Annotated in this window: 55 protein-coding genes, 1 tRNA gene and 1 pseudogene (1 of these 57 running past the window's edge); 34 read left to right on the plus strand and 23 right to left on the minus strand. The window is 61.3% G+C overall.

Translation table 11 applies throughout. From position 1 onward, the window contains the following. The 5 genes from Q7T64_RS02895 to Q7T64_RS02915 all read left to right on the plus strand — a co-directional run. The coding region (locus Q7T64_RS02895; protein ID WP_304790874.1) for a cytochrome c oxidase subunit 1 at window positions 1-1,412 on the plus strand (1,412 nt) is incomplete at its 5' end. A 126-nt stretch (window positions 1,413-1,538) separates the two neighbouring features. Beyond that, window positions 1,539-1,607, plus strand: coding sequence for a cytochrome oxidase small assembly protein (locus Q7T64_RS18105; protein WP_370653246.1), 69 nt, complete (start codon window positions 1,539-1,541; stop codon window positions 1,605-1,607). A 1-nt stretch (window position 1,608) separates the two neighbouring features. Beyond that, window positions 1,609-2,190 carry a cytochrome c oxidase assembly protein gene (locus tag Q7T64_RS02905; RefSeq protein WP_304790881.1) on the plus strand — a complete coding sequence of 194 codons (582 nt, stop codon included), beginning with the start codon at window positions 1,609-1,611 and terminating at the stop codon, window positions 2,188-2,190. Between the two features lie 7 nt (window positions 2,191-2,197). After that, complete coding sequence (locus Q7T64_RS02910) at window positions 2,198-2,416, plus strand: DUF2970 domain-containing protein (protein ID WP_304790884.1); 219 nt, start codon at window positions 2,198-2,200, stop codon at window positions 2,414-2,416. A gap of 76 nt (window positions 2,417-2,492) precedes the next feature. After that, window positions 2,493-3,353 carry a cytochrome c oxidase subunit 3 gene (locus Q7T64_RS02915; protein ID WP_304790887.1) on the plus strand — a complete coding sequence of 287 codons (861 nt, stop codon included), beginning with the start codon at window positions 2,493-2,495 and terminating at the stop codon, window positions 3,351-3,353. 90 nt (window positions 3,354-3,443) lie between these two features. Here the strand turns inward: Q7T64_RS02915 and Q7T64_RS02920 are convergent, their stop codons facing one another. After that, window positions 3,444-3,647, minus strand: a complete 204-nt coding sequence (locus tag Q7T64_RS02920) for a twin transmembrane helix small protein (protein WP_304790890.1) — start codon at window positions 3,645-3,647, stop codon at window positions 3,444-3,446. Window positions 3,648-3,731: 84 nt separating this feature from the next. Between Q7T64_RS02920 and Q7T64_RS02925 the strand changes: the two genes are divergently transcribed. From Q7T64_RS02925 to Q7T64_RS02945, 5 genes are read left to right on the plus strand one after another with little or no spacing between them, the layout of a single operon-like run. Continuing rightward, the gene (locus Q7T64_RS02925) at window positions 3,732-4,481 is read left to right on the plus strand and encodes an SURF1 family protein (protein WP_304790893.1); all 750 of its coding nucleotides are present in this window, start codon (window positions 3,732-3,734) and stop codon (window positions 4,479-4,481) included. Next, on the plus strand, window positions 4,468-5,058 hold the full coding sequence (locus Q7T64_RS02930; RefSeq protein ID WP_304790896.1) for a cytochrome C oxidase subunit I: 591 nt from the start codon (window positions 4,468-4,470) through the stop codon (window positions 5,056-5,058). The genes Q7T64_RS02925 and Q7T64_RS02930 overlap by 14 nt, the downstream gene beginning before the upstream one ends. Window positions 5,059-5,064: 6 nt before the next feature. Further along, window positions 5,065-6,177, plus strand: a complete 1,113-nt coding sequence (locus tag Q7T64_RS02935; protein WP_304790900.1) for a heme A synthase — start codon at window positions 5,065-5,067, stop codon at window positions 6,175-6,177. A gap of 10 nt (window positions 6,178-6,187) precedes the next feature. After that, window positions 6,188-7,072: a heme o synthase gene (gene cyoE / locus Q7T64_RS02940; RefSeq protein WP_304790903.1), complete on the plus strand. Its 885-nt coding sequence runs from the start codon at window positions 6,188-6,190 to the stop codon at window positions 7,070-7,072. Further along, entirely contained in the window at window positions 7,072-7,719 is a 648-nt protein-coding gene (locus Q7T64_RS02945) for an SCO family protein (RefSeq protein WP_304790906.1), read from the plus strand. The genes cyoE and Q7T64_RS02945 overlap by 1 nt, the downstream gene beginning before the upstream one ends. Window positions 7,720-7,914: 195 nt before the next feature. Here the strand turns inward: Q7T64_RS02945 and rpoH are convergent, their stop codons facing one another. From rpoH to ftsY, 4 genes are all read right to left on the minus strand, one after another. Beyond that, window positions 7,915-8,814 carry an RNA polymerase sigma factor RpoH gene (gene rpoH, locus Q7T64_RS02950; protein ID WP_304790909.1) on the minus strand — a complete coding sequence of 300 codons (900 nt, stop codon included), beginning with the start codon at window positions 8,812-8,814 and terminating at the stop codon, window positions 7,915-7,917. Window positions 8,815-9,055: 241 nt separating this feature from the next. After that, a complete protein-coding gene (locus Q7T64_RS02955) occupies window positions 9,056-9,985 on the minus strand; it encodes an ABC transporter permease (protein WP_304790912.1) in 930 nt (309 codons plus the stop codon). After that, window positions 9,982-10,650: a cell division ATP-binding protein FtsE gene (locus tag Q7T64_RS02960; RefSeq protein WP_304790915.1), complete on the minus strand. Its 669-nt coding sequence runs from the start codon at window positions 10,648-10,650 to the stop codon at window positions 9,982-9,984. Before Q7T64_RS02960 ends, Q7T64_RS02955 begins: the two co-directional genes overlap by 4 nt. A 14-nt stretch (window positions 10,651-10,664) precedes the next feature. Further along, complete coding sequence (gene ftsY / locus Q7T64_RS02965) at window positions 10,665-11,792, minus strand: signal recognition particle-docking protein FtsY (RefSeq protein ID WP_304790918.1); 1,128 nt, start codon at window positions 11,790-11,792, stop codon at window positions 10,665-10,667. Between the two features lie 288 nt (window positions 11,793-12,080). Here ftsY and Q7T64_RS02970 point away from each other — a divergent pair, with 288 nt between their 5' ends. The 5 genes from Q7T64_RS02970 (at window position 12,081) to Q7T64_RS02990 (ending at window position 16,257) form a co-directional block, all read left to right on the plus strand. Then, on the plus strand, window positions 12,081-13,439 hold the full coding sequence (locus Q7T64_RS02970; RefSeq protein ID WP_304791139.1) for a pitrilysin family protein: 1,359 nt from the start codon (window positions 12,081-12,083) through the stop codon (window positions 13,437-13,439). Window positions 13,440-13,521: 82 nt separating this feature from the next. Next, window positions 13,522-14,847, plus strand: a complete 1,326-nt coding sequence (locus Q7T64_RS02975) for a pitrilysin family protein (RefSeq protein ID WP_304790921.1) — start codon at window positions 13,522-13,524, stop codon at window positions 14,845-14,847. 10 nt (window positions 14,848-14,857) lie between these two features. Next, window positions 14,858-15,463, plus strand: coding sequence for a 16S rRNA (guanine(966)-N(2))-methyltransferase RsmD (rsmD, locus tag Q7T64_RS02980; RefSeq protein WP_304790923.1), 606 nt, complete (start codon window positions 14,858-14,860; stop codon window positions 15,461-15,463). Window positions 15,464-15,487: 24 nt separating this feature from the next. Beyond that, window positions 15,488-15,976, plus strand: a complete 489-nt coding sequence (coaD, locus tag Q7T64_RS02985) for a pantetheine-phosphate adenylyltransferase (RefSeq protein WP_304790926.1) — start codon at window positions 15,488-15,490, stop codon at window positions 15,974-15,976. A gap of 11 nt (window positions 15,977-15,987) precedes the next feature. After that, entirely contained in the window at window positions 15,988-16,257 is a 270-nt protein-coding gene (locus tag Q7T64_RS02990; RefSeq protein WP_304790929.1) for a YfhL family 4Fe-4S dicluster ferredoxin, read from the plus strand. Here the strand turns inward: Q7T64_RS02990 and Q7T64_RS02995 are convergent. Next, a complete protein-coding gene (locus Q7T64_RS02995; RefSeq protein ID WP_304790931.1) occupies window positions 16,254-17,129 on the minus strand; it encodes an MOSC domain-containing protein in 876 nt (291 codons plus the stop codon). The two genes, Q7T64_RS02990 and Q7T64_RS02995, sit on opposite strands and share 4 nt — an antisense overlap. Before the next feature lie 377 nt (window positions 17,130-17,506). After that, a complete protein-coding gene (locus Q7T64_RS03000; RefSeq protein WP_304790933.1) occupies window positions 17,507-18,454 on the minus strand; it encodes a LysR family transcriptional regulator in 948 nt (315 codons plus the stop codon). A gap of 102 nt (window positions 18,455-18,556) precedes the next feature. On the opposite strand from Q7T64_RS03000, the gene Q7T64_RS03005 reads away from it, so the two are divergent. From Q7T64_RS03005 to Q7T64_RS03025, 5 genes are all read left to right on the plus strand, one after another. Then, window positions 18,557-19,528, plus strand: coding sequence for a tripartite tricarboxylate transporter substrate binding protein (locus Q7T64_RS03005; protein WP_304790935.1), 972 nt, complete (start codon window positions 18,557-18,559; stop codon window positions 19,526-19,528). A 50-nt stretch (window positions 19,529-19,578) separates the two neighbouring features. Next, a complete protein-coding gene (locus Q7T64_RS03010; protein ID WP_304790937.1) occupies window positions 19,579-20,622 on the plus strand; it encodes a TauD/TfdA family dioxygenase in 1,044 nt (347 codons plus the stop codon). 110 nt (window positions 20,623-20,732) lie between these two features. After that, a complete protein-coding gene (locus tag Q7T64_RS03015; protein ID WP_304790939.1) occupies window positions 20,733-21,428 on the plus strand; it encodes a DUF599 domain-containing protein in 696 nt (231 codons plus the stop codon). A gap of 9 nt (window positions 21,429-21,437) precedes the next feature. Beyond that, entirely contained in the window at window positions 21,438-21,863 is a 426-nt protein-coding gene (locus Q7T64_RS03020) for a DUF2946 domain-containing protein (protein ID WP_304790941.1), read from the plus strand. 93 nt (window positions 21,864-21,956) lie between these two features. Beyond that, window positions 21,957-22,913 (plus strand): transporter, encoded by a 957-nt coding sequence (locus Q7T64_RS03025; protein ID WP_304790943.1) that lies wholly within the window; start codon window positions 21,957-21,959, stop codon window positions 22,911-22,913. 35 nt (window positions 22,914-22,948) lie between these two features. On the opposite strand, the gene fic is transcribed toward Q7T64_RS03025, so the two are convergent. The 3 genes from fic to Q7T64_RS03040 all read right to left on the minus strand — a co-directional run bounded on the left by fic (window position 22,949) and on the right by Q7T64_RS03040 (window position 26,466). After that, the gene (fic, locus tag Q7T64_RS03030; RefSeq protein ID WP_304790945.1) at window positions 22,949-24,067 is read right to left on the minus strand and encodes a protein adenylyltransferase Fic; all 1,119 of its coding nucleotides are present in this window, start codon (window positions 24,065-24,067) and stop codon (window positions 22,949-22,951) included. Between the two features lie 261 nt (window positions 24,068-24,328). Continuing rightward, the gene (gene ychF, locus Q7T64_RS03035) at window positions 24,329-25,420 is read right to left on the minus strand and encodes a redox-regulated ATPase YchF (protein ID WP_304790947.1); all 1,092 of its coding nucleotides are present in this window, start codon (window positions 25,418-25,420) and stop codon (window positions 24,329-24,331) included. Between the two features lie 236 nt (window positions 25,421-25,656). Continuing rightward, complete coding sequence (locus tag Q7T64_RS03040) at window positions 25,657-26,466, minus strand: IclR family transcriptional regulator (protein WP_304790949.1); 810 nt, start codon at window positions 26,464-26,466, stop codon at window positions 25,657-25,659. Window positions 26,467-26,638: 172 nt separating this feature from the next. On the opposite strand from Q7T64_RS03040, the gene Q7T64_RS03045 reads away from it, so the two are divergent. Further along, window positions 26,639-27,301 (plus strand): flavin reductase family protein, encoded by a 663-nt coding sequence (locus Q7T64_RS03045; protein ID WP_304790951.1) that lies wholly within the window; start codon window positions 26,639-26,641, stop codon window positions 27,299-27,301. A 96-nt stretch (window positions 27,302-27,397) separates the two neighbouring features. Further along, window positions 27,398-28,369, plus strand: coding sequence for a tripartite tricarboxylate transporter substrate binding protein (locus Q7T64_RS03050; protein WP_304790953.1), 972 nt, complete (start codon window positions 27,398-27,400; stop codon window positions 28,367-28,369). A 75-nt stretch (window positions 28,370-28,444) separates the two neighbouring features. On the opposite strand, the gene pth is transcribed toward Q7T64_RS03050, so the two are convergent. From pth to Q7T64_RS03085, 7 genes are all read right to left on the minus strand, one after another. Continuing rightward, a complete protein-coding gene (pth, locus tag Q7T64_RS03055; protein ID WP_304790955.1) occupies window positions 28,445-29,029 on the minus strand; it encodes an aminoacyl-tRNA hydrolase in 585 nt (194 codons plus the stop codon). Between the two features lie 159 nt (window positions 29,030-29,188). Beyond that, window positions 29,189-29,803 (minus strand): 50S ribosomal protein L25/general stress protein Ctc, encoded by a 615-nt coding sequence (locus tag Q7T64_RS03060; protein ID WP_304790958.1) that lies wholly within the window; start codon window positions 29,801-29,803, stop codon window positions 29,189-29,191. Between the two features lie 187 nt (window positions 29,804-29,990). Continuing rightward, window positions 29,991-30,941: a ribose-phosphate pyrophosphokinase gene (locus Q7T64_RS03065; RefSeq protein ID WP_304790962.1), complete on the minus strand. Its 951-nt coding sequence runs from the start codon at window positions 30,939-30,941 to the stop codon at window positions 29,991-29,993. A gap of 123 nt (window positions 30,942-31,064) precedes the next feature. Then, window positions 31,065-31,141, minus strand: a tRNA-Gln gene (locus Q7T64_RS03070). Between the two features lie 70 nt (window positions 31,142-31,211). Continuing rightward, complete coding sequence (ispE, locus tag Q7T64_RS03075) at window positions 31,212-32,066, minus strand: 4-(cytidine 5'-diphospho)-2-C-methyl-D-erythritol kinase (RefSeq protein WP_304790965.1); 855 nt, start codon at window positions 32,064-32,066, stop codon at window positions 31,212-31,214. Next, a complete protein-coding gene (gene lolB / locus Q7T64_RS03080) occupies window positions 32,063-32,698 on the minus strand; it encodes a lipoprotein insertase outer membrane protein LolB (RefSeq protein WP_304790968.1) in 636 nt (211 codons plus the stop codon). Before lolB ends, ispE begins: the two co-directional genes overlap by 4 nt. A gap of 44 nt (window positions 32,699-32,742) precedes the next feature. Further along, the gene (locus Q7T64_RS03085; protein ID WP_370653245.1) at window positions 32,743-34,629 is read right to left on the minus strand and encodes a tetratricopeptide repeat protein; all 1,887 of its coding nucleotides are present in this window, start codon (window positions 34,627-34,629) and stop codon (window positions 32,743-32,745) included. A 123-nt stretch (window positions 34,630-34,752) separates the two neighbouring features. On the opposite strand from Q7T64_RS03085, the gene mutM reads away from it, so the two are divergent. From mutM to mutY, 3 genes are all read left to right on the plus strand, one after another. Then, on the plus strand, window positions 34,753-35,574 hold the full coding sequence (gene mutM, locus Q7T64_RS03090) for a bifunctional DNA-formamidopyrimidine glycosylase/DNA-(apurinic or apyrimidinic site) lyase (protein WP_304790974.1): 822 nt from the start codon (window positions 34,753-34,755) through the stop codon (window positions 35,572-35,574). Between the two features lie 100 nt (window positions 35,575-35,674). After that, entirely contained in the window at window positions 35,675-37,612 is a 1,938-nt protein-coding gene (locus tag Q7T64_RS03095) for a dynamin family protein (protein ID WP_304790978.1), read from the plus strand. A gap of 2 nt (window positions 37,613-37,614) precedes the next feature. Continuing rightward, entirely contained in the window at window positions 37,615-38,757 is a 1,143-nt protein-coding gene (gene mutY / locus Q7T64_RS03100) for an A/G-specific adenine glycosylase (protein WP_304790982.1), read from the plus strand. Window positions 38,758-38,869: 112 nt separating this feature from the next. On the opposite strand, the gene Q7T64_RS03105 is transcribed toward mutY, so the two are convergent. The 6 genes and pseudogenes from Q7T64_RS03105 to ilvA all read right to left on the minus strand — a co-directional run. Continuing rightward, window positions 38,870-39,496 carry an LON peptidase substrate-binding domain-containing protein gene (locus Q7T64_RS03105; RefSeq protein WP_304790985.1) on the minus strand — a complete coding sequence of 209 codons (627 nt, stop codon included), beginning with the start codon at window positions 39,494-39,496 and terminating at the stop codon, window positions 38,870-38,872. A gap of 35 nt (window positions 39,497-39,531) precedes the next feature. Then, window positions 39,532-40,389: an RNase adapter RapZ gene (rapZ, locus tag Q7T64_RS03110; RefSeq protein ID WP_304790988.1), complete on the minus strand. Its 858-nt coding sequence runs from the start codon at window positions 40,387-40,389 to the stop codon at window positions 39,532-39,534. A 117-nt stretch (window positions 40,390-40,506) separates the two neighbouring features. After that, window positions 40,507-41,448 carry an HPr(Ser) kinase/phosphatase gene (gene hprK, locus Q7T64_RS03115; RefSeq protein ID WP_304790991.1) on the minus strand — a complete coding sequence of 314 codons (942 nt, stop codon included), beginning with the start codon at window positions 41,446-41,448 and terminating at the stop codon, window positions 40,507-40,509. Window positions 41,449-41,476: 28 nt separating this feature from the next. Beyond that, window positions 41,477-41,950 (minus strand): PTS sugar transporter subunit IIA, encoded by a 474-nt coding sequence (locus tag Q7T64_RS03120; RefSeq protein ID WP_304790994.1) that lies wholly within the window; start codon window positions 41,948-41,950, stop codon window positions 41,477-41,479. A 192-nt stretch (window positions 41,951-42,142) separates the two neighbouring features. After that, window positions 42,143-42,976 (minus strand): NADPH-dependent 7-cyano-7-deazaguanine reductase QueF, encoded by an 834-nt coding sequence (gene queF, locus Q7T64_RS03125; protein WP_304790997.1) that lies wholly within the window; start codon window positions 42,974-42,976, stop codon window positions 42,143-42,145. A gap of 101 nt (window positions 42,977-43,077) precedes the next feature. After that, window positions 43,078-44,622, minus strand: a pseudogene (gene ilvA, locus Q7T64_RS03130) (threonine ammonia-lyase, biosynthetic); the annotation flags it as partial. A 91-nt stretch (window positions 44,623-44,713) separates the two neighbouring features. Between ilvA and Q7T64_RS03135 the strand changes: the two are divergent. From Q7T64_RS03135 to Q7T64_RS03175, 9 genes are all read left to right on the plus strand, one after another. Then, entirely contained in the window at window positions 44,714-45,202 is a 489-nt protein-coding gene (locus Q7T64_RS03135) for a YqaA family protein (protein ID WP_304791001.1), read from the plus strand. A gap of 114 nt (window positions 45,203-45,316) precedes the next feature. Continuing rightward, the gene (locus Q7T64_RS03140; protein WP_304791004.1) at window positions 45,317-49,345 is read left to right on the plus strand and encodes an FAD/FMN-binding oxidoreductase; all 4,029 of its coding nucleotides are present in this window, start codon (window positions 45,317-45,319) and stop codon (window positions 49,343-49,345) included. Window positions 49,346-49,349: 4 nt separating this feature from the next. Continuing rightward, on the plus strand, window positions 49,350-49,811 hold the full coding sequence (locus Q7T64_RS03145; protein ID WP_304791007.1) for an HIT family protein: 462 nt from the start codon (window positions 49,350-49,352) through the stop codon (window positions 49,809-49,811). Window positions 49,812-49,817: 6 nt separating this feature from the next. Beyond that, window positions 49,818-50,249 carry a DUF971 domain-containing protein gene (locus tag Q7T64_RS03150; protein WP_304791010.1) on the plus strand — a complete coding sequence of 144 codons (432 nt, stop codon included), beginning with the start codon at window positions 49,818-49,820 and terminating at the stop codon, window positions 50,247-50,249. Window positions 50,250-50,347: 98 nt separating this feature from the next. Then, the gene (ubiE, locus tag Q7T64_RS03155) at window positions 50,348-51,082 is read left to right on the plus strand and encodes a bifunctional demethylmenaquinone methyltransferase/2-methoxy-6-polyprenyl-1,4-benzoquinol methylase UbiE (protein ID WP_304791014.1); all 735 of its coding nucleotides are present in this window, start codon (window positions 50,348-50,350) and stop codon (window positions 51,080-51,082) included. A gap of 9 nt (window positions 51,083-51,091) precedes the next feature. After that, window positions 51,092-52,039: a Tim44 domain-containing protein gene (locus Q7T64_RS03160; protein WP_304791020.1), complete on the plus strand. Its 948-nt coding sequence runs from the start codon at window positions 51,092-51,094 to the stop codon at window positions 52,037-52,039. A gap of 87 nt (window positions 52,040-52,126) precedes the next feature. Next, window positions 52,127-52,702 (plus strand): SCP2 domain-containing protein, encoded by a 576-nt coding sequence (locus Q7T64_RS03165; protein ID WP_304791023.1) that lies wholly within the window; start codon window positions 52,127-52,129, stop codon window positions 52,700-52,702. After that, complete coding sequence (gene ubiB / locus Q7T64_RS03170; RefSeq protein ID WP_304791026.1) at window positions 52,699-54,270, plus strand: ubiquinone biosynthesis regulatory protein kinase UbiB; 1,572 nt, start codon at window positions 52,699-52,701, stop codon at window positions 54,268-54,270. The genes Q7T64_RS03165 and ubiB overlap by 4 nt, the downstream gene beginning before the upstream one ends. 106 nt (window positions 54,271-54,376) lie before the next feature. Continuing rightward, a protein-coding gene (locus Q7T64_RS03175; RefSeq protein ID WP_304791028.1) for a sodium:solute symporter family protein crosses the window boundary here: on the plus strand, window positions 54,377-55,424 show its 5' portion. Its footprint extends 422 nt past the window's final position; only the first 1,048 of its 1,470 coding nucleotides appear in the window; it begins with the start codon at window positions 54,377-54,379; the stop codon falls past the right edge of the window.

The following is a 55,424-nucleotide window of genomic DNA, read 5'->3' on the forward strand; positions in this document are numbered from 1 at the left end:
TGTTCCAGCCCGGCCTGCAATTGTTCCGTCCGGAATTCTTCAACCAGCACACCACCAAGCATGGCCTGATCATGGTGTTCGGCGCGATCATGCCGGCCTTCGTCGGCTTCGACAACTGGATGATCCCGCTGCAGATCGGCGCAGCCGACATGGCGTTTGCACGGATGAACAACTTTTCGTTCTGGCTGCTGCCACCCGCTGCAATCCTGCTGGCCACGTCGTTCCTGGTGCCGGGCGGCGCGACCGCAGCCGGCTGGACGCTGTATGCGCCGCTGAGCACCCAGATGGGTATCGGCATGGACATGGGTATCTTCGCGATGCACATCATGGGCGCATCGTCGATCATGGGTTCGATCAACATCATCACGACCATCCTGAACATGCGCGCACCTGGCATGACCCTGATGAAAATGCCGATGTTCTGCTGGACCTGGCTGATCACGGCTTACCTGCTGATCGCCGTGATGCCGGTGTTGGCGGGCGCCATCACGATGACGCTGACCGACCGCCACTTCGGTACCTCGTTCTTTAACGCAGCCGGCGGCGGTGACCCGGTGATGTACCAGCATATTTTCTGGTTCTTCGGGCATCCCGAGGTGTACATCATGATCTTGCCGGCCTTCGGCATCGTCTCGCAGATCATTCCTGCATTTGCCCGCAAGCCGCTGTTCGGTTATGCGTCGATGGTGTATGCAACGTCGTCGATCGCGATCCTGTCGTTCATCGTCTGGGCACATCACATGTTCACCACCGGCATGCCGGTGACGGGCCAGCTGTTCTTCATGTACGCGACGATGCTGATCGCGGTGCCGACCGGCGTGAAGGTGTTCAACTGGATCGCAACGATGTGGCGCGGCTCGATGACATTCGAGACGCCGATGCTGTTTGCGATCGGATTCATTTTCGTGTTCACGATGGGCGGCTTTACCGGCCTGATCCTGGCCGTGACGCCAATCGACATCCAGATGCAGGACACCTATTACGTGGTGGCGCATTTCCATTACGTGCTGGTTGCCGGCTCCTTGTTTGCACTGTTCGCCGGCTTCTACTACTGGGGTCCGAAGTGGACTGGCTACATGTACAACGAATGGCGCGGCAAGTTCCACTTCTGGAACTCGCTGATCTGGTTCAACGTCACGTTCTTCCCGATGCACTTCCTCGGCCTGGCTGGCATGCCGCGCCGGTATGCAGACTATCCGGCGCAGTTCACCGACTTCAACGTGGTGGCCTCGATCGGCGCATTGCTGTTCGGCCTGAGCCAGGTGTACTTCCTGTTCTTCGTGGTGTTGCCATCGATCCGTGGCGGCCAGAAAGCCGCAGACAAGCCATGGGAAGGTGCAGAAGGCCTGGAGTGGACAGTGCCGAGCCCGGCGCCATTCCATACGTTTGAAGTGCCGCCGACCGTCAAGTAACCCGGTTCGGGTTCAGGCGATCTGGTTTGGGTGACGGTTGTTTGCAATACTGAGCAGGAGGGCGGGGTTTCCCCGTCCGCAAATGAAATGTCCGATGACAAGCAGCCGAACAATTTGAAGACCGCAATGATTTTGCTGTCTGTCGTCGTGGTGTTTTTTGTTGCCGTGTTTGTCAAGCGCACCTGGTTCAGCTGAGATGGGCGAGAAAGACAATAATCTCGGCAAGGAGCAAGACCTCGGCAACAAGCGGCTGAATGCGCAGATGCTGGGCAAGCTGGTGGTAATTGCCGTGATGATGTTCGGTTTCGGCTATGCGCTGGTGCCGGTGTATCAGATGATTTGCGAGATTACCGGCGTGAACCTGCTGACGCCCAAGGATGTGACGGTCGAAGCGCCGGTCAACAGCCAGGTCGACAAAAGCCGCACGGTGACCGTGGAGTTCGACGCCAATTCGCAGGGGCCATGGCGGTTCCGGCCGACGGTGTCGAGCGTGACGGTGCATCCCGGCGAGATGGCGCAAGTAGTGTATGAAGTCGTGAACACGCAGCCGCGCAGCATCGACGGCCAGGCGATTCCAAGTTATGCGCCGCAACAGTCTGGCCAGCATTTCAAGAAGGTGGAATGCTTCTGCTTCCGGCAGCAGACCTTGACGGCGAACGAAGCCAGGCAGATGCCGGTCGTGTTTTACATCGACCCCGCACTGCCCCGTGACGTAAAGACAATTACCTTGTCGTATACTTTTTTTGAAGTCGGCGGTGCCGGCAAGAAGGCGAGCTAAGAGCACAATGGGCGATCTGAGAAAGGCAACACAGCGCAAGTCCTCTTTCCTGGCGACGATGAAGGCCGTGTGCTGGTCCTTTTTCGGTGTACGCAAGAAGAGCGATTATGAGTCCGACACCCAGCAGCTCAATCCGGTGCATGTGATCATCGCCGGTTTGATTGGCGCCGGTGTGTTTGTCACCGTGCTGGTGTTGCTGGTAAAAACAGTGGTCGCTCAAGCCTGAGGCCGTGATCCTGCAAGTGGCAAGCGTCGTAAAAAATTACAGAATTTAAAGAATCAAAGACTTACTTGGAGCGGAAATGAGTTCTCAACACGGAAGTGCACCTTACTATTTCGTACCCAGCCCATCGCGCTGGCCGGTGCTTGCAGGCGCTTCACTGCTGCTCACCATGATCGGCGCCTCGGCCTGGGTCAACGGTTATGGATGGGGCGCGTATGCCAACATGCTGGGCATCGTCTGCACGCTGGCGGTTCTCTATAACTGGTTTGGCGAGGCGATCAAGGAATCCGAAGGCGGGCTATACAGTGCGCGCATCGATACCTCGTTCCGCTGGAGCATGAGCTGGTTCATCTTTTCCGAGGTGATGTTCTTCGCCGGCTTCTTCGGCGCGCTGTTTTATGCCCGCACGATCACGATGCCCTGGTTGGCGGACCTGGACCACAAGTTCATCTGGCCCGACTATGCCGGTCAGTGGGGCACAGGCGGCCCGGCCGGCACGGTCGATAGCTTCGCGACGATGGGCCCGTTCTGGATCCCGACCATCAACACCGCATTGCTGCTGGCTTCCGGTGTCACGCTGACGATCTCGCACCATGCACTGCGCGCCGGTCATCGCGGCAAGACCGCATTCTGGCTGCTGGCAACCGTCATACTGGGCGCGGTCTTCATGGGCTTCCAGGCCTATGAGTACATGCATGCCTACAGCGAACTGAACCTGAAACTGACTTCGGGCATCTACGGTTCCACGTTCTTCATGCTGACCGGCTTCCATGGCTTCCACGTGACGCTGGGCGCCATCATGCTCAGTGTGGTGCTGTACCGTGTGGTTCGCGGTGATTTCACGGCGGAGCAGCATTTCGGTTTTGAAGGCGCAGCCTGGTACTGGCACTTCGTCGACGTGGTCTGGCTCGGTCTGTATGTGGTTGTGTACTGGCTGTAAATCCGGTTCGCCATGACAAAAGCCGCACTTCGGTGCGGCTTTTTGTTTTGGCGGCTACTTGTACAGGATTGGCAGGATATTGTTTGTTGCTTAACGTATGCCAGTCGGTGCTATCCAGCCCATCTTGTACGAGGCAAGGATCAGTACAAATAGCAGGATCGAAAATCCGACGCGCATCGCCAGGGCATTGACGGTCCGATTGGTCTTGCCCTTGTCGCGCATCAAAAATACCAGCGCAGAGCCGAGGCTGCCCAGGATCAGGATGAAGCCGATGACTACTGCGAAGATTTTCATGATGGTCGTGCAAGCAATGGTGCTGGACCGCACAGGTGCGACAGCAGGTGCTGGCCTGAACCAGGCCAATGGAGACACATTGTAATGCGATTCGCTTTCCGATTCCGCTGGATTCCCTTCCTTGCCATGTTGTTGGTCGCCGGCATCGGACTTGCGCTTGGAGAATGGCAACGTGGCCGCGCCAACCAGAAGGACGATCTCGCCGCAACACTGAGCCAGCGCGCCGCACTCGAGCCGCTGGTGCTGCGCGGTGGCGACAAGTTGCCTGTGCTAGCGCAGGTGGAATTTCGCCGGGTGCTTGCATACGGGGAATTTATTGCCGGCTGGCCAGTCTATCTGGACAACCGGCCGCATGGCGGCGCGCCTGGCTTTTATCTGCTGATGCCGTTTCGTCTGGGCGAGTCCGGCCCTACCGTGCTGGTGTTGCGCGGCTGGTTGCCGCGCGACCCGCGTGATCGGTCACGATTGCCGCCGCTGGTCACGCCGCGCGGCCCGGTCACGATAGAAGGAACCCTGCGCCGACATCCGGGCCACGTCCTGCAACTGGGTGAGCCGGCAGCGATCAAGCCTGGCGCCATCGTGCAGAACCTGTCGCCTGCCGACTTTACGGCTGCCAGCGCGATGCCGGTGCTAAACCTTATAATCGAGCAGTCGCCAGGTGCCAACGGCGGCAACGCTGTCAATGATCCGTCCAGGGACGGACTGGTTCGCGACTGGCCCCAGCCGTCGTCCGGTGCTGACAAGCATCGTGGCTATGCATTCCAGTGGTACGCACTCGCTGCGACCGCTTTTCTGTTTTTTCTTGTCACAGGATTTCGACGTGGATCAAAGTAAGCCTCGCACACGCGGCACATGGACCTTGTGGGCCGTGATCGCAGTGTGCGCCGCACCACTGGTGCTTTCGTACATTACCTATTACCTGATCAAGCCCGAGAGCCGTAATAACTATGGCGCCCTGATCGATCCACGCCAGTACCCGATTCCGCCGTTGCAGGGGCGTTCGCTGGATGGCAAGCCCCTGGAACTCGATGCTTACAAGGGCAAATGGGTCATGCTGCAAGTCGACAGCGCAGACTGCCAGCAGGCTTGCAAGAAGAAACTTTATGACATGCGCCAGTTGCGCCTGACGCAGGGCAGGGAAATGGAACGCGTCGAACGGGTCTGGCTGATCACCGACGGCGCGCCGCTGGAAACCATGCTGATGCGTGAATACGATGGCACCCACATGCTGCGCGCGGATCCAGCACGCATTGCCAGCTGGCTGCCAGTCGAGCAAGGCACCAGCGCGAAAGATCACATCTACATGATCGACCCCCTGGGCAACCTGATGATGCGTTTTCCAAAAGATGCCGACCCGAACCGGATCAAGCGCGACCTCGGCCGCTTGCTAAAAGCTTCCAAGATCGGCTGACGCACCATGCTGCTGCAACTTGCACTCAAGGGTTTCCTGCTGGCGCTGTTGCCGCTGTCGGTCGTGTGGGCGTCGAAGGGCGCCGACAAGTATCGCAAGCTGGCCTGGGTGACGGTGTTCCTGACCTTTGACCTGATCATGTTCGGCGCTTTCACGCGGCTGACCGATTCGGGGCTGGGCTGCCCTGACTGGCCGGGTTGCTATGGCCAGTCCAATCCTTTCCTGGCGCATGAACAGATCAGCGCCGCACAGGCCGCCATGCCGACCGGTCCGGTCACCGTGGCCAAGGCGTGGATCGAAATGATCCATCGCTACCTGGCGATGGCGGTGGGCGTGCTGATCATTGCGCTATTGGTCGTGGCCTGGCGCAAGTGGCGGCAATCGGGACGCTCGGACGCCCGCTTCTCGCCGGCATTTCCCTTGCTGTTGCTGGCGTTTGTCTGCATCCAGGGCGCGTTTGGCGCCTGGACCGTGACCCTGAAGCTGCAACCGGCGATTGTCACCATGCATCTGCTGCTGGGAATGGGGCTGCTGGCCATGCTGGCCTGGCACGCATCGCGGCAGGATCCCGCGCCGATGCCGGTACCGGCCTACCAGGCACTGCGCCTGCCCGCCGCGATTGCGTTGTTGGTGGTCTTCATGCAGATCGGCCTGGGCGGCTGGGTCAGCACCAATTACGCCGCGCTGGCTTGTCCCGACTTTCCGCTGTGCCATGGCCAACTGGTGCCTGAGATGGACATGCGCAACGGATTCCATCTCTGGCGCGAACTTGGCAAGACGGCCGGCGGGGACTACCTGGCGGTCAGCGCCTTGACGGCGGTTCATTGGACCCACCGGGTTTTTGCATTGCTGGTGCTGGCGGTGGTTGGCGCCATGGCCTGGCGTGCCGCCCGGGTTCCCGGCTTGCGCCGCATGGCACTGGCAATCGCGGCGGTGCTGGCCACGCAAGTGCTGACCGGTATGCTGACCGTATTTTTCAACTGGCCGCTGGCACTGGCCGTGCTGCATAACGGTGGCGCCGCACTGATGGTCTTGCTGCTCGTCGTGCTAAACTTTCGGGTTACGGTCGGTTCTGCGCTTGGCGCTGGCCGACTGTCCGCGCGCCCCGCGCCCGTTTGACTCCCTGGTAATGTCTACACTGAGCATCCAACAAAATCGCATCGCCCAGTATTGGGCCCTGACCAAGCCGCGTGTAACGCAGCTTGCGGTGTTTTGCGCTGTGATCGGCATGTTCCTCGCCACGCCCGGTCTTCCCGACTGGAAGATTGTCCTTGCTGCAACGATCGGCATCTGGCTCTTGGCAGGCGCTGCTTTCGCCGTCAATTGCCTGGTCGAGCGCGAGATCGATGCGCGCATGGCGCGTACTGCCCGCCGTCCGATGGCGCGCGGCGAAATCACACCGGCACAGACCATCGTGTTTTCCGGCGCGATCGGCGGACTTGGCATGTGGGTGCTGTACAACTTCGTCAATCCGCTCACCATGTGGCTGACCTTTGCCACCTTTGTCGGCTATGCGGTCATTTACACCATCATCCTGAAGCCGGCCACGCCGCAAAATATCGTCATTGGCGGCCTGTCCGGCGCGATGCCGCCGGCCCTGGGCTGGGCGGCGATTGCCAACGATGTGCCGATGCAGGCATGGCTGCTGGTGCTGATCATCTTCATCTGGACGCCGCCGCACTTCTGGGCGCTGGCCCTGTATCGTCGTGACGACTATGCGCGCTCCGGTTTGCCAATGTTGCCGATTACGCATGGCATGCCATTCACCCAGTTTCATGTCTGGCTGTACACCATCGTGCTGGTGGCGACCTCGATGCTGCCTTTCGTGGTGCGCATGAGCGGCCTGATCTACCTGGTGTCGGCAGCGGTGCTGGGCGTGGTGTTCCTCTGGTATTCATGGCAGGTCTATCGGCATTACACCGACCTGATTGCACGCAAGACATTTACGTACTCGATCATTTACCTGTCGCTGCTGTTCGCCGCCTTGCTGGTCGATCATTACATACCACTCTGATGCCCAAGACTACATCCCGCTTGTTCACGCTGTGGTTTGCCCCATTGTTGGCGGCGATCCTGCTGCTTGCCGGTTGCGGCGAAAAAGGCGGCGACGCCAACCAGATGCTGCTGTCGCCGGTAAAGTCTTCTTTCAAGAATACCGACGTCACCGGCCTGGGTTATGCCCGCGACTTCAGCCTGACTGACCATAACGGCAAGTTGCGGCGGCTGGAAGATTTTCGTGGCAAGGCCGTGCTGATGTTCTTTGGCTATACGCAGTGCCCGGACGTCTGCCCCACCACCATGAGCGAGATGGCCGAAGTCATGAAGCAGCTCGGCCCGGACGCCGAGCGCTTGCAGGTGCTGTTCGTCACCGTCGATCCCGAGCGCGATACGGCGGCTGTGCTGCGCAATTATGTGCCCGGATTCGATCCGCGCTTCCTGGGCATGACCGGTGACATTGCTGCGCTGGACAAGGTTGCCAAGGAATTCCGCGTGTTCTACCAGAAAGTACCGGGCAAGCAGCCCGGCAGCTATACGATGGACCATACGGCCGGCAGCTATGTATTCGACGCCAAAGGGCGCATCCGCCTGTTCGTGCGGCACGGCCAGGGCGCCGAGCCGATCGCCCACGACATCAAGCAACTGCTGGCAAGCGGCGGCTGATCCGCTCCTCGCAGCCCCGGCCTGGGCGCTGCGTATCACAATCGACTTCCTGACCTGTTTTGACAGCAGTAGCGCCGCGCCGCATGCCTGGTCGCGGCGGCGTTGTCCTTGTGTTCGCCGGAATTGAAAAAGCCCACCCGGCTGGTCGCCGGGTGGGCTTCATTGCTTGATCCGCCTGGACGGAAGAGGGCTGGCTCAGAGGTAGGCTGCGAGCGAGCCTTTCATTTTTTTCAATGCCGACGATTCGATCTGCCGGATCCGCTCCGCCGATACGCCAAACTCGTCGGCGAGCTGGTGCAGCGTCGCGCCGGAGCCGTCGTCGTTGGCAAGCCAGCGCGCCTCGACGATGCGCCGCGAACGGGGATCGAGCTTCTCCAGCGCGGTTTCCAGCCCTTCCGATTGCAGCCGGTCGAACTGCCGTGCTTCCAGCACATGGGTCGGCTCGCTATTTTCGGAGGACAAGTAGGCAATCGGCGAAAACTTGTCATCCTCGTCATCGGTCGGCGATTCAAGCGCGATATCGCGTCCTGAAAGCCGGGTTTCCATTTCGATGACTTCTTCCCGCTTCACATTCAGCACACGGGCCAGCTCATCGACCTGGGCCGGTGTCATCGAGTCCAGCCCGACCTTGTGACTGCGCAGGTTGAAGAACAGCTTGCGCTGCGCCTTGGTGGTCGCCACCTTGACCAGACGCCAGTTTTTCAGGATGTACTCATGCATCTCGGCCTTGATCCAGTGCATCGCATAGGACACCAGCCGCACGCCCTGGTCCGGGTCGAAGCGCTTGACGGCCTTCATCAGGCCGATATTGCCTTCCTGGATCAGGTCGGCATGTGGCAAACCATAGCCGAGATAGCCACGGGCGATGGAGACCACCAGCCTCAGGTGGGACAGGATCAGCTTTTGGGCTGCATCGAGTTCATTGTTTTCGCGCAGTCGCCTGGCCAGGGAAATTTCTTCCTCGTGGGTCAGCATCGGCAATCTGTTTACCGCGGAAATGTACGCATCAATATTGCCAAGGTTGCCTGAGAAACCGAGTGCAAGCGGATTCCCGGCTACCGGCACCAGAGCATCAGTTGCAGACGATGAAGCCATAACGTTCTTCTCCTTGTTTGCGGATTCCTATGTTCGCGGACATTCGCATTGCATAGCAGCATACACAAACAATATTAGCACTCAAGGCGAGGGACTGCTAATTTGTTGTTCTATGCAAGTGATAGGGAGCATCTATGGGACGAATGGCTCGAATTGCATCCAGCCACTTTAGAGCATCCTGTCGCCCGGAAGTTGCGTTCGCTCAAAGCTGGAAGTGGCGAGTTCTGCCAGTTTTTTCGCTTCAGGTGGAGGATTGTTTCAAATGGCGGCGCACCGACATGCCGGCGCCGACATAGCCAAGCAGCATGCAGAGAACCAGCAGGCCCGCCGACTGCGCAGGTCCGAGAGGTAAAAGCTGGAATTCCGACCCGTACAGGCGCGCCAGCTCGGCCACGTTGCGGTTCAGGTAGGGAAGCAGGGCGGCGATTGCACCCAGCCCAAGCGCGCCGCTGAGCAGGCCCAGCAGCGCACCGGCGTAAAGGAAGGGACGGCTGACGAAAGTATCCGTTGCCCCGAACAGCCGGCAAATGTCGATCTCCTCGCGCTGGGTCAGTACTTGCAGCCGGACCGTATTGAATACCACCGCCACCACGACCACGCCGAGTGCAACAGCCGCCATCACCAAGGCCATGCGCAATAGCCGGACCAAGGCTGCCAGGCGGCTGATCCAGGCGGAATCGACTTGCACATGCTCCACCCCGTCCAGCTTGGCCAGGGCTGCCGCCAAACCTTCGGCGCGTTGCGCCGGCCGCCCCTCGTCGGACTGCGAGAGGCGAACCACGTAGGCGTCCGGCAGTGGGTTCTCCCCCAATACGGCAATGGTGTCCCCAATAGCAGTGCGGCTTTTCAGGCTGGTAAGCGCCTGCTCACGTGAAATGAATTCAATCCCCGCCTGCGGATCCACCTCCAGTGCCAGGCGTCGTATGCCTGCGCTTGCTGCCTGGCCCTTGGCTTGTTTGGCGCCAGGAGCGAGGAACACCGTGATTTCCGGGTCGGCGGCCAGTTGCCGGGTGACGGGCACCAAATTGTCGAGCAGCGTCAGTCCGGCGAAGGGCAGTGCCAGCACAGCCGCAATCACGACGGCGTTGAACAGGAAACTGCCCGCCGTATACCTGGCGCGGCGGCAAGCGTCCCCAAACGCTGTGGCGTGCTGGCGCAACCAGGCACTCATGCGGCGCCCGGCGCGTGGTGCACGATCCGGCCCTGGTCGAGTTCCACCATGCGGTCGCCTGCGTTGAGGAAATGCCGGTCATGGGTGGCAACCAGGCAAGTCACGCCGGCGCGGTTGAAATCACGCAGCAAGTCCAGTACGCCCAGCGCCGCCACCCGATCCAGGTTGGCGGTTGGTTCATCGGCGAGGATGATTTGCGGCTGGTGCACGATCGCCCGGGCAATCGTGGCGCGCTGTTGCTCTCCGCCCGACAGTGTTGCCGGTGCGTGCCCGGCCTTGTGCGTGAGGCCGACTTTTTCCAGCGCAGCCAGTGCGCGCTTGCTGGCTTCGGCGCGACTGGTGCCGGTGACCAGCAGTGGCAACATGACATTGGCAGCGACGGAGCGATCCGGCAGCAAGCGCTGTTGCTGGAAAATAAGTCCGAGCTTGCGGCGCAGGTAGGGCAGCGCCGCTGGTCGCAGTTGGCCGATGTCCTGGGCGCCGACCAGGACCGCGCCGCTGCTGGGTTTTTCGATTGCCGCAATCAGCTTGAGCAGGGTCGACTTGCCGGCGCCGGACGGGCCGGTCAGGAACAGCAGTTCGCCACTGGCGACTTGCAGGTTCACACCCGCCAGCGCAGCGGCGCTGCCGGGATAGTCCTTGGATACGTTGTCGAAATTGATCATGCCCATGCCTTTGGTCAGCCGAGCAATGCGTCGGCGAATTCCCTGGCATTGAACGGCTGCAGGTCCTCGATCTGCTCTCCGACACCGATGAAATAGACCGGCACCGGCCGCGCTTTCACGATGGCGGCCAGCACGCCGCCCTTGGCGGTGCCGTCGAGCTTGGTGACCACCAGACCGGTCAGCGACAGCACATCGTCGAAAGCCTTGACCTGGGCTACCGCGTTCTGGCCGGTATTGCCATCGATGACCAGCAGTATTTCATGCGGCGCCGACTCCATGCCCTTGCCAATTACGCGGCGCACCTTGCGCAGCTCTTCCATCAGGTGCAACTGCGTCGGCAGCCGCCCGGCAGTATCGACCATCACGACGTCGATCGAGCGGGCAATGGCGGCCTGCACGGCGTCGAAGGCAACGGCAGCCGGGTCGCCGGACTGCTGGGAAATGACGTGCACATTATTGCGCTCGCCCCAGATCGTCAATTGCTCGCGGGCGGCGGCTCGGAAAGTATCGCCGGCTGCCAGCAGCACGCTTTGCCCATGCGACTGCAAATGCTTGGCCAGCTTGCCGATCGTGGTGGTCTTGCCCGCGCCATTGACGCCGGCAATCATCATGACCATCGGCTTGTGCCGTCCGAGCACCAGCGGCTTTTCCAGGGGCGTGAGCAGTTCCACGATCAGGTCGCGCAAGGCGGTTTTCACTTGCGCGGCGTCGGTCAGTTTTTGCTCCTTGACGCGCTTTTTCAGGCTGTCGAGCAAGGATTGCGTGGCCTCGACGCCGGCGTCGGCCATCAACAGCGCGGTTTCGAGTTCGTCGTACAGATCGTCGTCGATGCGGGCGCCGATAAAAAGCGTGGTCAGGCTGGACGATGTCTTGGACAGCCCGGTTTTCAGGCGCGTGAACCAGGATTTTTTCTGTTGCTCGCTGGTCGCAACGGGAACGATCTCTTCCTGCGGCGTGCTGTCGATGGCTTCGGCGGCGAGCGGCAAGGGCGAGCCCGCTGCGGGTATCGTCGTTTCCGGCGCGCGCGCAGGGGATGGCGCTGGCAATGGAGCCGGCATCGGGGCTTCTGCGGCTGGCGCGGAAGCCGGCGCCTGTTCCTGCGGCGGCGGCTCTTTGGGTTTTTTCTTGAAGAAACTAAACATCAGTCGCGTAGTGGGATTGAAGTGCGTCGGGCGACGTTGGGAACAAGCGGCTAGAATCGACGCTTTGTCGCGGTTGCCAGCTTGCTGTCATCGCATGCCGCCGGCACTAGCGGGTCGTTGGCACGCGATTGTCGGCAAGCAAGCTGCCGCGCAGGAACTGTCGCGCCATTTTACCAGAGTGAGGTCATGAGAAATTCTGCTGCTCCGTTGCTCCCCGCGATCCTGTCCAGGCATCACCCCCGGCAGTCGGCCCAGGCGCTTGCGCCATCGCCGCATCCCGGCATGCTGATGTTGACCAATGCGCTGCTGTTTTTGTTGTTGCTGGCTTGCAGCCTGGCTGCAAGCGCTGCACCGGCGGCTGAATTCACCTTGAAAAATGGCATGAAAGTGATCGTCAAGGAAGACCATCGGGCGCCGACTGTGGCGCACATGGTGTGGTACCGGATTGGCGGGATGGATGAGGTCAATGGCACCACCGGCGTGGCCCATGCGCTGGAGCACATGATGTTCAAGGGAACCAAGAAGCTCAAGCCGGGCGAATTCAGCGAACGCGTGGCAGCACTCGGCGGCCGCGAGAACGCCTTCACCAGCAGGGACTACACCGCGTACTTCCAGCAGATCGAGAAATCGCGACTGCCCGACATGATGGCGCTGGAAGCGGACCGGATGGCCAACCTGCGCTTCACCAAGGCCGAATTCGAGCAAGAGATCAAGGTGGTGATGGAGGAGCGCCGCTGGCGCACCGAGGACAAGCCGATCCAGAAAGTCTACGAAGCCCTGCATGCGGTTGCCTGGAGCGCCCATCCTTATCGGCACCCGGTGGTTGGCTGGATGAATGATTTGCAGAACATGACCGTCGAAGATGCGCGGGCCTGGCATGACAGGTTCTACGCGCCGAACAATGCGGTCATGGTCGTGACTGGCGACGTCGTCCCCGAGGAGGTGCGCCGGCTGGCGGAAAAATACTTCGGCGGCATCAAGCGCAAGCCGGTTCCGGTCACCAAGCCGCAACTGGAGCCTGCGCAACAGGGCTTGCGGCGCGTGACCATCAAGGCGCCGGCCGAAAATCCTTATGTGGCACTGGCGTTCAAGGTTCCCAAGCTGGCCGATGTGGAAAAGGATGACGAAGCGCTGGCGCTGGACGTGCTGGCGACCATCCTTGACGGCTATGACAATGCCCGCCTGAGCGCGCAACTGGTGCGCACGCAACGGGTCGCCAATTCCGCCGGTGCATCGTATGACGCCATCGCCCGCGGCCCGGTGCTGTTCATCCTGGACGGTGTGCCGGCTCAGGGCACGACGACCGAGCAGCTGGAAAAACTGCTGCGCGCAGAAGTCGAGCGCGTGGCGCGCGAAGGCGTTTCCGAGTCTGAACTAAAGCGCGTCAAGACGCAGCTCATTGCCAGCCAGATCTACAAGCGCGACTCGATTTTTGGTCAGGCGATGGAGATCGGCACCATGGAAATGAGCGGTGTTTCCCACCGCCTGCTCGACCGCCTGATCGAGCGGCTGGGCCAGGTCAGCGCGTCCCAGGTGCAGGCGGTTGCCAGCAAATATTTTGGCGATGATGCATTGACGATCGCCACCCTGGTTCCCCTGCCGCTGTCGCAAAAGCCCGCCGCGCCGCCTGCCGGCCTGCGGCACTGATGCGATCGCTTTGCGCCCCATGCCTGCCACTACGCACTTGCTGGCATTCGCTGGCACATGCTGAATTTTTAAGGTCTGCCCCATGTTGAAATATCTTGTACTTGTTCTGGCGTTCACGGCTTCTGGCGCGGCCAACGCCGCCCTGAAGATCCAGAGCTGGACGCTGCCGACCGGCGTGCGCGTTTATTTCGTCGAAAACCATTCGATCCCGGTGCTCGATGTCAGCGTCGAGTTCGACGCCGGCGCGCGTCGCGACCCGGCTGGCAAATCGGGCGTCGCCAGCATGACCAATGCCATGCTGGCGCGCGGACTGCGCGAAGAAAAACTGGCCGACGGCAGCATCGAGCCGGCCGTGGCCGAGGCGCAGATTTCGGATGGCTTTGCCGATATAGCCGCCCAGCGCGGCGGCGGGGCCAGCATGGACCGTGCGGGCGCGACATTGCGAACCTTGTCCAGCAACGAAGAACGCGATCGCGCGGTGGCCCTGCTGGCGCGCGTGCTCGCCCAGCCGGCCTTTCCGCAGAGCCTGTTCGACCGCGACAAGGCGCGCAACCTGTCCGCAATCCGGGAAGAGCTGACCAAACCCGAGGCGATTGCCGGCAAGGCGTTCTGGAAGCTGCTTTACCAGGATCACCCTTACGCCCAGCAAGAGACCGTGGAATCGGTCGGCGCCATACAGCGCGATGACCTGCTTGAATTCCATCGCCGGCATTACGTCGCCAATCGCGCCGTGGTGGCGCTGATCGGGGACATCACGCGGGAGCAGGCAGATGCCATCGCCCGCGAACTGACCCGCCGCCTGCCGCAGGGAACGCCGCTGCCGGCGTTTCCCGCCGTGCAAAAAGCCGTGGGCGCCGAGCAGCGCATTCCGCATCCGGCATCACAGTCGCATATCTTGCTCGGCACGCCTGCGCTGGCCCGCAGCGACCCGGATTTTTTCCCGCTGACGGTGGGCAATTACGTACTGGGTGGCGGCGGTTTCGTTTCGCGCCTGACGCGCGAAGTGCGGGAGAAGCGCGGACTGGCCTATAGCGTGTACAGCTATTTCAATCCGCTGGCGCAGGCCGGCCCTTTCCAGGCCGGGCTGCAGACGCAAAAGGCGCGCACCGACGATGCGCTCAAGCTGGTGCGCGAAACCATCGCCGCCTACCTGCGCGATGGTCCGACCGAGCAAGAGCTCAAGGCAGCAAAATCGAACCTGATCGGCGGCTTTCCGCTGCGCATCGACAATAACCGCAAGATCCTCGACAACGTGGCGATGATCGGTTTCTACCAAATGCCACTGGACTATCTGGATACCTGGACCGCTATGGTCGCCAAAGTGACGGTGGCCGACATCCGCGCCGCATTCAACCGCAAGCTGGGGGCCAATGCGCTGTCCACAGTGATCGTCGGCGCACCGCAGTGACGGCGGGTACATGAAGGCGCGCCGCAGCACCCTCAGCAGCGCGCCGCGCCAGGTGCGCATCATCGGCGGCCAATGGAAAAGGACGCCATTGCCGGTGGTGTCGGTAGAAGGTTTGCGGCCGACGCCGGATCGCGTGCGGGAAACGGTATTCAACTGGCTGAACCATCTGATCGACGGCCGATGGCAAGACAAGCTTGTGCTCGATCTTTTTGCCGGCACCGGCGCGCTCGGTTTTGAAGCCGCCAGCCGCGGCGCGCAGAAGGTCGTGATGGTCGAGACCGCCGGCCCGGCGCTGCGTGTGCTGGAGCAGGTCAAGGACAAGCTCGACGCCGGCCAGGTCAGCATCCTGAAGACTGATGCACTGCGGTATGTGCGCTCGGCTGCGGCGGCCAGCTATGACGTGATCTTCCTTGACCCGCCCTATTCGCTGGAACTGCTGCCGGCATTGTTGCCGGCATGCGCGCGCCTACTTAAGCCGGGCGGCTTGGTATATGCTGAATCGGACAAGGCTTTCCCGCAACATGCCGGAAGCTGGATGGACGGCTGGGAAGTGGTCAGGAGTGACGGGGCGGGTGCAGTCTGCTTCTACTTGCTGCACTGCATTAAAGTGGCATAATGCGCGTTCGATCAAGGAGCAGACATGGTTACAGCCGTTTATCCCGGAACGTTCGACCCACTCACGCGAGGGCATGAGGATCTGGTGCGCCGCGCCTCCGGACTGTTTGACAAACTCGTGGTTGGCGTCGCCGACAGCAAGAACAAGAAACCCTTCTTCACACTCGAAGAACGGCTGACGATCGCCAATGAAGTCCTTGGCCATTATCCGAACGTGCAGGTCGAGAGCTTTTCCGGACTGCTGAAGGATTTCGTGCGCAAGCATGAAGCGCGCGTGATCGTACGTGGCCTGCGGGCAGTTTCCGACTTCGAATACGAATTCCAGATGGCCGGCATGAACCGTTACCTGTTGCCCGACGTGGAAACCTTGTTCCTGACGCCATCGGACCAATATCAGTTCATATCGGGCACCATCGTCCGCGAAATTGCGATCTTCGGTGGCGACGTGTCGAAGTTCGTTTTCCCGTCGGTGGATCGCTGGCTGCAGGCAAAAGTCAAGGCGCTGGAAAAATAAGGCGGCTCAGCATGGCCCTGATGATCACGGACGAATGTATCAATTGCGACGTATGCGAGCCCGAGTGCCCGAACGACGCAATTTTTTTGGGTCCGCAGATTTACCAGATCGACGCCACACGCTGTACCGAATGCGTCGGGCACTTCAGCGAGCCGCAATGCCAGCAGGTGTGCCCGGTTGCCTGCATCCCGTTCAATCCGGAATGGCGGGAATCGCAGGACCAACTGCAAGCCAAATACGAGCGCTTGCAGCAAGCGCTTGAGGGCGCCGGGCCGGACTAAGCTGGTTTTGCTTGGCTGTCCGTGAACGCCAGTTCAAGCGCCGCTTCCTGCCCCACACGGATGACCGTGTTTTCACCGCCCACCACGATGGCGTTCATCCCGAACGCAATCCCGCCGTCCAGGCGCGCATCGGCGCGGTAAGTACGCAGGATGTCCAGCGGATCCGGGCCGACTTCCCCGGTTTTCTGGTCCACCGAAGGCATATTGCAGCGCGGGCAGGGTTTTACGGGGCGCATGACAAGCTCGCCGGCCGAGATCGCCGTGGCGAAATCTTCTTCGAAGGCCCCCACTCCCTTGATCACGACGTTTGGCCGGAAGCGCTCCATCGGCAGCGGCTGCCGCTGCCCGGCCGTCAGTTTTTCATTCAGGTCGGCCAGCGATTCTTCAGAAATCACCAACAATGGATAGCCGTCGGCAAACAGGGTGGGCGCATCGACGCCGCCAGTCCATTTGGCATCGGCCAGCCGATCTGCCGACGGGTGGAAGCGGGCCAGCCGGCATGGCGTACCCAGCACATTGCTGAACCAGGCTGCGCTGGTTTCGTCGCAATCGTAGGCAAGCACGCGGTCGTTCCAGACCCGGACTTCAATGGTCTTCTCATCTTCCGGCGCTGGCAGGTCGAGCGGAATATATAAAGGCAGCATGCCCGGCGCCCGTACTTCCAGCGCATCCAGCCTCACCCTGGGACGGATGGTCGCCATTTGCGGGAATTCGCGCTGCGTCAGGAAGTTGCCATCCAGATCGACAATCATCCATTCCCGGTCGTAGATCTGCTCATGGACCAATCCTGCGGCAGTGACGGTTGCCTCGCGCAGGCTGATGCCGGCGCAGGATTTTATCGGGTACAGGACAAGCTCAGTGATGATCGGCATACCGGGAAAGTTTAGCAATGGGTCGCTACATTTTAGCAGTGGATGCCGTACGGCAATAAAAAAAGCCCGCTGGCTTTTCAGTCAGCGGGCTAATCCACCCGTGGAGGGAGGAGGAGACAAATCCACTATAGCCGGCTTTCTGCTGCACTGCAACAGAGAATATGGGGTAGGGGGCGAATCCGTGGCAAATTTGCGAGGGATGCCGGCCGGCCCGACCAGGCCTGTGGGAAATCGCATTCGTATTTGTTGGCCGGTTGATCTGGAGCAACGAGCTCGGAAAGCGCGCCGCTTAAGCTGAAAGTGCAACTCCGAGAGAAGGAAGCGATTGCGCCGGGCCCGTAAAGCCCGGTGCTTTTTTTTATGCGCTCACCGTGCCGTCAAAGCGGCCGGCGCAGATCCGGCGCCAGGCTAAGGATCGTCCCTTCCTTGATTTCCTGTAACTGCCGGAACATGAAATCGCGCAGGCTCTCGCCGGCCGGCGACAGGCTGCGGCTTTGGCGCCGCAGGAAAAACAGTCCGCGATGCAGCGTCGGCTTGCGGATTGGCCGGAAACAGAAATCCTTCACTTTGCTCGAGTAGGCAGCGATGCCGGGCAGGATCGCAATGCCGGCGCCGCTTTCAACCAGCGCAAACAGCGACGACACGCTCGACACCTCGTACATCGGCTTTGGAATGATGGACGCAAAGTGCGAGTCGTCCAGCATGGCGACAATGCCCGCCCCGAACGGCAGCGAGGCCATCGGATAGCGATGCAACTCAGGCCAGGCCGGGTCCCGCTTCATCAGGGCCACAGGATGGTCGCGCCGGCACAAGACCCCCATCCGGTCCTTCAACAGCAGGCGCGCATCGATGTCATTGACCGCGCCTAACATCGTGGCAATGCCGAAATCGACTTCGCCCGTCAGCACGCGCTTGACCAGGCTGTCGGCCGTGTCTTCGATGACCCGTACCGAAATCCCTGGATACTGCTTCGACAGTGCCGCAATCGCCGGCGCCAGCACCACATCGATGAACGAGGCGTTCGACCCGACCACCACCGAGCCGCGCTGACTGCTGGCAAATGCATGCAGGTCGTCGATTCCGCGCGTGAGCTCATCGAGCAGGCGCAGCGCCACTGGCAGGAAACGCCGTCCCTGCGCGGTCAGCTCCACCGATCGCGTGGTGCGATCGAACAGTTGCGCATTGACCGCCGCCTCCAGCGACTGGATCGCGATGGTCAGTGCAGATTGCGATACGCGCAGCTTGCTGGCAGCCCGGGTAAAGCTTTTCTCGTCTGCCACTGCAACGAATCCGCGGATCTGCTTGGTGGTGACATCCTTGTGCATTGCGAAAAACGAAATAATCGTTCCGAATATTGAATTGGACAGGATTGTGACGTATTTGTACGCTGTAATCCCGGCAGGTCAGAAAAATCACAGGAGACGAGGATGAAGCGGTTGTCTTTTTTCGGAGCGGCGCTGGCGTCGTTGCTGGCACTCGCTCCGGCGGCAGGAAATGCACAAGCTTACCCAAACAAGCCGATCAAGCTGATCGTCGGTTATCCGCCCGGTGGCAACCTCGACATCATCGCCCGCGTGGTTGGCCAACGCTTGTCGGAGCAGATCGGGCAAGCGGTCCTGATCGAGAACAAGCCGGGTGCGGATGCGCGCATTGCCTCGCAGTACGTCGCCGCTTCGCCGGCGGACGGCTACACCTTGCTGGTCGGCGCCACCGGCCAGATGGTCTATAACCCGGCCCTGCATTCGACCCTGGGCTACGACCCGGTGAAGGACTTCGTGCCGATCACCCTGCTGGGCAGCACGCCATTGCTGTTCGCCGTGAATGCCAAATCGCCGATCAACTCGGTCAAGGACCTGATCGCCGCGGCCCAGGCAAAACCGGGCGAGCTGTTCTATTCATGGGGCGCCACACCCTTTTACGCGGCCGGTGAATTGTTCAAGACGATGGCCAAGGTCCAGCTCAGCAATGTGCCCTACAAGGGCAATGTCGGCGCCGTGAATGCAGCGCTTGCCGGCGACGTGGCCGTTGTGGTTGCCGACGTGCCTACCACGCTGTCGCAAATCCAGGGCGGCAAACTGCGGCCGATCGCCATTACCGGCGCCGAGCGGACCAAGTACCTTCCCGATACGCCGACCATGATCGAATCGGGCATCAACTTCCACAGCGTGAGCTGGACCGGTCTGTTTGCGCCTGCCGGCACGCCGCCGGCCGTCATCGACAAGCTGTATGCGACGCTGGCAGCCATCCTGAAGTCCGATGGCATGAAAGAGCAGCTGGCGCGCGTCAGTTTTGATTCCACCGGTTCCGGCATGCCGTCGGCAGAGTTTGGCGCCATGCACCAAAGGGAATTGACCCGGTGGACCAGGACGCTGAAGGAATTGAATATCCGCGCAAACTGATGCGAACGCCAATTTCAAGCAGCCCGACAACCTGAATCATTGGAGAGAGCATGAACTCCCAGGCAAGACAAGAAGCCGTCATTGGCAAGAAAGTGATCGACCCCGCCGACTGGATCGGCGACGACCTGAAGGCCGACCAGCGCTGGATAATCAATCTTACCGAGGATGATCTGGACGCCATGCTCGCCGTGGCGAAGACCATCAGGAGCAAGATTGGCGACGACCCGAACGCGCTGATGGCGCTCCCCGCCGAGGCTTTCGATTTCGGCGCGTTCTCCGAAAAGATAAAGGCCATCAAGGCCGAGCTGAAAGACGGGCTGGGCGCAGTCCTGGTTCGCGGCCTGTCGCTGGACAAGATCGACCCGATCGATGCGGCGTCGATCTACTGGGGGCTGGGACGACATTTGGGAACCGCCTGTTCCAACAATGCCGAAGGCGACGTCTTCGGCCATGTGACCGATACCGGCAAGACCCAGCGTGACGCCAAGAGCCGCGGTTACCAGACCCGCGAGGAAATGGCGTTTCACTGCGACCAGAGCTCAATCGTCGGACTGCTCTGCGTGCGTACGCCGCAGTCCGGTGGCGTCTCCAAGATCACCAGTTCAATCGCCCTGCACAACACCATGCTGGCGCGTTCGCCCGAGAGCGTGAAGATCATGAGCGAACCCTTCTACTGGACCAAGCACGGCGAGATGAATGAAGGCGAAGACGGGTTTTACCAAAGCCCGGTGTTCAACTTTTTGGATGGCAAGCTCTGTACCTCGCTGGGGCCCACGCACATCCGCAAAGGGCATGATTTCCCGGAAGTGCCGGACCTGACGCCAGCGCAACTGCACGCCCTGGCACTGGCCAAGGAAATCGCCGAAGAGCAGCACTACGGCATGCTGCTGCAACGGGGCGACATGCAGTTCCTGAACAATTCGGTCGTATTGCATACGCGCACCGAGTACCAGGACTGGCCCGAGCCCGGGCGCAAGCGCCTGCTGTGGCGCTTGTGGCTGGTCGATCCGGCCATCCGGCCCCTGACGCCGTATATCAAACAATGGGGTGCAGGAGTCAAGGTGACGGCGACCAAGGAGCGCATCGTACTTTGACCAGCAGCGCAGGGAGGGCGGTTGCGCGCTCCTTGCGCTGGATATAGCTGGATATAATGCCTGCCTTGAATGATCGCAAACCCAGACTCATCATAAGGCGCGGAAACGGCATGGATATCCAGTTATGGTTGAAGGAATTCAGCAGCGATGCCGTGGCCATCGCCTTGAGTGTGGCGCTGATCGCTGGCTATTACTTCCGGCTATGGCGACAGGTCGGCCGTGATCCAACCTACACCATTCATGGCGTCAACCAGCTTGCCCGGACGCTGTGGGTGGCCAATGTCATGCGCAATCCGGCCAAGGATGTGATGGCGGTGCAGACCCTGCGCAATTTCATCATGGGCGCCAGCCTGATGGCTTCGACGGCGACCTTGCTGATCATCGGCACGCTGACGCTATCCGGGCAAGCGGAAAGCATCTCCAATAGCTGGCACGTGCTCAACGCCGGCGGCACGCATGCGGCCGAGCTGTGGATTACGAAGGTGCTTTGCCTGCTGATCGACTTTATCGTCGCGTTCTTCGCTTTCGTGATGTCCGTGCGCCTGACAAATCACGTCGTTTTCATGATCAACACACCGGAGTCCGGTGCGCACCATCTGCTCTCGCCGGAAGCAGTGGCAAGGCGCCTGAACCGGGCGGGCAATATGTTTACCGTCGGCCTGCGCGCTTTTTTCTTTGCGGTGCCGCTGGTGTTCTGGCTGTTCGGGCCGGTATTCCTGGTGCTGGCCACGGTCGGACTGGTCTTGACGCTGCACCAGCTTGACCGCAGCGATCCGGCGCCGCGGGAAGCATTGCCGGATCGGTAGAATTGGCGAATGGCACTGACCAGACTCCATCGCCGGATCGCCGCTTTACTGGCCTGCCTTGCCGTCCTGCTCGCGGCGCTGGCCCCGTCCGTGTCGTCTGCCTTCGCTCAAGCGCCTGCGCAACTGCGCCTTTCCGCCGGCGATGGACCCGGTATGGAATTCTGCAGCGCCGACACTTCAGCTACCGGCAAGCATAGCGCCGCCCCGTCACGATCCGGCAGCGACCACGGGCTGCACTTCGAGCAGTGCCCATTCTGCTTCACGCATGCCGGCTCGTTTGCACTGCCCCCGTCCGCTTCATTCTTCGTGCCGCTGCTGACAGCGCAGGCCAACTTCCCGGCGCTCTTCTATCAGTCCAATAGACCATTATTTGCCTGGTCCAAAGCGCAGCCTCGCGCACCGCCTTTCAATTCCTGGTTTGCACCTCGCATCTGACGCCGATTGGCCGACAAGGCCGTCGGCTGTCCTTCTTTAGCGCATCTCCTGCCAGCCACTGCCTGGCAGAGGGCGAATCACAGGAATCATGAAATGACCTTCTGCAAATTCATTGCGGCGTTCACTGCCGCCGCATTGCCTGTTGCCGCATACGCCAGTTGTGGCGCCGCAACCTGCTCGGTTAACTCCGGATGGACGGCGGAAAACGCCGCCACGGAAACCGGCTCCGCTTTCGAACTGCGTTACGAGTACATCGACCAGAGCCAGCCACGCAGCGGCTCATCGCGCGTTGGCGTGGGTGAAATTCGTCGTCACCACGATGAAGTCAGTACAACGAACCAGAGCTTCATTGCCAGCTACAGCAAGATGTTTTCTTCCGGCTGGGGCATCTCCTTGGTAGCGCCGCTGGTTTCGCGCGACCACCAGCACGTTCACAATCATGGTGGCGCCAGGATTACCGACAGATGGAATTTCACCGAGCTTGGCGATGCCCGCGTGATAGGGCGCTACCAACGGCCTTTGGAGGGGAATTTTTCAGCGCCGGCTACTGCAGGCGTCAGTTTTGGCATGAAGCTGCCCACCGGCAGCACGACTGTCGCCAATGGCGCAGGCAATGTCGCCGAACGCAGCCTGCAGCCAGGAACAGGAACAAGCGACGCCATCATCGGCGCCTACTACCACCAGAAACTGCCCAAACAGGACGCATCCTGGTTTGCCCAGGCGCAGTACCAGCGCGCGCTGAACAGCAATGCAAACTACCGGCCGGGTGCTGTACTTGGCATGGATGTGGGACTGCGAAAAAGCCTGGGCGAGCGCGTGGCAGGTTTGCTGCAGTTGAACGTCGTGACCCGACAGCGCGACGGCGGCACCGCCGCCGAGCCGGCGGACAGCGGCGGACGTTCTGTGTTCCTGAGTCCAGGCCTGGCGTATGCACTGGGGGAGGGCTTGCAGGTGGTGGGTTTCTACCAGCAGCCGCTGTACCAATACGTGAATGGCGTGCAGCTCACCATGCGTCGCGCGGTCGTGCTGGGGCTCAGCGGACGGTTTTAATGTGAGGCTGCGCACCCATTGGCGCTTTCAATTGGCTAATGGGGTGGAGTGGGGTACGAAGTCACTGTGTTGTCATCCCGCGTAAGCAGGTGCATCAGCTTGGGATGAATGAACAACTTTTCGCGCCCCACGGCCCTTTCTTCCAGCACACCGATATCCACCAGTTGCTTCAGGTAGCGGGAGGCAGCTTGCCTGCCAGCGATGTCTTTCTCAACCAGGTTCTGTATGCGGCAATAGGGCAGGTCGAAAATCATGTCCACCAGTTCACGGCTATAGATTTTTGGCGCTGCCTGCTTCACATGCGCAACGGTCAGTACGGACAGGGTGCGGATTGCGGAAATCTTGGCGCTGGTCCAGCGCGCAGTATCCTCGACACCCTTGAGCAGATAGACAATCCACGGCTCCCATGCCTGGCTGCGCGTTACTTCAAGCAGCAGGCGGTAATACTCGGCCTTGTTCTGGATGATGTAGCGGCTGAGATAAAGAATCGGCAACGTCAGCAGGTCTTCCTGAATCAGGTACAGGCTATTGAGCACCCGCCCGGTCCGGCCATTGCCATCGGTGAAGGGGTGGATCGCCTCGAACTGGTAATGCCCGACGGCCATGCGAATGAGCGGATCGATATCCCGCTCTTCGTTCAGATAGCGTTCCCAGTTGGCCAATTTGGACCGCAACAGGTCCTCTCCGACGGGCGGGGTGTAGATCACTTCTCCGCTGGTCTGGTTGGCGAGTGCCGTCCCCGGTATGCGTCGCACCTGCATCTCGATACCCTTGATGCGCGTGCAGACTTGTTCAGCGGTGCGTGTGTTCAGTGGCGTGCGTCTGAGCGCCCGGAACCCTTCCAGTAACGCGCTGCTGTGGCGCAATGCCTCGCGCGTGGCGGCGTCGGCATGCTCGCCCGCGCTCTGAAACTGAAACAGCCGGTCGGTGGTGGTGACGATGTTCTCGATTTCGGAACTCGCCTGCGCTTCGAGTAGCGGCAGGGCGTTGATCAGCACCCCCTGGTTGGGGATCAGCTCGGCCGCCTGTTTCAGTTCGGCCAGCGCCGCACGCGCGGTAATGCATTGCTTGAGCACCGTGCGCGTCTCCAACTCGGTCGTTGGCGGCAAGGCAGGCAAGTCGTTGTAAGGCTGGTCTGGACGCCAGGCCGACATGGTTTAATATTTGAATTTTTGCGACATGACGCCAGTTTATGTCGCTTGCGGCGACAGGTCAATTGAATGTGTCGCAATTTTTGCGTTTTGGCGACATAACTGGTCCGGGCTTCGATTCCGGAGCGGAATCTGAAATAGACGGCACCCAGCACGCGAACAGTCAGTTATCCGGAAATTCCGGATAACTGCTGCGGCTTCCTCCCGAAAAAGGCAGCCCGCCCACTGATGTGGGGAGGCTGGCGGCACCACATCAGTTGCAAATCAGACGTTGAACAAGAAGTTCAACACATCCCCATCCTTCACCACATACTCTTTCCCCTCGGCGCGCATCTTGCCCGCTTCCTTGGCGCCTTGTTCACCCTTGTACGTAATGAAGTCGTCGAACGCAATGGTCTGCGCGCGGATGAAGCCGCGTTCAAAGTCCGTATGGATGACGCCGGCTGCCTGTGGTGCGGTGTCGCCCTGGTGGATGGTCCACGCCCGCACTTCTTTTACGCCGGCCGTGAAATAGGTTTGCAGGCCGAGCAGCTTGTAGGCGGCGCGGATCAGGCGGTTCAGGCCGGCTTCCTGCAGGCCCATGTCGGTAAGGAAGGCTTGCTTGTCCTCGTCGTCGAGGTCGGCAATCTCGGCTTCCATTGACGCGCAGATGGCGACCATCGGTGCGCCTTGCGACTCGGCATAGGTAGCCAACTGGTCCAGCAAGGGATTGTCGGTGAAGCCGCTGTCGGAGACGTTGGCGACATACATCGCCGGCTTGGCGGTGATCAGGCACAGTGGCTTGATCAGCGCCAATTCTTCTTCATCCAGGCCGAGTGAACGCACTGGTTTGGCTTCATTCAGATGCGGCGTGATGCGCTCCAGCACCGTGACCAGCTTGAGCGCGTCCTTGTCGCCGGAGCGGCCTTTCTTTTGTTCGCGGTGCAGCGCTTTTTCCACCGTGCCCAGGTCGGCCAGCGCCAGCTCGGTCTGGATCACTTCGATATCGTCGAGCGGGCTCACGCGCCCGGCGACGTGGATCACGTTGTCATCGACAAAACAGCGCACCACATTGACGATGGCGTCGGTCTCGCGCACATGGGCCAGGAACTGGTTGCCCAGGCCTTCGCCCTTGGAAGCGCCGGCGACCAGGCCGGCGATGTCGACGAACTCGACCGTGGCAGGCACTACCCGTTCAGGCTTGACGATGGCCGACAGCGCATCGAGCCTGGGGTCTGGCACTTCGACGATGCCGACATTGGGCTCGATCGTGCAGAACGGATAATTTTCGGCGGCGATGCCGGCTTTGGTCAGCGCGTTGAACAGAGTGGACTTGCCAACATTGGGCAGGCCGACGATGCCGCATTTGAGACTCATGGGATTCCTTTGAAATCAGTGCACCTGCAAGGCCCGGCGGGATTGGCTGGCTACGGGACAGTGCGGGAAATTACGGCAGGAAGGCGACGGCGCGAAACGCGCGCGCGAGTTGATTGCCGGGAAAGGCGGTATTGTACCTCTGCACCCGTTGCTTCTCCAGCGTGCCGGCCTTGTTCCTGACTTCATGCCTGGTTTTGGGCCCGGCGTTGCAGATGGACTGACATCCGCAAGCGTGCTCAGGCCGGCAGGCCCGCCAGCATCTCCAGCAGGCGCGGGCCGATGTCATTGTTGGCTTGTTCCGGTGTGCACCGGCTGACGTGCATGGCGCAGTTGAACACCACGATCCTGCCATTCACCCGGTGCGGATAGGGTGCGGCGACCGCCACGATTTCCGGCCGCAAATCGCCGAACGAGGCGCAAAAACCCATGTCGCGATATTGCGCCATTCCCAGCAGCAGGTTCTTTTCGTGCTGCTCCCATTGCGCCGGCTCCTTGATCCGGATTTCATTGATTGCCGCTTGCCTTTCCTGCGCGTCGCAGGCCGCCAGCCACGCCCAGCCGATTGCCGTGGCCGCAATCGGGTACGACAGGCCAATGTCGGCCGTGCGTGAGGACCGCGCCCGGCGGCTGCGGCTGGATTCAATGAAAACAATATTGAGCCGGTCGCGGATTCCCATCGACACCGACGCGCGGGCGTAATCCGCCAGCGCATTCATGGCAGGGCGCGCATCTTGCCGCAGGCGCATGTTCGCCAACAGCGGATAACCCAGCGATACGGTGGCCGAACCAAGCTCGAAACGCGCCGAGCCGCTTGCCTGGCGCAGGTAGCCGAGCTGGCACAGCGTATAGGTCAGGCGCGACACGGTGCCCTTTGGCAAGCCCAGCAACTGGCAAAGGTCCTTGTTGGCCAGCGTGGGGCGGTCGGGCGAAAAGCATTTCAGCAAGTGCAGGCCGCGCGCCAGCGTGGTGGCGAACTGCTTGTCGCCGGCATGTGCCAGGTCGGCGGGAAGCACCCGGGAAACGGCGTGTTCTTTCTGCTGCGTCATTGACAACTCCATGGGCCGGCGGCCAGCCGCTGGTGTCTTTCGCATCGATTTTCCGGTGTTGATTGGCGTTGAATTGTACGGAATATCGAAACACCATTCGATTGCTGCGGCCGATGGTACTACATTGAATGTCCAAGCCATCCGGCAGCAGTCAGCAAAGAGGAGAGTGACAGTGTTCTACCAGCCCGGCGTCAGCAGCAGCGGCCTTCCCTACAACCCGTTCAAGTCCTGTTGCGTGCCACGGCCGATTGGCTGGATATCCACCGTGAGCGACGACGGCAAGCACAATCTTGCGCCGTACAGCCAGTTCCAGAACGTCAGCTGGGATCCGCCGATGGTTTCGATCGCTGTCAATTGCCGAAAGGATGGCTCGTTGAAGGACACGGCGGCAAACATCCTGGCCAACGGCGAATTCGTGTGGAACATGGCGACCTACGACTTGCGCCAATGGGTGGTATCCACCTCGCAGGACATGCCGCCGGGGGTGGACGAATTCGAGGCGCTCGGCATTCCCAGCCTTGGCTCGACGCTGGTACGCCCCAGGCGGGTTGCCGGCTCGCCGGTCCATTTCGAATGCAAGCTCAGGCAGCATGTTTTCTTGCCGGGCAATACGCCGGAAGCGAACACCTATTTGTTCATCGGCGAAGTGATGGGCGTGCACATCAAGGAAGAATTCGTCTCCGCCGAGGGCATGCTGGACATCATGAAGATCAAGCCGCTGGCGCGGATCGGATATCTCGACTACATCACCGTGGACTCGAAATTCGAGGTGGTGTCGCCCAGCTTCAGCGGCTTTGACAGCGTGCCTTTCATGCACGAGGTCAAGCACCCGTAATCCAGCATCCAGCAACAAGGATTGAGCATCGAACCTGTGTAATCAAGCAATCCGTCCTGTCAGCAGCAAACCTATAAATCAAATCAAGGAGACGACATGCGATTCACCCCCAAGGACTGGCTCAAGCGGGCAGTGCTGCTGGCGCTGGCCACATGCACCCTGCCGGCATTGGCGCAAGCCAATGCCTTTCCATCCAAGCCCGTCCGTATCGTCGTGCCCTGGGCGGCCGGAACCGGCACCGATTTGAATGCCCGCGCAATCGCCCAGCAGATCACGGCAGCCAGCGGACAAACTGCCGTGGTTGAAAACCGTCCGGGTGCGGTCGGTTCGGTCGGAACCGGTGAAGTCAATCGTGCGCCGGCGGACGGCTATACCGTCCTGGCCACCTCCAATGCCCATATCGCCAACCTGTTCCTGATGAAGAACCTGCCTTACGATCCTTTGCAGGATTTCATTCCTGTGAGCGGCACCCGCAAGTTGCCGTCGCTGATCGTGGCGCGTCCCGGCCTGGGCATCAAGTCGCTGGCGGAATTGACCGAGCTGGCCAAACGCCAGCCCGGCAAGATCAGCTTTGGGGCGGGCACATCGGCTGGCCGCATCGGCATGGAGCTATTCCAGGAAATGACGGGGACGAAATTGCTGCATGTCCCGTACAAGGGCGCGACGGCGGCCCTGACCGACCTGCTTGGTGGCCACGTCGACGTGATGTTCATCGACATCTTCAATGTGCTGTCGCGGGTCAAGGATGGCCGGGTGGTCGCGTTGGCCGCGACCGGAAAGACGCGCCTGAAAGTATTGCCGGACCTGATGACCGCAGCCGAAGCCGGCTTGCCGGGCTATGACGTCGGCAGCTGGAGCGGACTGTGGGTACGCAAGGGCACGCCGCCTGAAGCGGTCGCTTTCCTCAACAGGATGGCGAAGAAGGGTGCGGAAGCTGAAAAGGAGCAGGTAGAAACGGCGGGTGGTGAAGTATTCATCACGACGCAGCCGGAATTCGCCCGCTACATCGAGAGCGAAGCGGCAATGTGGAAGAAAATCACGACCATTGCCAAAATCGTTCCCGAATAATCGCCCGGGCTTCGTGGGCCAGGCGGCACACAACAGCCGCCCGGCCCGACGCACAGGCGTCAAGGCCCGCTGCCTTCAGCGCGCCGAATGCAGTTGCATCATGGCTGCTTCGAATTTGCCTTCGCACAGCAGGGGCACGATGTCGATGCTGTTGTCGATGGCGTGCTCGATCGCTTCTTGCTCGTCCTTGCGCGGCCGGTGCAGCACGAAGTCCACCACCGGCTGTTGCAGTCCAAGTTCGCGCGGGTGGCCAATGCCCAGCCGCAGCCGCCAGTAGTCCTGGCTGCCGAGCGCGGCGGTGATGTCCTTCAAGCCATTGTGGCCGGCCGCCGAGCCGCCTTTTTTCATCTTTGCCGCACCCGGCGGCAGGTCCAGTTCATCATGCACGACCAGCACTTCTTCCGGCGTGATCTTGAAGAAGCGGGTCAGTGCGCCGACGGATTGGCCGGACCGGTTCATGTAGGTCTGCGGCTCCAGCAGCCACACTTCGGCCGTGCCCACGCGAGCGCGCCCGGCCAGCGCCTGGTAGCGCGTTTCCCGGGACAGTGGCGCCCCCAGCTTGGCGGCCAGTCGGTCGACCAGCCAGAAGCCGGCATTGTGCCGGGTCTGTTCATATTCCGGCCCGGGGTTGCCGAGGCCGACTATCAGGCGGATGGACATGTGCGCAAGGCCCGATCAGGTTCGTGGCGGAGTAAAAAATTCAAAATACAAAATGCAAAATGCAGATTCGAAATTGCAATGCAGGGAAAGTAAAACGCATTAGACACAAAAAACCCGCCTTGCGGGCGGGCTTCTTGTACTGCGCCAGCGGCGGCAGTCTTACTTCTTGGCTTCGCCTTCGGCGGCTTCACCGGCGGCAGCATCGCCGACTTTACCGGCCGGGATGGCGGCGGTGGCAATGGTCGGATCGTCCTGGCCATGCAGCACTGCGGTCACGCCTGCAGGCAGTTTGACCTTCGACAGGTGCAGCGACTGGCCGGCTTCCATCGTCGACAGGTCGACTTCGATGAATTCAGGCAGGTCTTTCGGCAGGCAGCTGATGTCGAGGTCGGCCATCACGTGGCTGATCACGGCAGCGCTCAGCTTGACGGCTGGCGAAACGTCGGCGTTGATGAAGTGCAGCGGCACCTTGACGTGGATCTTCTGGCTGGCATCGACGCGCTGGAAGTCGGCGTGCATCACCAGGGCCTTGAAGGCGTGCATCTGGAAGTCGCGCAGCAAAACCTGCTGCACCTTGCCATCGATGTCCATTTCGAGGATGGATGAATGGAAGGTCTCTTTCTTCAATGCGTGGAACATCGCATTGTGGTCGAGCTTGATCGAAACCGGCGCATCTGCGCCACCGTAGACGATGCCCGGTACCATGCCGGCTTTGCGCAGGCGGCGGCTCGCTCCAGTCCCCTGTTCATCGCGCTTGTATGCAACTACTTTCATGACATTACTCCAGTAAATGCAAGGCATTGCCTTGCTGTTGTGGCCCCCCGCGACCAGGGGGCCAGAAAGGCGCAGCCGAGGCTGCGCTCAATAAATCTGTAAATCCTGAGCCGAAGACCTGGCCCGGTGATGCCAGGCCGGTACCGAGCCGCTGTAGCGTCGGCGTCGGGCCGAAGCCAGTTGATCTTCAGTCGATGAACAGCGACATGACCGAGTCGCCCTTCGTAATGCGCTTCAAGGTCTCTGCCAACAGGCTGGCGCAGGACAATTGCCGGATTTTCGGGCAGTTGCGCGCGGCAGCCGACAGCGGAATCGTATCGGTGACCACCAGCTCGTCCAGCGGCGAGGTGGAAATGCGCTCGATCGCCGGGCCGGACAATACCGGATGGGTGCAGTACGCGATGACTTTCTTGGCGCCGCGCTCCTTGAGCACTTCGGCAGCCTTGGTCAGCGTACCGGCGGTGTCGACCATGTCGTCCATGATCACGCAGTTGCGGCCTTCGACTTCGCCGATGATGTTCATCACTTCGGACACATTGGCTTTCGGCCGCCGCTTGTCGATGATTGCCAGGTCGCAGTCGAGCCGCTTGGCAAGGGCGCGGGCACGTACCACGCCACCAACGTCGGGCGACACCACCAGCAGGTCGTCGTATTTCTTGCTGACCAGGTCGCTCAACAGGATCGGCGAGGCGTAAATGTTATCAACCGGGATATCGAAGAAGCCCTGGATCTGGTCGGCATGCAAATCCATGATCAGCACGCGGTCGACGCCGGCTTCCTGCAACATGTTGGCCACGACCTTGGCTGAAATGGCCACGCGGGCCGAACGCGGGCGGCGATCCTGGCGGGCATATCCGAAGTACGGGATTGCCGCCGTGATGCGACCAGCGGAGGCGCGCTTGAGCGCATCGACCATCAACATGATTTCCATCAGGTGGTCGTTGGTCGGCGCACAGGTGGATTGCAGCACCACGACGTCCTTGCCGCGGACATTCTCGTTGATCTCGACCACGATCTCGCCATCCGAGAAGCGGGAAACGAGCGCTTTGCCCAACGGGATGCCCAACTGCCTGGAGACCCCCGCTGCGAGTTCCGGATTTGCGTTACCGGTAAAAACCATCAGGTTTTCGATTGCCATTGGGGGTACCTGGAGCTTTGTTACGAATTCAGGATTCAGGAATTCAGAAGCCAGTTTGAAAAGCCGCCAATACAGGACGTTTGGGTCTCGTAGTGGCGGCTGGTCATGGGCTTCTCATTTAAATGGCAGGGGAACAAGGATTCGAACCTTGGAATGCTGGAATCAAAATCCAGTGCCTTAACCAGCTTGGCGATTCCCCTACACAACTTGCTGTCCGGACTGCTGCTGCCCTTGCGGGCAATTTCTTCCATGCAGGCCGAACGAATTCGGTCACGACTCAATCAACTGCGACATCGGGTGCCGGTCCATGCCTTTTGCTTTCCAGGCTCGCCACGCGCCACCAAGCGCTGCGATTGCCTGATCGGCATCGCCTTCACATGTGAAGGCGCAAAAAACGCATGAACCAGAGCCGGTCATCCTCGCCTCGCCGAACTTGCCCAGGGCGTCCAGCGCCATGGCTACAGCAGGGAACATGTCGGTGACGACAGCTTGCAGGTCGTTTTTTCCAAAGCTTGCTGGTGCTCTGGAAAAGTCCGATATTGTGACCATTTTCGTGTCGCGTGTCAATTCCGGGGAGCGAAAGATCGTCGGCGTCGGCACCGCCACGCCGGGTTCGACCACCACGAACCAGGCATCCGGGGCGACGACCGGCGTCATCCGTTCGCCGATGCCTTCGACAAATGCGTTCTGGCCGAAGATGAAAAAAGGCACATCGGCGCCGAGCTGGCCACCCAGTTGCATCAGCTGGTCGCGCGACAGCCGGGTGTTCCACAAATGGTTCAGTGCAATCAGCGTGGTGGCGGCGTCCGAAGATCCACCGCCCAGCCCGCCGCCCATCGGCAGTCGTTTGACCACTGAAATGTCGGCGCCCGACTGCACGCCGGTAGCGGCCTGCAACAGCCGGGCGGCACGCACGACGAGGTCATCTTCCGCGGCCACGCCGGCGAGGGAGGACAGGCGCTGCACGCGAGTATCCGGGCGCACTGCAAAGTCGAGTGTGTCGCCGACGTCGAGCAACTGGAAAACCGATTGCAGCAAGTGATAGCCGTCAGGGCGTCGTCCCACCACATGGAGGAACAAGTTCAGCTTGGCCGGCGCCATGCAAGCGGTGAGGCTTGCAGTCATTGCGCCGCGTCCCGGCCCATCGGTTGCCAGGCATCGATCACGATGCGGATTTCCACCTCGCCGGCTTCTTCTGTCCGGCGGCTCAGGTCGATGCGACGCGGACGCAGCGCGGCGGTCGAGTCATCTTCCGCCCAACTGCTATAGATCACGCGCCAGCCATCGATGCTGGTGAGCGCGGTTTCGGCGGCGGGGTTGGCGGCAATCGGCTTGCCATCCACGGTTGACACAAAGCCTTGCAGCCATGAGCGCAAGCCGCTCACTGGCAAGGGCCAGCCCAGTGCGCGCGCTGCCAGCGCATCGACGTCAATTGCGGTCTGTGGCGTCTGGCCGGCGCGCTGGAAGACCGCCTGTGCCGGGGTAATGCCGATGCGCGCCACCTCTTGTCCGAAGGGGGACAGCAGGCTTACCTGGGTATTGTCGGGCCGCTGGGCCCAGGTGAAACTGCCGTTGAGCAGTTGCTCGCCTTGCTGCTGGTAACGCACCGACAGCCTGCCACCGATATCGATCGTTTCACGGTAGACGCGCTTGGCCTGGACTTGCTGTTCTGTCACGGGCCGCACCGGCGCCAGCGAGCAGGCGCCGAGCGCCGCCAGCAGCGCCAAAGCCGGAACCAGCCGGGCAAGGGCGTGCATTCGGGCAGCCATTCGGGAAGCGGGCTTGTGTTCAGCGACCGAAATCAGAGCCGCACCTGCAAGCGCGCCAGCGTCGTGCGCAAGGTATCGTTCTTCGGGTCCTTGGTGCTGGCATCGCGCCAGAATTTGCGGGCATCGTCCTGCATGCCGATCACCCATAGCACTTCGCCCAGGTGGACCGCAATTTCCGGATCGGGCCGGATCGAATAGGCTTTGCGCAGCAATGCTTCTGCCTCTTTCAAGCGGCCGAGCCGGAACTGGACCCATCCCATGCTATCCATGATGAAGGGGTCGTCGGGCGCCAGGCTCAATGCCTTTGCGATCAGGGAGTAAGCCTCTTCCAGCCGTATGTTTCGTTCCGCCAGCGAGTAGCCCAGCGCGTTGTAGGCATGCTGGTTGCCGGGCGATATGCTGATCACCTTGCGTAGCGCGGTTTCCATCACATCCAGCCGGTCCAGTTTTTCAGCCAGCAATGCGTAGTCGTACAGCAGCTCGGGGTTGTCGGGGAATTGCTTCAGCCCGGCTTCCAGCACGGCCATGCCTTCTTTCGGCAGCTCGGCATTGCGCAAAATCTGGCCTTCTGCAATCAGCAATTGCACGCGGTCTTCCTCGTTCTCGACCCGGGCTTCGCGCAGTGCGGCGCGCGCTGCCGGCAGCTGGCCGGATTTGGCCAGCAACTGCGCCCGTTTCACCTGGGCGTTGATGTAGGCGGCCTGTGTCGTCGGGTCGATCTGGTCCAGCCATTTCAGCGCGCCGGGAAGGTCATTTCGCTGTTCCGCGATTTGCGACAGGATCAACAGTGCCTGGGTTGAATCGCGTTCGTCATCCGGACTCTCGGCCATGACCTGCAGGTAGGTCTGCAGGTATCTTTCGGCCCCCGCCAGGTCGTTGCTCTGCGTGCCGAGCAGGCCCAGCGCGTAGAGCACGGTCAGGTCTTTTGGCTTGGATTCAAGCAGCAGGCGAAACTGCGCGCGCGCCGCTTCATATTGTTTTTGCTCGACCAGCGTGCGGGCGTACGCCAGCCGGACTTCCCGCGCATTCGGATTTGCGCGCAGGAAATCGGCAATGACTTGCTGCGATTGTTCTTTTGCCGGCAGGGCCTGGGCCAGGGTCAGGATGGCCAGCTCGGAGCCGGGGTTCAGTGCGAGTGCGCGGCGCGCCTCCTGGGCTGCGCGGCCATTATTGCCCATCGACGTGGCTTGCAGCGCCAGCGCCATATGCGCTTCGGGCACTTCGTCGTAGGGCGCAAACAGCGTCTCCAGCAGATTGAAAGCCGCTGGCTTGTTGCGAGCCCGAGCTACCAGGCGCTGAATCTGCATGATTGTCGTGCCGAGCATTGCTGGCCGTGTCTCTTCCAGTTTTTGTTGCAGCAGCGCTTGCGCCTCGTCGAGCTTGTCGCCAAGCATCACCAGTCCCAGGTAAAACTGGTTTGCTTCATCCGAGGCCGGGGATAATTGCCGCCACAGGCGCACCGCTGCCAGCGCCTCCGGCGCCTGTCGCGCGTTCAGGGCGATTTCTGCGGCGCGGCGGGCAATGCGGGGATCGCGGGTTTGCTGGGCAAGTGAAAGCATGTTCACGTAAGCCGCCTGCCAGCCGCCACGCTGGTTGGCAATTTCTGCGGCGAGGAACCTGACCATCACATCGCCGGTCAGCGGCGCCGATGGCAATGCTTCCTCAGCGCTCGGCTCTTTCGCCTTGGCTGGAGTGCGCCGCGGCTTCGCCGGCGTCGTTGCTTGCTGCGCGATGATCGTGACGGCTTGCCCCTGTGCAATCTTGTTCGGTGCAGAGGAGCCGGGCGCAACCGGGTTCGCACCCATTTGTACCGGCTTGCCTGGTGCAAATGCCGCCGGCGCCGGGTTCGTGACGGCGGATGCGCTGGTGCAGGCTCCCAGCAAAGCTGGCAGCGTTAGAATGAGCAACAATTTCGTCACCGGCAGACTCTTTACGGGAGGGCAAAGATTGATTTTACGCCCAAGCAGCCCACTGGGTGTGGCCTGCCGGCTTCGTATTTTGTTGCCGATTGTCGTATTGCACGTTGATATGGTCGTATTCGAATGCCAGAACTGCCAGAAGTCGAAGTAACCCGTCGCGGTGTCGCGCCGCATGTCGAGGGGCGCGTCGTTACCGATGTGCTGCTGCGGCATGCCGGCTTGCGCTGGCCTTTTCCGCCGGGGCTGCGGGAAACCTTGCTGCAAACTACCTTGCGCAGGACCGGCCGCCGCGGCAAATACCTTTTGCTCCACTTCGACCATGGCACCCTGGTCGTCCATCTCGGCATGTCAGGCAGCCTGCGCGTGCTTCCCGCCTTGTCTGCAGTTCGCTTGCACGACCACTTCGAGCTGGTAATGGGCGAAACAAGCTTGCGCCTGAACGATCCCAGGCGCTTCGGTGCGGTCTTGTGGCATGCAGCCGAAGAGGGCGAAGTCGACAACCACCTGCTGCTGCGCAGCCTGGGCGTGGAGCCGTTCGAGGCAGGTTTTACCGCCGCACACCTGTATAAAAGCACAAGGAACCGCAGCGCGCCGATCAAGCAGCTGTTGCTGGCCGGCGACATCGTGGTGGGCGTCGGCAATATTTATGCATCCGAAAGTTTGTTCGAGGCGGGCATCAATCCGACCACGCCCGGGCGCCGCATCGGGTTGGCGCGGTATGAGCGGCTGGTTGCCGCCGTGCGCCGGATATTGGCGGCTTCCATAGAGAAGGGCGGCAGCACCCTGCGCGATTTTGTCGGCGCCGATGGCCGTGCCGGCTACTTCCAGCAAAGCTATTTTGTCTACGACCGGACCGGCCAGCCCTGCCTGCGCTGCGGCTCGGCCATCCGCCAGATCCGCCAGGGACAGCGATCCACCTTCTACTGCCTGAATTGTCAAAAATAGGGTCGGGTGCTAACGTGCCTGTTGATATGCCGCAAGGCAACCGGCTCGCGTTGGCGAGCAGTCAAGAACATCGGGCCGCGATGTTGGCAATGAGGAAAATGTGAATAGCCTGGTGCAGAGTTTTCAGCAATACAGTGGTTGGCGTTCGTCGGTGTCGCAAGCCCTTGTGCAATACCGTGCCGCAGCCAGCGCGGCAGGCCTGCTGGATCCGGCACTTGCGCGGCGGCTCGACCTTGCCAATGCAAGACTGTCGGAAGACAAGCTGGTGGTAGCCTTCGTCGCCGAATTCTCGCGCGGCAAGTCCGAACTGATCAATGCGATATTTTTCGCTGGCTACGGCCGGCGCATCCTGCCGTCTTCAGCCGGGCGCACCACAATGTGCCCGACCGAACTGATGTACGACGAGACGCTGCCGCCGTCGATCCGGCTGTTGCCGATCGAAACCCGGGCGCAGCCGGAATCGACCAGCGACCTGCGCGCGCGGCCCGAGGCCTGGGAGGTCGCGCCGCTCGATATCGCGTCCAGCGACGGCATGCTGGAAGCGTTTCGCCAGGTGAGCACGACCAAGCGGGTATCGGTGGAAGACGCCCGCCGTTACGGCCTTTACCGCGACGATGACCCGGACATGGCGCAGGCCGTCGGTGCAGACGGCATGGTCGATATTTCCCGCTGGCGCCATGCGATCGTCAATTTCCCGCATCCGTTGTTGCGTCAGGGGCTGGTGATTGTCGATACGCCCGGCCTGAATGCGATTGGCACCGAACCCGAACTGACGCTGAACCTGATTCCCGGCGCCGATGCCGTGTTGTTCGTGGTGGGTGCGGACACCGGCGTGACCAGAAGCGATGCCGAAGTGTGGCGCCAGCATGTCGGCGCCGGCCCTGGCCGGCTGGTCGTGATGAACAAGGTCGACAGCCTGTGGGATGAATTACGCACGCCCGAGCAGGTCGGGCAGCAGATCGCAAGCCAGTTGCATTCGGTGGCGCAAGGCCTGTCCGTGAGGCCGGCGCAGGTGTTTCCGGTGTCGGCGAAAAAAGGCCTGGTTGCCCGGATCAATGACGATCCGGCCTTGCTCGCGCGCTCGGGCATTCCTGCGCTTGAAGCAGCGCTTTCCTCGGAGTTGATACCGGCACGGCAGGAGATTGCGCGCTCGCGGATGCAGCCCGACCTGGCGGCCATCAGGGAGCTGCGTGAAGCCTTGCTGGGCGGCCGGATACGCAGCATCAGAGAGCAACTGATGGACCTGAAGAGCCTGCGCGGAAAGAACCAGAATATCGTGCATCACATGATGGCGCGCATCGACCTGGAGCGTGGGGAATTCGACCAGAGCCTGGTCAAGCTGCATGGCACGCGTGCGGTGTTCAGCCGGCTGTCTGCGGAAGTATTCCAGCATCTCGGGATGGAAGTGATCAAGGGCGAGATCGTCGCCGTGCGTGAGGCGATGGACCGCAGCATTTTTTCGGCCGGCATGCGGGACGCGGTACGCAATTTCTTTGACATTGCGACCGGCAACCTGACGGCGGCGGCGGAAAAAATCGATGAAATATCCAACATGATGCTGGTGATGTATCGCCGTTTTTCGGCTGAGCATGGCATGGTGCTGGCAGCGCCAATGGCATTTTCGATGCAGGCTTACGTCGGGCAGATCCGGGCCGCCGAAGCGATTTACCAGAAGCAGTTCAGTCCGACGGCGATGCTGACGACTTCGCAAGTGGTGCTGATGCAACAATTTTTCGATTCCATCGCATCGCGCGTCAAGCACACCTACTTGCTGGCGAACCGCGATCTGGAGGCCTGGTTGAAAGTCGTCATGACGCCGCTGGAGGCGCAAATGCGCGAGCACCGCAAGCAGCTCAAGCAACGTCGGCTGTCGGTGGCGCGGATTCATGCCGCAAGCGACGACCTGGAAGAGAAGATACAGGCGCTGGATGTCATGCAACAGCAAGTCCAACAGCAGGTCCGCAGCCTGGAAGCGGCCGAACATGCGCTGGAGCTTGCGATTGCCTCGGATCTCGCTCCGCTGCGCAATGCGGCCTGAGCATGAAGCCACGGGCAATGCACAAGGCAGCAGCCGAAGCCAGGATCGCCGATGAATCACTCGCCGTCCCGGGTTTTGCCGGGCAGGTAATCGCATGGCAGCAACAGCATGGCCGGCATGGCCTGCCGTGGCAGGGCACGTCTGACCCGTACCGGATCTGGCTGTCCGAGATCATGCTGCAGCAGACGCAAGTAGCTGCCGTGATTCCCTACTATTTACGTTTCCTGGAACGGTTTCCGACAGTCCGCTCCCTGGCCGATGCCGAGCTTGCCGCCGTCATGGGCTTGTGGAGCGGGCTGGGCTATTACTCCAGGGCGCGCAATCTCCACCGGTGCGCGCAACTCGTTCGGGACCAACATGGTGGCGCTTTTCCGGCGTCCGCGGCGACGCTGGCGACACTGCCCGGTATCGGCCGTTCGACGGCGGCGGCGATTGCCGCCTTTGCGTTTGCCGAGCGCGCTGCGATTTTGGACGGCAACGTCAAGCGCGTGTTCTGCCGGGTGTTCGGCATTGACGGCTTTCCGGGCGAAAAGGCGGTTGAAAACCTGCTGTGGGCGCGCGCGCAAGCCTTGCTGCCCGAGCGCCACATCCAGGCCTACACGCAGGGCCTGATGGATCTCGGCGCCACCGTGTGCACCAGGAGCCGGCCAAAGTGCGATGCTTGCCCGTTCCGGCCAAGCTGTGTCGCCCACGGCTCGGCGCGGGTGGCGCAACTGCCGGCGCGCAAACCGAGCAAGCCTGTGCCGCAAAGGCAGACCGAGATGATCATTGCGCTGTGCGGCGATGAAGTACTGCTGGAGCAGCGCGGGCCGAGCGGTATCTGGGGTGGGCTGTTGTCCTTGCCCGAATTGCCCGGTGTGGACCTGCCCGGGGACGCGAGCGATGCCGTTGCCAGTGCTGCCGCCGGATTCGGCACGGTGCTGCGGGCAGATCCGCTGGATCGGCTGTCGCATGGCTTCACCCACTTCACCTTGCATATCAGGCCGTGGCTGGTGCGCGTGGGCGAACGGCATGTGATGGCGGCGGAGCCATCGGCTTTTTCATGGCATCGTGCCGACTCGCTGGCCGCTGCGCCCTTGCCGGCGCCGGTCAGGAAACTGCTGATGCGCTTGCTGGTCGAGCCCAGGCTTGCCGGCATGGACTGACGCACGCACACGACCAGTCGGCCGCAACTCTTGCACCCATTGTTACCCTGACGTCTGGTGCAATGCTGGAAAAGGCGGGAGTGTGGTGGTGGGGGCCGACAGCCAGGCAAGCTCAGACAATCTTGTGTTGCTGCAGGTACTGGTGGACGATGGCCAGACGGCCTTGTGCATCCTCCAGTTCCAGCAGTTTTTGCTTTGCCAGCAGCGGCACCGGCAGGATTTCGCACCAGCGGTTGGCGACCCAGCCCGCATCGTCCAGCCTGGCCGGATCGCTGAACGGGCTGATGAAGTCAGCGCCTTGTTCTGCCTGGCCTTTCTGGTTGACCTCGTCGATGATGGACTTCAATGCCGCCGCGCAGCTGGCATGGGACGCTGAAACTGGCGTCGCCGGATCTTCGTCGATCATCGATACCCGCGCTTGCAGCCGCTGATCGTTCAAAACCCGCTTTTCCAGGATGCGAAAGCGCTGGCCGCCGATGGTGCGCAGCATCAGCACACCCATTTCCGGCATGTCCCACTCGTCGATATTGGCAATGCAGCCGACATCGTCCGGCTCGGCTGCACGCCCCACTTCAGAACCTGTCAGTATTCGCACGACGCCAAAGGGCTGTTCGCTCTTCATGCAATCGCGCACCATGTCGATATAGCGCGTTTCAAACACCCGCAAGGGCAGCACGCCGTCCGGGAAAAGTACGGTATTGAGCGGGAACAGTGAAATCCAGTGCGGGTCGGCGGACATGGTCGGCGGCGGCAGTCGTGGGAAGGGCGCCGCCTTCAGGCGAGCTCGCGATGCCGTAACAGCACGCGGGCCTTGTCCTCGAAGTGGCGGGCAAGCGATTCAGTCATATAAACGGAGCGATGCTGGCCGCCGGTGCAGCCAACGGCAACGGTAAGGTAGCTGCGATTGTCGTTCTTGAAGGCCGGCAACCATTTGTCGACGAACTGCCGGATATCTTCCAGCAGCTCGGCCGCTTCGGGTTGCGCATCGAGGAAGTCGATGACGGGCTGGTCGCGGCCGGTGAGCGGCCGCAACGCGAGGTTGTAATAAGGGTTGGGCAGCACCCGCACGTCGAATACCAGGTCGGCGTCCAGCGGTATGCCGAACTTGTACGCAAACGATTCGAATAGCAGCGTCAATGGCGCCCGGTCGGAGGCGACCAGGTCGCGAATCCATGCGCGCAGCTTGTTGGCTGATGCGCCCGAAGTGTCGATCAGATGGCCCAGACCCTCGATTGGCGCGAGCATCTCGCGCTCCGCATGAATGCATTCGACCAGCGTAGCTTGTTTGCCATCGGGCGTGGACACGCGGTGCGACAGCGGATGGCTGCGGCGGGTTTCGGAAAAGCGGGTGATCAGCGATTCTGTCTTGGCGGTCAGGAACAAGACCTTGAGATCATGCCCCTGTTGCTGGAGCCAGCGGATGTCCGCCGGCAGGCCGGCCAGCGAATCGGCGCTGCGGGCGTCGACGGCGACAGCCAGCGTCCGGTCCCCTTCCTGGCTGCGGGTCTCGACCAGCGCGCGCAACAAGGACGGCGGCAGATTGTCGACGCAGAAATAGCCGGCATCTTCGAGTGCGTTCAGGCCCACTGATTTGCCTGAGCCCGAGATACCGGTAATGAGGATGATGCGCATGCCGTGATGATACCGCAAGCAGCGCGACGCCGGCCCGCGGGCTGTTGCTGTTTGCGGGTCGCTTTGGGCTGCTTGGGATGCCCGGCTTGCCTGGGTCGCTAGCTGCCTGAGTGCCGGCTAGTCTTCATCGCCCATGGCGTGCTGCTGCCGCTCCATGAAGTCCTTGAGCGTGTCGATGCCGCGCAACTGCAGGATGGTATTGCGCACCGCAGCCTCAAGCAGCACGGCAAGGTTGCGGCCGGCCTCGACCGGGATCACCACCTTGCGGATCGGCAGTCCGAGCACATCCTCGGTGTACAAATGCAGCGGCAGGCGCTCGTAGTTTTCTTCCAGCGTGCTTCGGCGCACCAGGTGCACGATCAGTTTCAGGCGCATCTTGCGGCGCACTGCGGTCTCGCCGAAGATGGTCTTGATGTCGAGCAATCCCAGGCCGCGCACCTCAAGCAGGTTCTGCAGCAGCGGCGGACAGCGCCCTTCGATCATGTGCGGCGCAATGCGGGCGAATTCCACCACATCGTCCGCCACCAGGCCGTGATTGCGCGAAACGAGCTCCAGGCCCAGTTCGCTTTTTCCCAGCCCCGATTCTCCGGTGATCAGCACGCCCACGCCGAGCACGTCCATGAACACGCCGTGCATCGTGACGCGCTGGGCCAGCTTTTTGGAGAGATAAACACGCAGGTAATCGATCACCTGTGCCGCAGCCAGCGGCGTCGAAAACAAGGGGATATTCTTTTCGTCGCACATCGCCAGGATATAGGCGGGTGTTTCCAGCCCTTGCGCGATGATGAAGGCAGGCGGCTCGCCGGCGACCAGTTCGGCGGTCTGGTGTTCGCGCGCCGAAGGCGAGAGCCGCCGGTAATAGTCGGTCTCCTGATGGCCGAACACCTGGATGCGTCCGGGGTGGATCAGGTTCAGGTGACCGATCATGTCGGCAGCAGAAGCGGCATCGCCGGAAATCTGGCGCTCGCCACCGGGGAAGCCGGCAAACCAGCCTAGCTGCAAGGCTTCACGGTTGTCGTCGTAAAGCTGCTGTATTGAAAGGGGGGTGGTGAGCGGCATGGGTCAGGGTGCCCGGGCAAAGGCCCGATTATGCGACATGCTGGATGCTGGGTTGCCATCCTGTTATGCGGGCATGGGCGCTGGCTGCGTCGGGGTCGCCGGCCAGGCCGACCCGGAAACCATCGTCGGAAAACATTTCCGCCACCTCGGACAGGATTTCCAGGTGCTGTTGCGTGACATGGTCGGGGATCAGCAGGAAAACCAGCAGCCTGACGGGTTGCCCGTCGGGAGACTCGAAGGGGATGGGCTCGGCGAGACGGACAAAAGCAGCCAGTGGCGCCTTCAATCCCTTGATCCGTCCGTGCGGCACGGCTACGGAATGGCCCAGGCCAGTCGACCCGAGTCGTTCCCGGGCGAACAGGTTGTCCGACACCGTCGACCGGGCGATGCCGAAATTATTCTCGAAAATCAGTCCAGCCTGTTCGAACGCCCTCTTTTTGCTGGACACGTCCAGGTCGAGAACGACATTCTTCAATGGCAGGATTTGGCTAAGATGCGTCATGATGCGCTGCACAATAAGTGGCTTTCGACCGAATTATAGGCTTAATCCGCGCAGGTAAACGCCAGAATTGTTTTGGCGGCATGGGGTTGACCTATTAATTTTTCAGCCACATGTTCGATTGAAAGCCAAAACTTTAAGCTTGAATCCTCGTGCCGTCATGACAATTAGCAATTGTCAGAAGAGCTTGATTGATTACTGCCGGCCGGTACGGGCATTGGACGGCGGGTGTGCCGTCGTGAAATTCGAGCGCCACGGATTGATGTCCAGTCCACCCCGTCGTGTGTAGCGGGCATAGACCGACAATTTCTGCGGCCTGCACTGGTGCAGGATGTCCATGAAGATCCGCTCGACGCATTGCTCGTGGAATTCATTATGCGAGCGGTATCCGATCAGGTACTTTAACAAGCCTTCCTGGTCGATCTGCGCACCGACGTAGCGGATCTGGACACTGCCCCAGTCGGGCTGGCCGGTGACCAGGCAATTTGACTTGAGCAAATGGGAAACCAGCGTTTCCTCCACCGGAACTTGCTCTTGCGCTGCCTGCAGCAGGACCGGGTCGGGCGCGTAACTGTCGACTTCAATATCCAGCCGGTCGAGCAGGATGCCGTCGAGCTCGTCGAATGCCATCTTGCCGAACTGTCCGGGCAAGGTGAGTGTTACCTGCACGGTGCTGCCGAATGCATCGGACAAGTCGGCGCTGAGCACCTCGCGCAGGGCTTCAGGGCCGCCCAGGCGCGTCTGGTTGAAGGAATTCAGGTAGAGCTTGAAGGATTTCGATTCGACGATGCTGGCGCTGTCGGCGGGCACACTGATCGTCGCAATGGCGATCTGCGGCTTGCCGCGCAAGTTCAGCCATGACACTTCGTAGGCATTCCAGATATCGACGCCGAAGAACGGCAGCGTGCCGATGAGGCCCAGCTCGGCGCGCTTGCCGGCGCGTGGCATCGGGAACAACAGCGACGGATCGTATGCGCCGCCATAGGCGCTGGGCTTGCCCAGCGGGGACTGGTTTCGTTCTTGTGGCATTTCGCTCATGACAGTGCGCATCGGCAAGCCGATGCCGGCAGTCGGTGCAACCGACAAACCGCCGGCGGGGACAATCGGGATCGAACCCGGTATCGCGGCATTTACAGGAACATCCGGTACACCGGATTTTGCGTTTCATCCTGAAACTTGAGACCGAGCGAGACCAGTACTTGTTGCAATTCTTTTTTCTCGTTTTTCGGAACTTGCAGGCCCACCAGCACGCGACCGACGTCGCCGCCCTGGTTGCGATAATGGAACAGGCTGATGTTCCAGTTCGGCGCCATGCTGTCGAGGAAGCGCATCAGCGCACCTGGCCGCTCGGGAAATTCAAACCGGTACAGTGATTCGTCTTGCGCCAGCGGGCTCTTTCCACCGACCAGATGCCGGATATGCTGCTTGGCCATCTCGTCGTGGGTCAGGTCCAGCGTCTTGAATCCCTGCCTGGCGAAATGCTTGGCCAGTTGCGCGGGCTCGTCGCGGCCGGCGACCTGCAGGCCGACGAAAACATGCGCCTTGCGCTCGTCATTGATACGGTAATTGAATTCCGTGACGCTTCGCGACCCGATCAGCTCGCACAGGCGCCGGAAGCTGCCGCGCTGTTCCGGAATGGTGACTGCAAACAGCGCTTCCCGCGCTTCGCCGACTTCGGCCCGCTCGGCAACGAAGCGCAGACGGTCGAAGTTCATGTTGGCGCCGCAGGCGATGGTGACCAGGGTCTGGTCGCGCACCGGCGTGCGCGTCTTGCGCGAGCGCTCGATGTATTCCTTGGCGCCGGCCACGGCCAGCGCGCCGGCTGGCTCCAGGATGCTGCGCGTGTCCTCGAACACGTCCTTGATTGCCGCGCATACCGCATCGGTATCGACCAGGATCATTTCATCGACATACTTGCGGGCCAGGCGGAATGTCTCTTCCCCGACGGTCTTGACTGCGGTGCCGTCCGAGAACAGCCCGACATCGTGCAGCGTGACGCGACGGCGCGCCTTCAGGCTGCGCGTCATGGCGTCGGAGTCGGTGGTTTGCACGCCGATGATCCTGATTTCCGGACGCACTGCCTTGACATAGGCCGCAACGCCGCCAATCAGGCCGCCACCGCCGACCGCCACGAAAATCGCGTGGATCGGGCCAGAATGCTGGCGCAGTATTTCCATTGCAATCGTTCCTTGTCCGGCAATCACGTCCGGATCGTCGAACGGGTGGACGAAGGTCAGTTTCAGTTTCTTTTCCAGCGCCAGCGCATGCTGGTAGGCATCGCTGTACGAGTCGCCGGACAGCACGACCTCGCCGCCGCGCGCCTTGACTGCGTCCACCTTCAGTTGCGGCGTCGTGGTCGGCATCACGATCACGGCGCGGCAGCCGAGCTTGCGCGCCGACAGGGCGACGCCCTGTGCGTGATTGCCGGCCGACGCGCAGATGACGCCGCGCTTAAGCTGCGCCGGCGGCAGGTTCGCCATTTTGTTGTAGGCGCCGCGCAGCTTGAAGCTGAACACGCTCTGCATGTCCTCGCGCTTGTAATAAATGCGGTTGCCCATGCGCGCCGACAGGTTGGTCGCCGGGTCGAGGGGCGACTCGATGGCGACGTCATAGACCCGTGCCGTGAGGATTTTCTTCAGGTAATCAACGCTCATGTGCTGTCCGCTTGCCAGGGTGTCCGAACGACGAAAAGCCGTCGAAAGTAACCGGTCATTATAATGGACGCCTGTTGCCGGACCTCATTCATGAAAGGAACCCGCCGATCCCATGCTTGCCGCTGCCGTGGAATGGTTGCTCGCCGTACTTGCCGTTCCCAGCGTTGGACTGGGTTCGGTATTCGTCATCAGTTTCCTTTCCGCCACATTGTTGCCGATGGGTTCTGAGCCGGCGGTTTTTGCCGTGGTGAAGGCAAATGCGTCGCTGTTCTGGCCGGTGATCGGTGTGGCAACCCTGGGCAATACCCTGGGCGGCGTCATCAGTTACGGCATGGGAGCGGGCGCCAAGCGCATGTTTGCCCGCGAACGATCCACGTTCTGGTTCCACTGGCTGCAGCGCTACGGGCCCAAGGCAATGCTGATGGCCTGGTTGCCGGGAATCGGCGACCCGCTATGCCTGCTGGGCGGATGGCTGCGGCTGCCTTTCTGGCCGTGCGTGGTCTACATGGCCATCGGCAAGCTGCTGCGTTACCTCAGCATGACGATCCTGCTGTTGTATGTGCCGGACGACTTCTGGCGCTGGATCGGCCGATTGTTCTGAGCCAGATTGCCGCGGCCTGCGCACGACAGTGCACACTTTGGCGGTAGGGCTGTTGCCAGTTTGTGCACTGCGATACGCTAGAATGTTCTTTTAGTGCTGTCCGCCTCCCCATTGATGAACGCTCCCGCCAAAATCGACGCATTGTTGTCCGACGACCCACACGGCCTCCACGACCCTTCCACGGGGGTGCAGGAAGCTCGTTCGCGGCTGCGCGAAATCCCCTACAACTACACCTCGTTCTCCGATCGCGAGATCGTGATCCGCCTGCTGGGGGACGATGCCTGGAACTTGCTGGAAAAGCTGCGCGCAGTGCGCCAGACCGGGCGCTCGGCGCGCATGCTGTATGAAGTGCTCGGCGACATCTGGGTGGTGCGGCGCAATCCGTACCTGCAAGACGACTTGCTCGACAATCCCAAGCGCCGGCACGCGCTGATCGACGCGCTGTATCACCGGCTGGGCGAAGTCGAGAAGCGACGCGTCACGACCGACGTCGCCGATGCCGCCGATCCGGAGGCCGAGACCCGCAGCATCAACGTCGGCATCCTGCTCAAGGCGGCGCAAGCCGCGGTTGCCGAATTTGCCGACGAGTTCCGGCGCACCTGGGATTTGCGCAAGAGGGCCACTCGCGTGCTGGGCCGCCATACCGCGCGCGACAACATCAAGTTCGACGGGCTGTCCCGTGTCTCGCATGTGACCGACGCCACCGACTGGCGGGTCGAGTATCCGTTCGTGGTCCTGACGCCGGACGGCGAAGATGAAATGGCCGGCCTGGTCAAGGCCTGTATCGAACTGGGACTGACCATCATCCCGCGCGGCGGCGGTACTGGCTATACGGGCGGCGCGATTCCGCTGACGCCGCTGTCGGCCGTGATCAATACCGAGAAGCTGGAGCAACTGGGGCCGGTGGAAATGATGACCCTGCCCGGGCTCGATCGCGAATACGCGACCATCTATTCGGGCGCCGGCGTAGTCACCAAGCGCGTCGCCGAAGCGGCAGAAAAGGAAGGATTCGTGTTCGCGGTCGACCCGACCTCTGCCGAAGCCTCCTGCATCGGCGGCAACATTGCGATGAACGCCGGCGGCAAGAAAGCCGTGCTGTGGGGGACTGCGCTGGACAACCTGGCCAGCTGGCGCATGGTGGATCCGAATGGCGACTGGCTCGAAGTCACCCGCCTGGAGCACAACCTCGGCAAGATCCACGACGTACCGGTGGCGCGCTTCAAATTGGAGTGGACCCATCCGGCTGGCAAGGGCAAGACGGCCGAGCCTTTTCGCACCGAACTGCTGGATATCGCGGGGCGTACCTTCCGCAAGGAAGGTCTGGGCAAGGATGTCACGGACAAGTTCCTGGCCGGTTTGCCCGGCATCCAGAAGGAAGGCTGCGACGGCCTGATCACCTCGGCCCGCTGGATCCTGCACAAGATGCCGAAATTCACGCGTACGGTGTGCCTGGAGTTTTTCGGCCAGGCGCGTGAGGCCATACCGTCGATCGTGGAAATCAAGGATTACCTGGATGCGCAGACCAGGCAGGGCGGCGCCATCCTGGCCGGCCTGGAGCATCTGGACGAGCGCTACCTGCGGGCGGTGGGTTATGCCACCAAGTCCAAGCGCGGCGCACTGCCCAAGATGGCGCTGTTTGGCGACATCGTCGGCGATGACGACGAAGCCGTTGCCCGCGCAGCCTCCGAAGTGGTCCGTATCGCCAACACCCACGTTGGTGAAGGCTTTGTCGCGGTCAGCCCGGAAAGCCGCAAAAAATTCTGGCTCGATCGCGCCCGCACGGCCGCCATCGCCAAGCACACCAATGCCTTCAAGATCAATGAAGACGTGGTGATCCCGCTGAACCGCATGGGCGAGTACACCGACGGCATAGAACGCATCAACATCGAGCTGTCGATACGCAACAAGCTGCAACTGGTCGATGAGCTGAGCGAATTCTTCCGCCGTGGCCACCTGCCCCTGGGCAAGAGCGACGATGCCGAAGGCGAGATCATTCCTGCCGCGGAATTGCTGGAAGATCGCGTCAGCCAGGCCGACCAGTTGCTGCTGCAGGTGCGCGAGCGCTGGTCTTACCTGCTCACGCAACTGGATCGGCCGCTGGCGGATGCGCGCGCGGACTTGCTCGAGCGCGGGCTGGCAACGCTGGCGCCCGAGATCGATGCGCGCCTGGCCAGGCAGCCAGACCTGCGCCTGTTCGATATCGTGCAAGACCGCACGATCCGCGTGTCATGGAAGAGCGAGCTGCGCCACGGGCTGCGCCAGATATTCAACGGCGGCGCGTTCCGCCTGGTGCTGGACGAGTGCAATGCGATCCACAAGCGGGTCCTGCGCGGCCGCGTCTTCGTCGCTCTGCACATGCACGCCGGCGATGGCAACGTCCACACCAACTTGCCGGTCAACTCCGATCATTACCAGATGCTGCAGGATGCGCACGCCGCCGTGGCGCGCATCATGGCGCTGGCCCGTTCGCTGGATGGGGTGATTTCGGGCGAGCACGGGATTGGCATCACCAAGCTTGAATTCCTGACCGAAGACGAGATCCGCGATTTCCGGCTCTACAAGGAGCGCGTCGATCCCGAAGGGCGGTTCAACAAGGGCAAGCTGCTGAACCTGGGCGGCCTGCATGCCGATTTGCGCAACGCCTACACGCCCTCGTTCGGCCTGATGGGGCACGAGTCGCTGATCATGCAGCAAAGCGACATTGGCGCCATCACCAGCAGCATCAAGGATTGCCTGCGCTGCGGCAAGTGCAAGCCGGTTTGCGCAACCCATGTGCCGCGCGCCAACTTGCTGTATTCGCCGCGCAACAAGATATTGGCGACTTCGCTTTTGGTCGAAGCTTTCCTGTACGAGGAGCAGACCCGGCGCGGCATTTCGATCCGCCACTGGGAAGAGTTCGAGGACGTGGCCGACCACTGCACCGTGTGCCACAAATGCGTGACGCCGTGCCCGGTCGACATCGACTTCGGCGACGTCTCGATGAACATGCGCAACTTGCTGCGCAAGATGGACAAGAAGTCGTTCAAGCCCGGCACCGCCGCATCCATGTTCTTCCTCAACGCCACTGATCCGGCCACCATCAACGCCACGCGGCAAGTGATGATCGGCTGGGGCTACAAGGCACAGCGCATGGCCAACGATGTGTTGAAGAAGTTCGCCCGCGCGCAGACCAAGGCGCCGCCGGCAACCCACGGCAAAGCGCCGGTGCGCGAGCAGATCGTCCATTTCATCAACAAGAAGATGCCCGGCAACCTACCCAAGAAAACGGCGCGCGCCTTGCTCGACATTGAAGACAACAAGATGGTCCCGGTCATCCGCGACCCGAAAACGACCCGCGCCGAGACCGAGGCAGTGTTCTATTTCCCCGGTTGCGGCTCCGAACGGCTGTTTTCCCAAGTCGGCCTGGCCACGCAGGCGATGTTGTGGCATGTCGGCGTGCAGACGGTGTTGCCGCCCGGCTATCTGTGCTGCGGCTATCCGCAGCGCGGCAATGGCGAATTCGACAAGGCCGAAAAAATCATTACCGACAACCGGGTATTGTTCCACCGCGTTGCCAACACGCTCAACTACCTCGACATCAAGACCGTGATCGTGTCCTGCGGAACTTGCTACGACCAGTTGCAGGGCTATGAATTCGACAAGATATTCCCCGGCTGCCGGATCATCGACATCCACGAATACCTGCTTGAAAAAGGCGTGCAGATGGCGGGCGTGGCGGGCGTTCGCTACATGTATCACGACCCTTGCCATTCGCCGATGAAGCAGCAGGATCCGCTGAAGACGCTCAATTCGCTGATCGTGACGACGGCCCAGGAAAAAATCGAGAAAAACGATCGCTGCTGCGGCGAGTCGGGAACGCTCGCGGTCAGCCGGCCCGACATTTCAACCCAGGTCCGTTTCCGCAAGGAAGCCGAAATGGAAAAAGGTGCCGGGCGGCTGCGCGAGGACGGATTCGACGGCGACGTGAAGATACTGACTTCGTGCCCATCCTGCTTGCAGGGCCTGTCGCGTTTCAACGAGGACGCCGGCACCACCGCAGACTATATCGTGGTCGAAATGGCGCGCCACTTGCTGGGCCCCAACTGGCTGCCCGAGTATGTCGCACGCGCCAATGACGGCGGCATCGAACGCATCCTGGTATGAGGCAATGAGCACCACTGATGCCGGTTGTGAGCTGTGCGCCAGCCCGGGCGGCGAATTATTGTTCCAGGACGGGCAATTGCGTGTCGTGCTGGTCGACGACGCCGACTATCCCGGCTTTTGCCGCGTCATCTGGCAGGCGCATGTGCGCGAAATGACCGACCTGTCCCGGCCGCAGCGCGCGCACCTGATGGACGCCGTATGCACGCTTGAATCGGCAGTGCGGCGCGTGATGTCCCCCGACAAGATCAATCTCGCAAGCCTGGGCAACATGACGCCGCACCTGCACTGGCATGTCATCCCGCGCTATGCGGATGACGCCCATTTCCCGGGCGCGGTCTGGGCTGCGCGGCGGCAAAAGACCCAGCAGGAAGCAGATGCCGATGCGCAGTCCCGGGCGCGCCGGCAGGCATTGTTGCCGGCCTTGCGCGCCGAAATAATCCGTCAGTTTTCATCGACCCAGGAGTAAGTTGCCATGTCACAAAATTCCGCTGGTCCGGCGCCGGTCCCGACCGAAATCACGGTGCGGCAGCAGTCGCGGGTGCTCGAACTGGCTTTCGAGAGCGGCGAAAAATTCGAATTGCCGTTCGAGCTGTTGCGCGTGTATTCGCCATCGGCCGAAGTCAGGGGCCACGGCCCCGGGCAGGAAACCCTGCAGACCGGCAAGCGCATGGTCGAACTGACGGCGCTGGAGCCGGTCGGACACTATGCGGTCCAGCCGCACTTTTCCGATGGACACAACACCGGGATTTATTCTTGGGAATACCTGTATTGGCTGGGCACCAACCAGCCCGCGCTGTGGGACAACTACCTGCAACGCCTTGACGATGCCGGTCACGGGCGCGTCGCCGGCCGCGACCTGTCCATGCTGGTGGCAGCGGCTTCTGGCCACGGCTGCGGCAATTAAGGATTTTCCTGTATAACTCTTCGGTAATGACGCAAGAACTCACCGGAAAAGCACGGGGCTGCAATTTATAATGCAGCCTCGCAAACAGCTCGCACATCATGCCCAATAGCACGCACTTCGGATATCAGTCGGTTGCTGAAGAAGACAAAGTACATAAAGTTGCTGAAGTCTTCCATTCGGTAGCGGGCAAGTATGACGTGATGAACGACCTGATGTCGGCTGGCCTGCATCGGATCTGGAAAGCGTTTACAGTGGCGCAAGCAGGTGTACGGCCGGGGTTCAAGGTATTGGACATTGCAGGTGGAACGGGTGACCTGGCGCGGGCATTTGCACGCAAGGCCGGGCCGACGGGAGAAGTCTGGCTGACCGACATCAATGAATCGATGCTGCGGGTCGGGCGCGATAATCTCTTGAACGATGGCCTGGTGACCCCCACCTTGCTGTGCGATGCCGAGCGTTTGCCATTCCCGTCAAATTATTTCGACCGGGTAAGCGTTGCCTTCGGCTTGCGCAACATGACGCACAAGGATAGGGCGCTGGCGGAAATGCAGCGTGTGCTCAAGCCGGGCGGTAAGCTGCTGGTACTGGAATTTTCGAAGGTGTGGGAGCCGCTGAAGAAGCCGTACGACGTGTACTCCTTTTCGGTACTCCCCTGGCTGGGAAAGCGCATTGCCAACGATGCAGAGAGTTATCGGTATCTCGCTGAATCGATCCGGATGCATCCGGACCAGGAAACCCTGAAGCAGATGATGCAGGACGCCGGGCTGGAACAAGTACAGTATTTCAACCTTACCGCTGGTGTGGCGGCGCTTCACACAGGTGTCAAATTCTAGGAGACGTTGATGAAGAAAATGTTTATTGCAATGATGCTGGTACTTGCCAGCACGGCAGCCGTTGTGGCCGATGCGGAAGCCAAGCGTCTTGGCGGCGGCGGTTCAATCGGCCGCCAGTCGACAACTGCCGGCAAGGCTCCGGCCGGCCCGATGCAGCAACAGCAGGCGACCCGCCAGGCGACACCGCCTGCAGCCGCTCCTGGCGCAGCAGCGGCCAAGCCGGCCAGCCCATGGCGCGGCCTGTTGGGTGGCGCCTTGCTGGGCCTGGGCCTGGGTGCGCTGTTGTCCCACCTGGGAATGGGTGGCGCGCTGGCCAGCATGATCGGCACGATCCTGACTTTTGCGCTGATCGCGGGTGCAGTGTTCTTCCTGTACCGGTATTTCACCCGCAACAAATCCGGTGCGCAGCCGACGCCGGCATATGCTGGCGGCTACGCGGCACAGTCCTCAACGCCTGAAATTGGTTCGGGACTGGAACAATCCGCACGTCCGGCTGCTCTCCAGGGCGAAACCAGCGCATCCGGCTCGGCCAATCCTGCGCTGGGCGCAGTGGCTTATGGTGTGCCGGCGGATTTCGACATCCCGGCTTTCCTGCGCCACGCAAAGACGTATTTCATCCGCTTGCAAGCAGCCTGGGACAAGGGCGATGTCAAGGACCTGGCCGAATTCACGACGCCGGAAATGTATGCCGAGCTGAAAATGCAAATCCAGGAGCGTGGTGCGGCCGAGAATGTGACGGAAGTGGTGTCGGTCAACGCCGAGCAGCTGGGCATCGAGGAGCAGGGCACTGACTATTTGGCCAGCGTGCGCTTCGAAGGCCTGATCCGCGAAAGCGCGCAGTCCAATACCGCGCCCTTCACCGAGATCTGGAACCTGCAAAAGCCAATCAATGGCCAGGGCGGCTGGATGCTTGCCGGCGTCCAGCAAGTTTCGCAGGATCCGGAAACGCTGCACTGAACGCATCGCCTGCCCGTTGGGCAGGTGCAAGCTGTTAAACTGGAAACCGCCCGTTGACCGGGCGGTTTTTTTATTGCGCAATCCCTGATGACACCTTCCCTACTTGCTGCCGGCATCAACCACCTGCTCGAACAGGACCCGGTTGAAAAGTCGCGCCTGGCCGCCCATGCCGGCAAGATCGCGCGTGTGGACGCCGGCGTGGCCGACCTGCGGCTGGTGGTCGACGCTGGCGGTTCGGTGTCGCCGGCCGATCCGGCGCTGGCGCCGAATGTCTCGATTTTCATCAAGGCGGGCGATTTGCCGCTATTGTTGCAGGATCGCAGCCGTGCTTTTTCGATGGTTCGTATCGAGGGCGATGCGGAATTCGCCAGCGCGCTGTCGCAATTGATGAACAATTTGCGTTGGGACGCCGAGGAAGATCTTTCCCGGCTGTTCGGCGACCTTGCCGCCGTGCGGATTGCGGCTACGGCAAGAAAAGGCTGGGACGCTGCGCGTTCGGCGCACACAAGCGTAATGGAAAACATGGTGGAATACCTGCTGGAAGAGAATCCGACTCTGGTACGCCAGCAGTCGATGCGGGACTTCGGTGCTGCCGTCAGTGCGCTGCGCGATGATGTCGAGCGGCTGGCCAAGCGGCTCGACAAGATCAAGGGGCGGGCATGACCGGCCGCATCCTGCGGGTGCTCAAGATCGTGCGCGTCATCTTGCGCCACGGCCTGGACCACATGGCGGTATCCGAGCTGGGCGCGCCGCGCCTGGCGCGCTTCATCGACGGCCTGTTTTTCTGGCGCGACCTTTCGGCGCCGCGCGGCGTGCGCTTGCGACAGGCGCTGGAAGAACTTGGGCCGATATTCGTCAAATTCGGCCAGGTGCTATCCACCCGGCGCGACTTGCTGCCGCGCGATGTTGCCGACGAGCTGGCGCTGCTGCAGGACCGGGTTCCGCCCTTTCCGTCTGCCCTGGCGGTGGAGCAGATCCGTCGCTCGCTCGGTGCGCACCCCGACGAGCTGTTCGCTTCGTTCGAACGTGAGCCGGTGGCCTCGGCGTCGATCGCACAGGTTCACTTCGCAGTCCTGAAAACCGGCGCCGAAGTCGCCGTCAAGGTGCTGCGTCCCGGCATGCGACGCTCCATCGACGAAGACTTGCAGTTGCTGCGCATCGCAGCCGGCTGGGTGGAGCGCTGGTGGGCGGATGGCAAGCGCCTTCGTCCGCAGGCAGTCGTGGCCGAGTTCGACAAATACCTGCACGACGAGCTCGACCTGATGCGGGAAGCGGCCAATGCCAGCCAGTTGCGCCGCAATTTTGCCGGTTCAGACCTGTTGTCCGTGCCGGAAATGGTTTGGGACTACTGCTCCGAATCCGTGATCGTGATGGAGCGCATGCGCGGTATCCCGATCTCGCAGATCGACCGTCTGGTGGCTGCTGGCGTGGACCTCAAGAAGTTGTCACGCGATGGCGTGGAAATTTTCTTCACACAGGTCTTTCGCGACGGCTTCTTCCATGCCGACATGCATCCGGGGAACATCCTGGTATCGATCGAACCCGCCACCCTGGGCCGCTATATCGCACTCGATTTCGGCATCGTCGGAACCCTGACCGACTTCGACAAGGATTATCTGTCGCAAAACTTCCTGGCCTTTTTCCGGCGCGACTACAAGCGCGTCGCCGAAGCGCATATCGAATCGGGCTGGGCGCCGAAAGAGACCCGGGTCGATGAACTCGAAGCCGCCGTACGCGCCTGTTGCGAGCCGATCTTCGACCGGCCCCTGCGCGACATTTCATTCGGACAGGTGCTGCTGCGGCTATTCCAGACTTCGCGCCGCTTCAATGTCGAAGTCCAGCCACAGCTGGTGCTGCTGCAAAAGACACTGCTCAATATTGAAGGACTGGGCCGCCAGCTCGATCCTGAACTGGACTTGTGGAAAACGGCAAAGCCCCACCTGGAGCGCTGGATGAAGGAACAGGTTGGCTGGCGCGGCCTGCTGGAGCGGCTGCGCGCCGAAGCGCCGCGCTACAGTCAGTTGCTGCCCCAACTGCCACGCCTGGCGCACCAGGCGCTGACAAGGGAAGTGCATGGTGACGCGCGCCAGGACCAATTGCTGCAGCAGTTGCTCAGCGAGCAGCGGCGAACCAACTTGCTGCTGTCGACGGCGATTTATTTCGGCGGCGGCTTGTTGCTCGGCGTGCTGGTGGTCCAGCTCGTGCTGCGCTGGCATTACTGGCTCGGTTGAGCCGGCTGGCGCGGCTGGCCGGGCTACCAATTCCCGCCATCGCTTGGCTATAATCCTGCGTCAGCACTGACCGATTAACCCTGCCTGGCGTTGCAAAGACCATCCCATGAATGCACTGATCTGGTTCATCGTCGCCTATTGGCTCGTCACCCTGGGCATCGGCGTATATGCCTCGCGCCTGGTGAAAAACTCGCGCGATTTCGCACTGGCCGGTCGCTCGCTGCCGATGTATATCGTGACCGCGACGGTGTTCGCTACCTGGTTCGGGGCGGAGACCGTGCTCGGCATTTCATCGACCTTCGTCAAGGAAGGCCTCGCCGGGATCGTGTCCGATCCGTTCGGGTCCTCGATGTGCCTGATCCTGGTGGGCCTGTTCTTCGCCCGGCCCCTGTACCGGATGAACTTGCTGACGATCGGCGACTATTTCCGGCAAAAGTACGGGCGCACGGTCGAGATCCTGGTCAGCTTGTGCATCGTGGTGTCCTATCTCGGCTGGGTGGCTGCGCAGATCAAGGCGCTCGGGCTGGTATTCAATGTCGTCTCCGGAGGCTATGTGTCGATGGAAGCCGGCATGATCATTGGCGCAGCCAGCGTGCTGTTGTACACGCTGCTGGGCGGCATGTGGTCGGTGGCGCTGACCGATTTCATCCAGATGATCATCATCGTGCTGGGCATGCTGTACATCGGCTGGGAGATATCCGGCATGGTGGGTGGCGCCGGCAATGTGATCGCCCATGCACATGCCGCCGGAAAGTTTGAATTCTGGCCGGCGCCCACGCCCAGAGACCTGCTCTGGTTCATTGCGGCGTGGATCACGATGATGCTGGGGTCGATACCGCAGCAGGACGTATTCCAGCGGGTCGCCTCGTCGGCCAACGAAAAGATCGCCGGCCGCGCCGCCATCCTGGGTGGCGTGATGTATTTCTGCTTCGCCTTCATTCCGATGTTCCTGGCGTATTCGGCCAGCCTGATCGATCCAAAGATGTTTGCCGAGCTGATCGACAAGGATCCGCAACTCATCCTGCCCACACTGATCATGAACAATGTCCCGCTGCTGGCCCAGGTGCTGTTCTTTGGTGCGCTGCTGTCGGCCATCAAGAGTTCAGCCAGCGCCACACTGCTGGCACCATCGGTCATCGTCACCGAAAATATCC

Source organism: Lacisediminimonas sp. (assembly GCF_030645335.1).
GTDB lineage: Bacteria > Pseudomonadota > Gammaproteobacteria > Burkholderiales > Burkholderiaceae_D > Lacisediminimonas.

What these genes read in the sequence shown, in the direction of transcription:
- Q7T64_RS02905 (WP_304790881.1), top strand. Translation starts at nt 1,609, where the DNA reads ATGGGCGAGAAAGACAATAATCTCGGCAAGGAGCAAGACCTCGGCAAC.
- Q7T64_RS02910 (WP_304790884.1), top strand. Translation starts at nt 2,198, where the DNA reads ATGGGCGATCTGAGAAAGGCAACACAGCGCAAGTCCTCTTTCCTGGCG.
- Q7T64_RS02915 (WP_304790887.1), top strand. Translation starts at nt 2,493, where the DNA reads ATGAGTTCTCAACACGGAAGTGCACCTTACTATTTCGTACCCAGCCCA.
- Q7T64_RS02920 (WP_304790890.1), bottom strand. Translation starts at nt 3,647, where the DNA reads ATGAAAATCTTCGCAGTAGTCATCGGCTTCATCCTGATCCTGGGCAGC.
- Q7T64_RS02925 (WP_304790893.1), top strand. Translation starts at nt 3,732, where the DNA reads ATGCGATTCGCTTTCCGATTCCGCTGGATTCCCTTCCTTGCCATGTTG.
- Q7T64_RS02935 (WP_304790900.1), top strand. Translation starts at nt 5,065, where the DNA reads ATGCTGCTGCAACTTGCACTCAAGGGTTTCCTGCTGGCGCTGTTGCCG.
- cyoE (WP_304790903.1), top strand. Translation starts at nt 6,188, where the DNA reads ATGTCTACACTGAGCATCCAACAAAATCGCATCGCCCAGTATTGGGCC.
- Q7T64_RS02945 (WP_304790906.1), top strand. Translation starts at nt 7,072, where the DNA reads ATGCCCAAGACTACATCCCGCTTGTTCACGCTGTGGTTTGCCCCATTG.
- rpoH (WP_304790909.1), bottom strand. Translation starts at nt 8,814, where the DNA reads ATGGCTTCATCGTCTGCAACTGATGCTCTGGTGCCGGTAGCCGGGAAT.
- Q7T64_RS02955 (WP_304790912.1), bottom strand. Translation starts at nt 9,985, where the DNA reads ATGAGTGCCTGGTTGCGCCAGCACGCCACAGCGTTTGGGGACGCTTGC.
- Q7T64_RS02960 (WP_304790915.1), bottom strand. Translation starts at nt 10,650, where the DNA reads ATGATCAATTTCGACAACGTATCCAAGGACTATCCCGGCAGCGCCGCT.
- ftsY (WP_304790918.1), bottom strand. Translation starts at nt 11,792, where the DNA reads ATGTTTAGTTTCTTCAAGAAAAAACCCAAAGAGCCGCCGCCGCAGGAA.
- Q7T64_RS02970 (WP_304791139.1), top strand. Translation starts at nt 12,081, where the DNA reads ATGTTGACCAATGCGCTGCTGTTTTTGTTGTTGCTGGCTTGCAGCCTG.
- Q7T64_RS02975 (WP_304790921.1), top strand. Translation starts at nt 13,522, where the DNA reads ATGTTGAAATATCTTGTACTTGTTCTGGCGTTCACGGCTTCTGGCGCG.
- rsmD (WP_304790923.1), top strand. Translation starts at nt 14,858, where the DNA reads ATGAAGGCGCGCCGCAGCACCCTCAGCAGCGCGCCGCGCCAGGTGCGC.
- coaD (WP_304790926.1), top strand. Translation starts at nt 15,488, where the DNA reads ATGGTTACAGCCGTTTATCCCGGAACGTTCGACCCACTCACGCGAGGG.
- Q7T64_RS02990 (WP_304790929.1), top strand. Translation starts at nt 15,988, where the DNA reads ATGGCCCTGATGATCACGGACGAATGTATCAATTGCGACGTATGCGAG.
- Q7T64_RS02995 (WP_304790931.1), bottom strand. Translation starts at nt 17,129, where the DNA reads ATGCCGATCATCACTGAGCTTGTCCTGTACCCGATAAAATCCTGCGCC.
- Q7T64_RS03000 (WP_304790933.1), bottom strand. Translation starts at nt 18,454, where the DNA reads ATGCACAAGGATGTCACCACCAAGCAGATCCGCGGATTCGTTGCAGTG.
- Q7T64_RS03005 (WP_304790935.1), top strand. Translation starts at nt 18,557, where the DNA reads ATGAAGCGGTTGTCTTTTTTCGGAGCGGCGCTGGCGTCGTTGCTGGCA.
- Q7T64_RS03010 (WP_304790937.1), top strand. Translation starts at nt 19,579, where the DNA reads ATGAACTCCCAGGCAAGACAAGAAGCCGTCATTGGCAAGAAAGTGATC.
- Q7T64_RS03015 (WP_304790939.1), top strand. Translation starts at nt 20,733, where the DNA reads ATGGATATCCAGTTATGGTTGAAGGAATTCAGCAGCGATGCCGTGGCC.
- Q7T64_RS03020 (WP_304790941.1), top strand. Translation starts at nt 21,438, where the DNA reads ATGGCACTGACCAGACTCCATCGCCGGATCGCCGCTTTACTGGCCTGC.
- Q7T64_RS03025 (WP_304790943.1), top strand. Translation starts at nt 21,957, where the DNA reads ATGACCTTCTGCAAATTCATTGCGGCGTTCACTGCCGCCGCATTGCCT.
- fic (WP_304790945.1), bottom strand. Translation starts at nt 24,067, where the DNA reads ATGTCGGCCTGGCGTCCAGACCAGCCTTACAACGACTTGCCTGCCTTG.
- ychF (WP_304790947.1), bottom strand. Translation starts at nt 25,420, where the DNA reads ATGAGTCTCAAATGCGGCATCGTCGGCCTGCCCAATGTTGGCAAGTCC.
- Q7T64_RS03040 (WP_304790949.1), bottom strand. Translation starts at nt 26,466, where the DNA reads ATGACGCAGCAGAAAGAACACGCCGTTTCCCGGGTGCTTCCCGCCGAC.
- Q7T64_RS03050 (WP_304790953.1), top strand. Translation starts at nt 27,398, where the DNA reads ATGCGATTCACCCCCAAGGACTGGCTCAAGCGGGCAGTGCTGCTGGCG.
- pth (WP_304790955.1), bottom strand. Translation starts at nt 29,029, where the DNA reads ATGTCCATCCGCCTGATAGTCGGCCTCGGCAACCCCGGGCCGGAATAT.
- Q7T64_RS03060 (WP_304790958.1), bottom strand. Translation starts at nt 29,803, where the DNA reads ATGAAAGTAGTTGCATACAAGCGCGATGAACAGGGGACTGGAGCGAGC.
- Q7T64_RS03065 (WP_304790962.1), bottom strand. Translation starts at nt 30,941, where the DNA reads ATGGCAATCGAAAACCTGATGGTTTTTACCGGTAACGCAAATCCGGAA.
- ispE (WP_304790965.1), bottom strand. Translation starts at nt 32,066, where the DNA reads ATGACTGCAAGCCTCACCGCTTGCATGGCGCCGGCCAAGCTGAACTTG.
- lolB (WP_304790968.1), bottom strand. Translation starts at nt 32,698, where the DNA reads ATGCACGCCCTTGCCCGGCTGGTTCCGGCTTTGGCGCTGCTGGCGGCG.
- mutM (WP_304790974.1), top strand. Translation starts at nt 34,753, where the DNA reads ATGCCAGAACTGCCAGAAGTCGAAGTAACCCGTCGCGGTGTCGCGCCG.
- mutY (WP_304790982.1), top strand. Translation starts at nt 37,615, where the DNA reads ATGAAGCCACGGGCAATGCACAAGGCAGCAGCCGAAGCCAGGATCGCC.
- Q7T64_RS03105 (WP_304790985.1), bottom strand. Translation starts at nt 39,496, where the DNA reads ATGTCCGCCGACCCGCACTGGATTTCACTGTTCCCGCTCAATACCGTA.
- rapZ (WP_304790988.1), bottom strand. Translation starts at nt 40,389, where the DNA reads ATGCGCATCATCCTCATTACCGGTATCTCGGGCTCAGGCAAATCAGTG.
- hprK (WP_304790991.1), bottom strand. Translation starts at nt 41,448, where the DNA reads ATGCCGCTCACCACCCCCCTTTCAATACAGCAGCTTTACGACGACAAC.
- Q7T64_RS03120 (WP_304790994.1), bottom strand. Translation starts at nt 41,950, where the DNA reads ATGACGCATCTTAGCCAAATCCTGCCATTGAAGAATGTCGTTCTCGAC.
- queF (WP_304790997.1), bottom strand. Translation starts at nt 42,976, where the DNA reads ATGCCACAAGAACGAAACCAGTCCCCGCTGGGCAAGCCCAGCGCCTAT.
- Q7T64_RS03135 (WP_304791001.1), top strand. Translation starts at nt 44,714, where the DNA reads ATGCTTGCCGCTGCCGTGGAATGGTTGCTCGCCGTACTTGCCGTTCCC.
- Q7T64_RS03140 (WP_304791004.1), top strand. Translation starts at nt 45,317, where the DNA reads ATGAACGCTCCCGCCAAAATCGACGCATTGTTGTCCGACGACCCACAC.
- Q7T64_RS03145 (WP_304791007.1), top strand. Translation starts at nt 49,350, where the DNA reads ATGAGCACCACTGATGCCGGTTGTGAGCTGTGCGCCAGCCCGGGCGGC.
- Q7T64_RS03150 (WP_304791010.1), top strand. Translation starts at nt 49,818, where the DNA reads ATGTCACAAAATTCCGCTGGTCCGGCGCCGGTCCCGACCGAAATCACG.
- ubiE (WP_304791014.1), top strand. Translation starts at nt 50,348, where the DNA reads ATGCCCAATAGCACGCACTTCGGATATCAGTCGGTTGCTGAAGAAGAC.
- Q7T64_RS03160 (WP_304791020.1), top strand. Translation starts at nt 51,092, where the DNA reads ATGAAGAAAATGTTTATTGCAATGATGCTGGTACTTGCCAGCACGGCA.
- Q7T64_RS03165 (WP_304791023.1), top strand. Translation starts at nt 52,127, where the DNA reads ATGACACCTTCCCTACTTGCTGCCGGCATCAACCACCTGCTCGAACAG.
- ubiB (WP_304791026.1), top strand. Translation starts at nt 52,699, where the DNA reads ATGACCGGCCGCATCCTGCGGGTGCTCAAGATCGTGCGCGTCATCTTG.